Genomic DNA, 56,545 nt, shown 5'->3' with positions numbered 1-56,545 from the left:
CTCGACCCCCATGGTGACGATCTCTTTCTTCAGCTTCACCTTCATGCGCACGAACGGCATTTTCGACGCCCGGCTTTCCTTGTGCTCAAGGCTGGCAAATTCCGGCTGGGCGCGAAGATATGCCAGCACCGTGGCAATGCCCGCATCCGTGCCAGCAATCGTGCCATTGATGCCTTCATGGGCAAGCAGCAAAGTACCCTTGACGCCCTGCGCCTTGCAGAGCGCATCGAGCGGCTCGCGAAAGCTTTCGAACCGCGCGAAGGACGCAAAATGATAGAGCGCGGCCACACAGAATGCGCCGCCCTCTTCATGGCGAGGATTTTGAAGATCGTCTGTCATGGCCTGCGAAATACTGCCAATGCCGCCGGGAATCAACGAATTTCAGCAGGCGTATCGCGCTTTGAGTTTCGTCAAGTCATGCCGGTGGGTTGAAGACGCGAATCCGATGGCCGTCTGGATCGGTGGCGAGGAAAGTCCGCCCGAACTCCATATCGGTCGGTGCTTGCAGCATGGGGACGCCAAGCGCTTGCCATTGCGTGTGGAGATCATCGACATCCGCAGCCGTATCGGCCCGGATCGCCAGTTCGCAGCCACCGCCTGTAATGCTTGCCGCAGGCTCAACGGTGTGGCGGGACCAAAGACCGAGAATGAACCCGCCCGGCAGCGCGAACATGGCAAATGTCGCCGATAATTCGACGGGCGCAAGACCGAAGACCTGCTGATAGAAATGGGCGCTTGTCTCGGGTGTATCGACGTAAAGAATGGTCATTTTCGGGGTCGAGGTGGTTGTCATGAGAGCGTCTCCTTCAGGTTGACGCCCGGTTTGTAACTGAGCCTACTGCCAAAAAATGGCAGGAGTGTTTAAAGAATCCAATCTGGAATGCTGTTATGCTCGCGCCATCGTTTCAGCAGGCTGGCTCGACGCACCGGGTAGCGCAGAGCGAGTGTCTTGCACTCCCCAATGCGGTCGCAGCGAAAATGTCTGAAGTCATCGCGCAGCGTACACCAGGCCAGCAAGATCCGTGCGCCTTCAAAGAATGTGAGGGCGAACGGCCAGATATCGCGGTTGCTCGTCGCCCCTTTTTCATCCCGGTAGACGATATGCAGCACATGTTCAGCGCGGATCGCGTGCCGAAACGGGCTTAGATCGGCTGGAAGCTGCCCCGCTGCTCTATCGCTTGGCCCGACCAACAGACTATTATCCTCAAGGCTGCGGCGAAGTTCGTCGGGCAGCACGGCGGTGATTTTTGCAAGCGCGTCACGGGCGGCAAAGGCCAGATGCTGGTCGGTTCGTTGTGCGACAAAGCGGGCGCCAAGCACCAGCGCTTCGATTTCCTGTGGGCTGAACATCAGTGGTGGCAGCATGTAGCCCGGACGCAGCACATAGCCAAGACCGGCCTCGCCCTCGATACCGGCGCCCTGGCTCTGAAGCGTGGCAATGTCGCGGTAGAGCGTGCGGATGGAGACGCCCAGTTCTTCGGCCAATATCTGCCCAGTCACCGGGCGGCGATAGCGCCGCAGGATTTGCAGCAGTGAAAGAAGACGCTCGGACCGGGTCATCAACTGTCGCCTATTGCGCTGCGGCCCGCAACCACAGCGCCTCGATCACCGCTGGTTCCAAGTCGGGGCCGTCGGCAAACAATGCGTCCGCCGCCTCAAGCGCTTGCCGTCGCAGGGCCTGTTGCTGGCGGATGATGATGGCGAGCAGATGGGACAATGTTTCGCCGCCAGAAAACAGGCTTGAGTCTTCATCCAGCACCGAGGTCAGCACCGAAAGGTCGTTTTCATGGCCCAGCAGATCGGCCAGTTGCTTGGCGGCGCTGCGTTTCATCTCCATGGCGCTTGGCCAGAGATCGCGCAGCAGGGACAGATGCATCCAATAGGTCTGGGTGGCCTTGCGCAGCGCATGGTAGCTTTCTGCCTCGCTGGCATCGTGGCAGGCGGCAATGGCGGCTTCAGCGCGCTTGAAGGTTTTGGCCCAGGCCTTGGCAAATATCCGGGCGACTTTGGCAGGACGGTGGTTGAACTCGATTCCCATGGCGACATCTGCCGCTTCACGGCAGCCGTCTGCCGCCTCGCGCATCAATGCGCTCTGGCTTGCCTCCAGTTTGGCGGACAGACGTTCATGGCGATCAGACAATACCGACCATGCCTGTTGCAGGGCATGAGCTTCTTCATCGCTCAGGGTTGCTTCCTGAAGCGCCTCGACACTTTCCAGCAGTGCGGCAGCATCGCGAAGTGCTGAAAGGCTGCGGGCAATATCACCCAACCGGCGGTTTTCCCGGCCACGCAGGTCGGGAACGGCAGGGGCGACCAGCCGGTACAAGGCTCTGGCGCGTTTCAGTTTGCGGCGCGCAAGATGGACGGCGCGGTCCCGTTCACCGGGTGGGGCCTCGGCGCCACTGTCAAGATCGGCTGCGGCAGCCTGCAAAAGCGCGCCCAGCATCTCGGCAATAGCGGTGCCTGTCTTCAGGTCAGGCCTTAAGCGATAGGCCATTGCGCCTTTCCGTCGAAGGCGTGGATGTCGCCAGCCATTGGTTGGAATAGCGTCCGTCGCCGGTCACTTCCCGCCCGACCCAAGGCGGTAGCGGTGGGTCTTCGCAGTCGTTTTCCAGTTCGACCTCGGCCACCACAAGCCCGGCATGGGCGCCTGCGAAGACGTCGACTTCCCAGAGATAGCCGCCGTATTCGACGTTATAACGGGTCTTTTCGATGACGTTGCCCTGGGCTTTGTCGATCATTTCCAGCCCGTCGGCCAGCGGGATCTCATATTCGAATTCATCGCGGCTGAGACCAACATGACCGATCTTGATGGTCAGTAGCGCATCGGCCTGGTCGCGGATGCGGATGCGCACGGAACGATCGGCTCCCGACAGGATATAGCCCTGCTGAAAACGGCTGGATTTGCTGACATGTTGACGCCAAGTGTCTGCGCGGACCAGGAATTTTCTTTCGATTTCCTTTGCCATGGCTGCTTTCCGTCACGTTAAAATCGATTTCACTGTATAGTATGACGCCGGTTTGACAATAGTTCCATCAGTCCTTCAGTTCCTACTGTGCGCATTTGCCTCGACAGGGCGGTTTCCACGCGCTAATCAGGAATATCTAATCGTTTGAAAGGTATGTTCATGACTGCGAAGACGGACAGATTGTTGGCGGTGCTCAAGCTTCAGCCCGTTATTCCCGTGCTGATCATCGACGATGTCGAAACCGCCGTGCCGCTGGCGCGGGCGCTGGTGGCGGGTGGGCTGAAAGCCATCGAAATCACGATGCGCACGCCAGCTGCGCTGGAAGCGATTTCCCGGGTGGCCGCCGAGGTCGAGGGTGCTGTGGCCGGTGCCGGGACCATTCTCAACCCCGCCCATTTCGAAGCCGCGCTGAAAGCCGGGTCGCAGTTCATCGTCAGCCCCGGCACCACGCCGGAATTGCTAGCGGCTGCCGCCGGTTCCGATGTGCCGCTGCTGCCGGGCGCTGCCACGGCCAGCGAAGTGATGACCCTGCGCGAAAAGGGCTATGAAGTGTTGAAATTCTTCCCCGCCGAACAGGCAGGTGGGGCGGCCTATCTGAAATCGCTGTCCTCGCCGCTGGCAGGCACGCTGTTTTGCCCGACAGGCGGCATTTCGCTGAAGAATGCCAGGGATTATCTGTCGCTGCCCAACGTGGTCTGCGTTGGCGGCTCCTGGGTGGCACCGAAAGAGCTGGTTGCTGCGGGCGATTGGGCAGGCATTACCAAGCTGGCCGTTGAGGCCTGCGCGCTGAAGGGCTAATACGAAGAGTCATTGAAAATGACTCTTCGTATACCACTTTCGAATATCTCATGCCCTTGATGCATTTGAGATATTCGAAACTCGTATCAGGCGAGGATGCGTCAGCATCTTCGAGCCGTCTATAAGCTGGGAACGGCCGCATATGTCGTAATTTGACGCCCGCGTCTTGGGAAAGGGCGCGGGCGTTCCTATCTCTCTTCTAGCTGAAATATTAGGGAGAAGAGAATGATCGACGCCAAAAAGCTCCTCACGCAGTTTCTGGGATCGCAGATCCCGGGCATCGGCGGCTCTGTTCGCAAGAGGGGTGATGACGCCGCAAGCTATGCCAAGTCCAATCCCTGGAAGACCGGTGCGCTGGTGTCCGTGCTGCTCGGCACCAAGACCGGACGGTCGCTGGCCGGAGGTGCGCTGAAAGTTGGCGGCCTGGCGCTGGTGGCCGGTCTCGGCTACCGCGCCTATCGCAATTACCAGTCCGGCAAGGCCCCGGAAGAGCTGCGCGCCCTGCCGGAACTGCCGGCTCCACCGCAAAATTCCGGCTTTGATCCGGCAACCTCGCTCAGCAATGATTTTGCGCTCACTCTGATCAAGGCGATGATTGCCGCGGCGAAGGCCGATGGCCATATCGACGCAGGCGAGCGCGCCAACATCATGGAAAAACTGCATGTCGAGGAACTCGGCGATGAGGCGGAGGCCTTTATTCGTGCAGAACTGGACAATCCGACCGATCTCGATGCGTTGGTGGCTGCCGCCCGCACTGAGGAACAGAAGGTCGAACTCTATACGGCCTCGCGGTTGACCATCGACCCCGATACCCGCGCCGAGCGCGGCTATCTCGACCTGCTGGCCGGACGCCTGGGGCTTGCCGATGGGTTGATCGACCATATCGAGGCGACGGTTGCGGCGGCCAAGGTTGAGACGCCGGCTGGCTGAGACTGACGCTCAACAAAAGCAACGGCGGAAATCGCCGTTGCCTTCCCGTTACGGCTGGCATAATCCTGATGTGATAAGAAGAGTCATTGAAAATGTATCTTCGCATTCCATTTTCGCATACCTCAAGCCCCTGGTGCATTTGAGATATTCGAAATTCCTTCAAAGCGAGGATGCGTTAGCATTTTCGAGCTTTCGTATGATCGAACAGGGGGCATCATGCAGGATCTGAAGACCTATCGCGTTGCGGCACCAGCGCCAGTGCGGCTTGAGGGCCGGTATGTCCTGGTCGAGCCCTTTGTCCGCGAGCAGCATCTGTCGGAGCTGTGGGCCGGGCTGGGCGGTGGCGATGCCGTCAATCAGGCGCTGCGCTATTTTCCCAATGACGATTTTTCCGGTGTCGAGGTCTTCGGCGACTGGCTGGAGGGCGCCAATGCCAGCGGCAGCCTGATCACCCATATCTTCCGCTCCAAGGCGGATGGCACCATCGTCGGCATGGCCAGCCTGATGCGACCCGATCCTAAAAACGGCGTGGTCGAAGTCGGCTCGGTTGCACATGGTCCGGCGATGAAACGCTCTGCCCTATCGAGTGAAGCGCATTATCTGCTGGCCAGACATGTGTTCGAGGATCTCGGCTATCGGCGCTACGAATGGAAATGCCATAATGACAACGAGCCGAGCAAGGTCACGGCGCGCCGCTATGGCTTCACCTTCGAGGGCGTATTTCGCCAGCATATGATTTCCAAGGGAAAGAACCGCGATACCGCCTGGTTTTCGATCATCGATGCCGATTGGCCCCTCGTTAAAGCCGGGTTCGACGCCTGGCTCGATTCTGATAATTTCGATGCCGACGGCAATCAGAAACAGCGGCTTAAGGATATTCGAGCCGCTTTGAGGTCTGCGACATGAGCCCACGCGATAAAAACTCGGCGATTGCTGCTGGCCTGATCATTCTCGGCTTCGGACTGGCCATGGTGTTCCTGCCCAATCTGGTCCTGTGGATCGGGCAATTTTCGCCACTTCTGGCGGCTGCGGTCGGCTCTATGGTGGTTTTGTCGTTCTTCCTGATCTTCTGGCTCCGCGCGCGCTATCAGCGGCGTCACCCGGATGACAGGTGATAGCCTTGCAGTGAGGCGGCCAGCAGCAGGCTTCCGACCAGGATGATGAACAACGCGCCGCCGATTTCGATGGCAAGGCCGACGCGGTAGGCGGTATGGGAGCCATGGCCTGCCAGCCGCACCGCCAGGCCCTTGGCACCGACGGCAGCGATGGCAAGGGCCGAGACGGTGATCGCGGTTCCCGCCGCCATGGCGAAGACCGATAGAATGCCACCGAGATAGAGCTGGTTCAACATCGCGAAGGTCATGACCAGCAGCGCGCCGGAACAGGGGCGAAGGCCAACGGCGACAATGGCCGACCAGGCTTCCTTGACGCTGAAATGCTCGGCACCGACCATGGCTGGCGAAGGCAGATGGCTGCGGCCGCAATCCACGCAGATTTCGCCCTTACGCGGTAAATAACGGTCGCTCTCGGCTGCATCGGCCTTGAAGCGCAGGCCGGTTCCTGAAGACGATGCGGATTTTGTACCAACTGGCTGCGGCGCATCGAACAGGCCCGCTGTCACGCCATCCGATGGGATCTCGCCCGTACTCCCGCCGGAAAAGGCTAGGACCGGCAGAGGCTGGCGATGCCGGAAAGCCTCGCTCAGCTTGCGGACCAGCAGCCACACACCGAAGGCGACGACCAGCGCGAAACTGGCGGCTTCCATGGCGTCGGTTGCCCGTGTAAGGGTAATGCCGCTGCCGCGCAGGGCGAGAAACATCACACCCACGGTGACGATGGCGACGATGGCCTGCAAAATCGAAGAGGCGATGGAAATGGCGATGCCGCGCTTCAGCTCCAGCTCATTGGCGACCATATAGGACGAGATCACCGCCTTGCCGTGGCCGGGGCCGGCGGCATGAAACACGCCGTAAGCAAAGGACAGGCCGATCAATACCCAGAGCTGGTGGGGATCGTCACGCATGCCGCGCAACGCCTCGGTCAGCGCCCGGTAGAAGGCCTGTTGATGGGTGTTGATCCATAGCATCACCCCGGCCAACGGCCCGTCCATCTGAAAGGACGGTTCGGCGGTGCCGATGCCAAGCGGCGAGCCTGCATGGGCCAGTGTGGCGGCGAGTGTGGCAGGAAGTACCACGGCAAGAGCGACAGCAACAAGCAGAGCGGTCCTCGAAGCTCGTCGATGCGTCAGCATGCCAGATCCAGCCTCGTTGCAAACAGCTTGCCCATGTCGGTGCCGGTCGGATCGTTGAAGAAGGCTTCGGTCAGGCTGGCCTGGTTCTGCTTGATCACGTCATCGGGATTGGGCCGGACCACGGTGCGTTTGCATTTCTTCAGCGCGTCGCCGGTCTCGACGATGTCGCTGTCCTGCTTGAAGTCGATGGCCGTATAAAGGGTCGGATCGTGAACGCCGAAGCTGAGATTGCCCTTGATCGGAATGGGCTTTTCCGGCTTTACGATAAAGAAGACCAGCAATTGGTTGTCTTTATAATCGGCGTTGAACACCTGCGGCTTGGCAACGTTGATGGTCGCGCCGCTGGCGCTGATAAAGGTGAAATAGCCATAGTCGCCAAGCGAGCTGCGGATGGTGTTGGCGATATCCTGCAACTCGCTATGGTCGAGCTTCAGGTCGCCGTTCTTGTCGAAATCCAGCATGACGCTGGAGGAAAACACCTCGTCAAAGCGCCAGGTATTGCGCAATTCCTTGATGGTGTTGTCCGCGCCTGCCACCACTTCCAGCCGGGCCTGGACGAAGACATGCGGATGGGCCGAGGCCGAGGGCGCCGACAGGCCTAGAAACCCTGCGACAAGAAAACCGGCGAGAAGAAGAGGCCGTGCTATGTTCATCTGCGCCCTAACCGCTGCTTATATCGAGTGCGACAGCGGGCCATGATGAAACCGATAGGACACGCTGCACTGTCGGCGTCGCGTGGACGCATGACATCTATATTCATGGTCTGTGGTGGCCAAGCAATAGGACGGAAATAGGGCCGCTGACTTTTGCCTTGAAAAAGTGAAGAGGGTAGCCATAGGTCAAGGGGGCTATCAAACGGGCGCTCGGCCTGTTGTCACTCCGAAGTCGGCGACCCTTGCTTGGGCTGGCATGTGCCATTGCGTTTGAACCAATTGTGCATGAAGTCTACAAGGGCGCGCACCTTGGCGGGCAGGTAGCGGCGATGCGGGTAGACCGCATAGATCCCGCTGCCGGAGGGCATGTAATCCTCGAAGATCGAAATCAGCGCGCCGCTTTCGATATGTCTGCGAGCGACGAAATCCGGCAGCAGGGCGATGCCGAGACCCGATAGCGCGCCACGCAGCGTGGTCTGGGGGCTATTGACCTCCAGCGGCCCGGAAATGTTGACGGTAAAGGCCTCGCCATCCGGCTGGCGCAGGCGCAGGCTGTTGTGTCCGCGCGTGTTGGTATCAATCAGCACCGGCACCTTGGACAGATCCTGCGGATGGGTGAGGGGACCATATTTCTCCAGAAAAACCGGGCTGGCGCAGGCATAGCTTCTGAAATCCGCCAGCTTGCGGGCAATCATCCCCGAATCCTCCAGCTTGGTGACGCGGATCGCCAAGTCGAAGCCTTCCTCGATCAGGTCAACGAATCGGTCCTCGGCAACGATCTCGATGGAAAGATCGGGATGTTGAAGGGCAAAATCGATCAGCGACTGACCAACTTCGGCGTCTGTGAAGCTGCGTGGCACGGTGATGCGAATCTTGCCGCTGATGCCGACATTGTTCTCGCGCACCAGATCGGCCAGATTGTCGATCTCTTTCAGGATGTCGGCAGCGCTACGATAATAGGTGTGACCGGCCTCGGTCATGGAGAACTGCCGTGTGGTGCGGTTTAGAAGCAGCGCCCCCAACTCGTCCTCCAACTCGCGGACATATTTTGACAGCAGCGCCTTGGAGCGCCCGGTCTTGCGGGCGGCGGCAGAAAAGCCTTCCGCTTCAACGACATCGATGAAAGCGCGGATGCGGGTCAGGGTGTCCAAGAGGGCCTCTCAGGGTTGTTTGTATCGGTGGTGAACAATAGTCTCACTTCGTTCAATAATAAAACACATAAAAAAATGAACCGGGCTTGCAAAAACCGCTTGATTATGACGGCGAGTTTTCTTATCTCCGTCTTGCCCAAAGTCGCACGTGCCTGTGGGTGTCCGCCGATCCTCGATGTGGTGAGGAAATCGGTAAGGTACCTGGAATTAACCCCTCCAGTCGTTATCCCGGCCAACCGGGAAATGCGAGGACACCTTGAAGCAACGACGGTGCGGGCCTTTCTAGTCTCTGCCGGCTTTCCATCAGCCGGGGTCACTGAAGAGGCACACCATCATTGCCGGAAGTGCGGTCGGGTTCCCCAACCAATCCATGGCAGACAAAGCGGACTAATGCTCTCAGGCAAGAGGGCGTTGATCCATCGCCCGCGTTAGAGCGTTCGTACGGTACCAGTGTCTCCACCGACTGGTTTCGAGCGAGGTCTCGGCGCACTTTGTCCATCCGGAACTTTTTGGGTTCCGGTAACCTTTTTACTATGGAAGGGATCGCCATGACCACCGCCCGCATCCTCGACTTCATCAATACCCAGCGTCCTGAAGGCCCTTGCCTCGTCGTGGACCTTGATGTCGTGCGCGATAATTATGGCGCATTCCGCCACGCCCTGCCAGACAGCGCCATCTATTATGCCGTCAAGGCAAACCCGGAGCCAGCAATCCTGTCGCTGCTCGCATCGCTCGGCTCCAACTTCGATTGCGCCTCCGTGGCTGAAATCGAAATGGCGCTGGCTGCCGGTGCGACCGCCCAGCGGATTTCGTTTGGCAACACCATCAAGAAGGAACGGGATATTGCCAAGGCTCATGCGCTCGGCATCAACCTGTTTGCCGTCGATAGCCATGAGGAAGTCGAAAAGATCGCCCGTGCCGCACCCGGCGCCCGTGTGTTTTGCCGCGTCTTGACCGATGGTGACGGTGCCGAATGGCCTTTGTCGCGCAAGTTTGGCTGCGTGCCGCAGATGGCCGTCGACGTTCTGGTCTATGCCCACCAGCATGGTCTGGAAAGCTTCGGCGTGTCCTTCCATGTCGGTTCGCAGATGACCAAGGTCGATGCCTGGGATGCAGCGCTGGGCGATGCCAAGCGGGTTTTCGCACAGCTGGCCAAGCAGGGCATCTACCTGCAAATGGTCAACATGGGCGGTGGTTTTCCGACCAAGTACCTGCGCGACATTCCGTCTGCCGAAGCCTATGGCCAGGCCATCAACGCCTCGCTGAAGAAGCATTTCGGCAACAACATTCCGCAGACCATCATCGAGCCCGGTCGCGGCATGGTGGGTAATGCCGGTGTGATCAAGGCAGAAGTGGTGCTGATCTCGAAGAAGTCCGACAATGACGCCCATCGCTGGGTGTTCCTTGATATCGGCAAGTTCGGCGGCCTGGCGGAAACCATGGACGAAGCGATCCGTTACCCGATCCGCACGGCCCATGACGGTGATGAAATGGAGCCTTGCGTGTTGGCTGGCCCGACCTGCGATAGCGCTGATGTCATGTATGAGAAGAACATGTATCCGCTGCCGCTGTCGCTGACCATTGGCGATGACGTGCTGATCGAAGGCACCGGCGCCTATACCACCACCTATTCGGCGGTGGCCTTCAACGGTTTCGAGCCGCTGAAAGCCTATGTGATCTGAACAAGAGTATTTTCGCATTTCCGGGCGCAAAACCGCGCCACACTTTTGCTGGAAATGCTCTATCCTGCCGGCTGAATAGCCCGGCAGGATTGCTCTCTCACCATTTGAACGCTCTTTTGCACAGGAGGTCGCCATGACCGCTGTTATCAACACCGTGCGCGCTTTTTTTGCGCAGCCTGCCTTCAAGATCGATGCTGAAACTCCCGCCGATGTCGTGGCGCGCGAGGCCTTGCTGGACCGCGCCATGGGGCCGGACCGCCGCACGAAGTCGTCTGAAAAGATCCGCCGTGGCCGTGTGCCCGCTGAAGGGCTGGCGCTGGTGGCGCGTGACCGCAAGGGCCATGTAATCGGCACCGTGCGCCTGTGGAATATTGAGGCTGGCGTCAATGCTGAAGGCCAGGTTATCGATGCGCTGCTGCTCGGGCCGTTGGCCGTCGATGCCGCGCATGAAGGCAAGGGCGTTGGCTCGCAGTTGATGCGCGCCGCCCTGATGGAAGCCAAGACCCGTGGTCACGGTGCCGTGCTTCTGGTCGGCGATGCCGCTTACTACGAGCGCTTCGGCTTTTTTGCCGCGAAAACCATGCATCTTGTCATGCCGGGACCGTTTGCCCGCGACCGTTTCCTCGGGCTGGAACTGATCCACGGCTGGCTCGACGGCGCTGTCGGCATGATCTCGGCCTCCGGCCGCAAGCTGACCGCACCGGCCCGTCGCAAGGCGGCATAAGCAGTTTTTGAAATACGTCCTCGGTCCCAGTCACAGTCTGTTCAAGAATTGCTGCTGGCCTGGCGAAAATGGTGATTTCGAGAACCGGAACGGAGCGTACTTAATGTACGTGAGTACAAGCATTTCAGAAAAAGTGCGAAGCGGTTTTTCGTTCGAAAATGCGAATGCATCAGGCAAGCGCAGAAATTGCCATTTGCAGACGGCCAGCGGCGATTATTGGATAGACTGTAAGGCCGAGGATGGTGCGCAGCAATGCAGAGCGGCGGCCTAGCGTTGCTGCGCACCCCATCCATCCGTCAGTGTTTTCAAAAAAGCCACAACATCGCTAATTTCCGTCTCGTTCAATGCGGGCGGTTGGCCGGGTTTGCGGTCCATGGGCGCATCGATCACATCGATATTGCCGCGATAGGCGTCTGGCATGTCGTTGAACTTGTCGATGCTGCCATCCGATTTTTTCGGATAAATGCTGGCCGGATCAGTGTCACGGGCCACATAAAAGCGCGTGGCTTCCTCCAGCGTGCGATAAACGCCATTGTGGAAATAGACGCCGCGCTCGGCGACATTGCGCAGGGTAGGGGTCTTGAACAACCCGCAGTTTTGCGGCTGGGCGGAAAATTCGTCATGGCGCATCGGCCCGCAAATGCCGAGATCGAAATACAGCCTGTCGGAATTGGCGGGAATATCAGAATTGCGCGGCACGCCGAGCGCCTCGAATTCGTAATCGGTAAATGCCGGCATCTGTCCATCGCCGCCCCTCTTGTCCAGGTGGCAGGAGGCACAATTGCCCTTTTTCGGATCGTCGAACAAGGCGAGTCCACGCTGTTCAGCCGGGGTAAGCTGCGCCTGTCCGCGCAGATAGGCATCGTATTTGCTGGAATAAGAATGGAAGGACGGGTCTTCCACCTGATAGCGGGCGAGGGCAAAACCAATCTCCGACAAGGCCATGGATTGGTCCTCGGCGACCTGTTTTCCGAACAGGGCCGTCAGCTGGACGCCATATCCGGCTTTGATTTTGTCATAGAGCGCCTGCGCATCGCTATTGGCCATTTCAAACGGCGACAAAAGCGGCCCCAGCGCCTGGTCTTCCAGACTGTCGGCGCGCCCATCCCAGAACATGCCACCCTGGGGAACGGCATTGTCGGCGGCGGCCACGGCTTTGACGAGAGGTTGGCCAGCGACCGGCCCGGCGATCACCGCAGTTTGCGCGGCAAGTGCCGTGCCGGAAGCTTCGGCCATCGGCGAGGCTTCCTGAGCCTCCTCGGCGGCATTTTCAGCTCCAACCGAGAAGGCAGGCGTTGCGATCTTGTAGGCAAGGCTCGGCACGGGACGGATGCCCGGGATGTTGAGACCGGGTCCGCCCATCTGCACCGCTTGCGTGTTGGCCGGTGCGTAATGATGGGCCGGGTCATGGCACGTGGCGCAGGACATCTTGCCGCTGCCTGACAGGCTCTGGTCGAAAAACAACGCCTTGCCCAATTGTGCGACGGCGCTGAGCTGGACGGGTGCGCCGGTTTGGCCCCGTGTGGGGTTTTCCGACAATGTCTGGGCCGCCCTGCCTAAGCCTGCAAAGCTCAGGCTCAACAGGGCCAACGCCAGCAGCGGCAGGCGGGATTTTTCGTCAAACACTGCCATGAACTGCCGCTCTCGGTTTCCCACTTTTCGGCCCGATTCACTAGCTTTTCAGGCCGGTCTTCGGATCGAGGATCAGCGTATCGCTGCGGGCATGGGACCAATCGAACATGCCATTCAGGGAACCAGCGATGGCATCAAAGGAGCCGCCGCCCAGCCTTTGCCCAGCCATCCAGTTATCTTCGATAAACCGCATGACCGAGGTCTGGTCAGTCAGGGTGTGATCGACATAGTTTTGCTTGGCATAAGGCGAGATCACCAGCAATGGCTGCCGGGTGCCATAGCCGCAACGGCCCTGGACGGGCTGGCCGTTGACGCCGGGCAAGGGCGTTCCGGTGCCGCAGGCCGTGCCGTTCAGCACATCATAGCCTTTGACCTGAATGCTGGACGGATTGACGACGTTATGGGCGTGGTCGTACCAGCCGTCGGAATCGTCATAAAGCAACACCACGGCGGTGTCTTTCCACTCCGGCGATTGCTGGAGTTTGTTGACGATATTGGCAACGAATTCCTGCTCATCAAGCGGATCGGAATAGCCGGCATGGCCGTCCTGATAGGCGGGGGCCTTCAGGAAACTGACGGCGGGCAGAGTGCCGTTGCTCAGAACCGCATAGAAATCATTGATGTCATACTGGTGGTTGGCGCCGCCGTCCTGGCTGGTGCCGATGGCGGCAACCGAACTCGGGCGGATATGCTGGGGATTGGCGGTCGAGGGATAATATTGGAAGGGTTGGTGATGGGGAATGTAATCGACTTCATCGACCTTGGTGATTGCCGATGTCGTCGTGCGCTTGCAACCGGTCGTGCCATTGGGATTGTTGAGCGTCAGGTCGAAACCACCCTCGAAAAAGCCCCAGGTCAGGCCCTTGTCGTTCAGGAGGTCGCCGATATTGCGGCCGGTCATCAGGGCCGTCTGGCCTTTCGAGCAGACGTCGCCGGTGGGGTCGAGGTCGGAAATCATCGTCCAGCCGCCATTGCCATCAGGCACGACTTCGCCCTTGGCGTAGGTGCCGTCCTTTTCCAGCGTGTAACCCGGTGGCAGGGTCATACCATTGGTCTGGCCGGAGACGAGGTTGATGGCGCCGGGGGTCGAGGGGCCGAAATTGGTGGAGAAAGACCGATCGTTCAGGGCAAAGTTCTGAGCGTAGTTCCACAGCGCCGTAACGGTATTGCCGTCATAATAGCCCATGACCTGGCCTTTGGTGCCAAAGGCCCCGGCTGCGCCCTTGGTGCCGCGCCCGGTATTGGCGGGAAACAGGTCCATGGCGAAATTGTCATAGGCGGCCTGTTCGGCGGTGTAGCCATGATTCTGCGAATTGGTCGCGGCCTGGGTGCGATCGAGACGGAACGGGGCCGTGGCATCAGGGCCATTGCCCGGATTGGTCTTGTTCGGATTGACCTCCAGCAGGCCGGCATGGGCCAGCGTATCGATATCGGCAGGCGTCTGCGGCGCAGCGGTAAAGGCAGGCTCACCCTCGACATTGGCAGCTTTTGGATAGGTCGCGAAATAATGGTCGAAGGCGACGTTTTCCTGGAAGATCACCACCAGATGCTTGATCGGCGTTGCCGTATTGACCTCAGCCGCCGCCGAGGCAGTGGGGATGAGACAGAGAGACGCAGACACGAGAATTGAACCGGCACACATGTTTAGCTGCCGAGGGTGAAGTGGCATGACCATATCCTTTACGAGGATCCGCGGTGGGGAAGCTGACATCGGCGGAATGGCAAGACGATAGGAAGCGTTTTTAACAGTTCCGTGACGGAAAATGACGTGGCTCGCTCCAATTGCCGTCCAGGCACTCACAAGTGGGTGATAGGACGCGTCGATGAGAAATAACCCTTCGTAATTTCGGTTGCGCGCGAGCCTGTGAGCGACCTTTTTGGGTCTGGTCGGAGCATCTCTTGCACCAAGGAAAATTGATAGGAATCAAAAACATGATGCATGGAAGCCACACTCAATCCTTGAATACCGGCGGTCTTTCGTAAGGTTGTCTTTTCTTGATTTGTCTCAAGGACGTGGGTGTCCGGTCACCGTTAACAGGTTGCAATGCGGCAGGGGGACCTGCTGATCAATCGATAAAGGAGAGACGACATGTCAACGAACCGCACCCTTGGCTTGATAGCGCTTGCGCCCCTTGCTTTCGCATCGCTGTCCTTGGCGACGCCGATGGCCTCTGCGGCGGATCTGACACCGGCGGCAAGCGCTCCGCAAGCCGAATCGCTGTTGACGCCCTACAGCCCCTGGCAGGTCCGCGCCCGTGCGCTGGCGGTGGTGCCGAATGATGGCGGCTCGGTGGATGGCATTGGCGGCTCCGATCTGTCCTACAGCAACAGCGTCACGCCGGAAGTCGACTTCAGTTATTTCTTCAATCGCAATATCGCTGCCGAACTCATTCTCGGCACGACGTCGGCCAACGTCAATGCCGGTGGCTCGATCGGTAGCCTGGGCAAGCTCGGCAAGGTCTGGATCCTGCCGCCAACGGTGACGCTGCAATATCACTTTACCGATTTCGGCAAGTTCCAGCCCTATATTGGCGCGGGCGTCAACTATACGATGTTCTACAATCAGTCGTCGTCCGGCTCTGCATCCAAGCTCGATGTCAAGAATACGTTCGGTGCCGCCGTGCAGGTCGGTTTCGACTACATGATCAACGACAAATGGGGCGTTAACTTCGACGTCAAGAAATACTATCTGCGCCCGGATTTCGAGGCGGTCGTCGGGGGTTCCAAGGTCAAGGGCACGGCCAAGCTCGATCCATGGCTGATCGGCGCTGGTGTTACCTACCGCTTCTGATCGGCAGGCGAAGAGACTGGAAAATGGCGGCTCTCATGGCCGCCATTTTCCGTTTCGATCTCTCATTTGGCCGCACTCACTCAAGACTGCGGTTTTTTTGCCCTTACGCTGCCCGGGCCACGGGCATGGTCGGTAGCTGGAAGCGGTTGACGAGGGTTACAAGAGAAATGGCGCCGTCGGCCAGCGTCTGACTGATGGCATTGGTTTCTTCGACCATGGCGGCATTCTGCTGGGTCATCTGGTCGAGACTGTTGACCGAACTGCTGATCTGCTGAAGGCCTATAGCCTGTTCTTCCGCCGCCTTGGCGATGGCATCGATGTTATCGTCGATTTTGGTGACAAAGCCGCCGATCTGGGTCAGGGCATCGCCAGCGGTTCCCACCAGCTTCACGCCGCTTGCCACTTCCGTGCTGGAACGATCCACCAGTGTTTTGATCTGCTTGGCAGCGCCCGCCGAGCGCTGGGCAAGTTCACGCACTTCCTGGGCAACCACGGCAAAACCCTTGCCGGCTTCCCCGGCACGCGCAGCTTCCACACCGGCGTTCAGCGCCAGGAGATTGGTCTGGAAGGCGATTTCGTCGATCACGCCGATGATTGTGCCGATTTCACCGGAGACGCTCTCAATCCGCTGCATGGCGGTAATGGCATTGTTCACCACCACATTTGAGGCCGTGGTGCAGTCACGGGCATCTCTCACCAGGCTGCGGGTTTCGCGGGTTCTTGTGGTGGAGGCCTTCACGGTCGAGGCAACCTCTTCGAGAGCTGCGGCGGTTTCTTCAAGGGCGGCGGCCTGTTGCTCGGTGCGCTTGGCCAGGCTGTCGGCGGCGCCGCGCATCTCGCGGCTATTGGTTTGCAGATAACCGGTCTCGTCGAGAACCTGCTTCAGAGTGGTCTGAAGCGTGAGGATGGAGTCGTTGAAATCACGGCGAAGAACGTCGAAATGGGCATCGAATGGCGTGTCGAGCGTGGTGCGCATGTTGCATTCGGCCAACCGATGCAGACCATCGCCAAGCTCTTCGACCACGCGGCGCAGGGCTTGCGCCTCGGCGGCGCGCTCAGTCTCACGCTGCCTGCGCTGCTCTTCCGTGCTGGCGCGGCTGGCATCGGCCTCCTGCTCCAGGCGGCGCTTTTCCAGGCCGGCATCGCGAAAAATTGACAGGGCATGAGCGATTTCGCCGATTTCATCGGTGCGGGTGCCGTAGGGAGGAGGCGTATCGAGATCGCCATGGGCCATGGCGGTCATGGCCGTGGTCATATGGCGCAGCGGCGACAGGGCGCGGCGTTGAACGATGACAATCGAGGCGAGGCTAAGCAGGATCAGTGCGCTTCCTAGCGCATAACTGACGGTTTCGCGCGATGCGGTCTCAGTGGCGGCTTCAGTTTCCCGCAGCTTACCATAGGTATTTCCCATATCGACCAACTGATTGACGGCTGTCTCATGGGTGTGAAACCGTTCCTTCAACTCATTGAGTGCGGCTTTCAGCACGGTCGGATCAGCACCGCTTAGGGCTGGAACGACGGCTTGATCCATTTGTGTCCAGAACGCGTCACCTTTCACCAAAACATCCTGCTGCAACTTGCTGCGCAGAGCATCAGGCAGGGTTGTGCCTTTCCAATAGTCCCGGCGTTCCTGATACTGGCTTTTCAGCAGTTTCAGGCGGTCGATATTGATAGCGGCCATATCCGGCTGAAGCGCTGACTCATTGATCAGGGAATAAGCCTCGACCAGATACAGCGGCGGCGGCAGGATATCGGCGATCAGGTCCTTGCTGTCGACGATCTGCTGATAGATCGGTCCATTGACCTTCAGCCGCTGGAGGGTCTGCATGGCTGTCGCGAGTGTGATGACCACGCCGACGGCAAGGATGACGCCGGAAATGATTACCGTGGAGGATATGCTGAGTTTCATAGTTGTCGTCCGCAGAAAGTGATTTCGGGAGGAGCAGATCACGCGGACGAAAGCGTCGAGGTGATGTGGCCAGATTATGGTCTAAAGTTGAACACATCTGTGGATTTTCAAGGGTGCTTTAAAAAGCATATTTTTTTAGTTTCCGCTTGGTTATGGTTTCCTTAAAATTTGAATCTAGTTGATTTCAAAAATAAAAAACCAGGGAGTTACCCCTGGTTTGCTCGTCATAATTGTTTTTTACTTGGAATCAGCCGGCGATGTCTATCACGCCGCAATCGCCAGCTTCAGATCCGAAGGCCAGCAACTTGCCGCTGGCGCTCCAGCCCATGCTGGTAATAGCGCCTTTGCCCGGACGGCGCAGCAGCGCCTCCTTGCCATCGGCCAGCCGCACCGCCAGCACCATGCCGTCGATATAGCCAATCGCCAGCACCTCTTCTGCAGGATGGAAGGCGACCTGGGTGACCATGATATTGGCGCGTGTGCCCAGCTCTTGCGGGGCCTTGCCCATCGGGCCGTCCTTGGAGGCAAAGGGCCAGACGATCGCGGCGGGTGCGCCGGAAGAGGCGAGCCATTTGCCCTTGGCCGACCAGGAGATCGACTTCACCTTGGCAGGATAGCCGGTCATGCGCATATGGCGGGTATCGCTGCCGGCACCATCCAGCTTCCAGCCATGCAAGGCATTTTCCTGCATGGTGGTGACGACGAAACGGTTGTCGGGTGAAAAGCTGACACCGGTATGGGCACCCTTCCATTCCAGATCGACCGGCTTGCCCTCGGCTGCCGCAAAGCGCAACGTCACGCCATTGTAGCGGGAAATGGCGATGCGCAAGCCCTTGGGGGCAAAGGCCAGACCCTCGACGGAGCGCTCCTCCTCATAGGTTTGCACAGCGCCGCTTGCCAAGCGCACAAAGGCGGATTTGCCATAACCATAGGCAACCGCGCCTTGCGGTCCGGCAGCAACCACGGAAATCCACTTGCGCGGCGCGTGCGCCAGCTCCGTGACAGTGCCATCATGGGCGATGCGCAGCACCTTGCCATCCTCGCCGCCGGTCAAAAGCGTCTGGTTATGGTCGTCCTTGATGGCGGTCAGCAGGCCCGACCCGGTTTCGGTGACCTGCTCACCGCCATCCAGACGGTGAACGGCGCCAGCCGCCGTGACGAAAACCGGAATGTCTCCAAGGAAGGCCGCGATCAGTACGTGGCCTTCCAGATCGAGCGGGGCAACAGTCGGCATCAGGCAGTCTTTCCGGTATGGTTGTCAGGGGTTGGTAGCAGGGAAGGGATAAGCTTCATGCCGCTGCCTCGCAGGCCTTGAAGCTGTTTTCCAGCTTTTCGCGGTCCAGTTCCCGACCAATGAACACCAGGCGGCTTTCATGCTTTTCGCCGTCTTTCCATGGTCGCTGATGGTCGCCCTCGATAATCATGTGAACGCCCTGCACCACATAGCGCTCGGCATCGCCCTTGAAAGCGATGATGCCCTTCAGGCGCAGAATGTTCGGACCATCGGTCTGGGTGACCTTCTGGATCCAGGGGAAGAAGCGATCCGGGTTCATTTCGCCACCGCGCAGCGAAATCGAGGTGACGGTCACATCATGAATTGGCGAGGGGCCATGGTCATGATCGTGGTGATGGTGGTCATGCCCGTGGTCGTGATGATGATGATCGTGTCCATGGTCATGGTCGCAATCGGGGCCGCAGACATGGTCGTCGTCTTCATGGCTCAGGAAGTGCGGATCGTTTTCCAGCGCCCGTTCCAGGTTGAAGGCGCCCTGGTTCAGCACTTTCGACAGGTCCACGCCAGAGCGGGTGGTGGTGTAGATCCGGGCCGAGGGATTGATGGCGCGGACGATATCTTCGATCCGGTGCAGTTCCTCATGGGTGACGAGATCCGCCTTGTTGATAACAACGACATCGGCAAAGGCGATCTGGTCTTCGGCTTCGCGGCTGTCTTTCAGGCGCAGCGGCAGGTGCTTGGCATCGACCAGGGCAACCACTGCATCCAGCTCGGTCTTGGCGCGTACATCGTCATCCATGAAGAAGGTCTGGGCGACAGGCACCGGATCGGCAAGGCCGGTGGTTTCGACAATGATACCGTCGAAACGGTCGGGACGGCGCATCAGGCCTTCGACGACCCGGATCAGATCGCCGCGCACCGTGCAGCAGACGCAGCCATTGTTCATCTCGTAGATTTCTTCGTCCGATTCGACGATCAAATCATTGTCGATGCCGATTTCGCCGAATTCATTGACGATGACAGCGTATTTCTTGCCGTGGTTTTCCGACAGAATCCGGTTGAGAAGCGTGGTCTTGCCCGCGCCGAGATAGCCGGTCAGCACGGTAACGGGTGTGGGTTTTACGGCTGTTTCACTCATGGGAACCTCGATGGTTGGACAACGGCATCACACCGCCCTGTAACTATATTACCCCATATAGGACGAGTGGGATGGCAGTTCAAAGGCTTTCTCGATATCAAAGTCATGGATATCCGACAGCAGCTCCACAAACCCGTGAACGGCATGGGAAAGCAGGCTTTCGCCTTTCTCGGCGGTGGCCACACTGGCATTTCCGGCCACGCCCAGCAGATTGAGGTCCGACATTTTCCAGCCAAAGGCATGAAGACCATAGGCGCGCAAATGGGTGAACCGGGCAGCAAACTCGCTTTGCCTGGATGAGAAATTCTGAGCCTTGTCCATCGCGACCAGGTCTGGACGCAATGCCAGCATGACCGAGGTTTCGATATCGCCGCCATGTATGTCGATAGCCTTGTCTTGCGGCCTTATCAGTCCTTCCGGCTGGCCGAAGCGGGTCCAGCTGGTGGCGACAGCCAGCATATTGAACCGGACCCGTGCCTCGGTGGCGACCACGGTCATCAAGGGCGAATTGCCGCCATGGGCGTTGAGCATCATCAGCTTGCGAATGCCTTGGCGGCTGAGGGCTTCGGCGATGCCGAGCCAGCGCTCCACGGCCTCGTTAAAGGTAAGCGTGCGCGTACAATCGAAATCCATGTGCTCGACGGAATAGCCGACCGGTTCGACGGGCAGGAAGGTGACGGGCAGGGTCGCGGACAATGCTAGGATCAACCGGTCCACAACCCCCTGCGCGATGATCGTGTCTGTCTCGAAGGGCAGATGCGGGCCATGCTGTTCATGGGCGCCGAGCGGCAGGACAGCAATCCAACCTGCCCTGTCGGCAGGCGAAAGAGCAGGATCGTTGCGCTCGAAATGCGGTTCTGGATGGGGCATCTGGTTTACTGGCCTGTTTTTGTCTATGCATCATATGCGTGACATGAGCGCCTGTGACAACAGCACTTTCTTTCGACCGCGGGGGTAGCATGGCTAAAAAAGACAAGTCCGAGAAAAAGAAGAAATCCGGCAAGTCCAAAGACGAGGGGAAACAGGCGAAACTTGGCTTGAGTGGTGAGCTTGGCATGGCGATCACCCAGGCGTCGCGCAGTTTTCGCACGGTGCAGACCCGGCTTTTGACCGGCAGCGGGCTCTATTCCGGTCAGGAGGGCGTGGTGCTGCTGCTGGCTGAGGAGGAAGGGTTGACACCCGGTCTTCTGGCGCAGCGCCTTGGCGTCAAGGCGCCGACCATGACCCGGACCATCGGGCGCATGGAGGCGCAGGGCTTTGTCGAACGGCGCGGCTCGGATGCCGATGGCCGCCAGACAAAGGTTTTCCTGACGCCAATCGGTCGTGCCACAGTGGAAAAGATCGCCGATGCCAATGCGGCGGTGGAGCGCCAGGCGACCCGTGGCCTCAGCAGCAAGCAGGTCAAAGTGCTGATGAAACTGCTTGCCGCCATTGATGCCAACCTGCTTGCGCCCGCGGATGCGACGCGGCCCGACCTTGCTGAAGAACCCTTGGACGACTGATTGTCGGCGACCATTCTTCCGCCCTTGCCATGGCGCGTTCAACGTTTTAATTAAAATGTTTAAATGCGTTGAAGCCGGCCTGTTCACGTCCGGCAGAGGGGGGAGCCGTGGCGCAAAAGATCAAGCTATCGACCATTGCCGAAAGTCTCGGCCTGTCCACCGCCACGGTGTCGCTCGCCTTGCGAGACAGTCCGCTGGTGGCGGCAGATACCCGTGAAAAGATCAAGGACCAGGCCCGGCTGCTTGGCTATATCTATAACCGCCGCGCCGCCAGCCTGCGCACCTCGCGCTCCGGCATTATCGGTGTCGTCGTCCATGACATCATGAATCCGTTTTACGGCGAAATTCTGAAAGCCATTGAAAGCGAGCTGGACCGCAGCCGCCAGACTTTCATTCTGTCCAACCATTACGATTCGGTAGAGAAACAGCGGACCTTCATCGAAACGCTGCTTCAACTGGGCGGTGACGGCGTGATCATGTCGCCTGCCATCGGTTCGCCGCCGGAAGATATCATGCTGGCTGAAGACAACGGCATGCCCGCCATTCTGATTGCCCGCTCCATGGATGGGCTGGCCCTGCCGACCTATCGCGGCGATGACACCTATGGCATTTCGCTGGCCACCAACCACCTGATCGGGCTTGGTCACCGCGTCATCGCCATGGTCGGTGGCACCGATCAAACCTCCACCGGGCGTGACCGTTACCAGGGCTATGTCAACGCCTTGCGTAAGGCGGGCATTGCGGTTGATCCAAATCTGCGCATTCCCGGACCGCGCACCAAGCAGGGCGGTTTCGAGGCGGCGGTGAACTTCCTGTCGCTGCCGCAAAAGCCGACGGCGGCGGTGTGCTGGAACGATCTTGTCGCTATCGGGTTGATGAATGGTGTTTCGCGCGCCGGGCTGGTGCCGGGCCGCGACATATCCGTCACTGGTTACGACGATCTGGAAGAAGCATCGATCGCTACACCGGCACTGACCACGGTCTCAAACGGGCAGGCGGAAGTCGGCAGGCTTGCAGCGCGCGCGCTTCTGGATAAGCTGGCGGGCAGCCATGAGCCGGATGGTATTCACCTGATCAAGCCTGAAATGCGTATCCGCCAATCGACCGGCCCCATTAAACATCGAGACTGATAGAGATTTGATCCCATGACCGATAAGCCCGTTATTCTCATTCCCGGAAAAATTCATCCGCGCGTGCTGGAGCGTTTGCAGCCTGGTTTTGAACTGGTGCAGACCCCGCCCGGCCAACCCGTGAGCTTAAGCGAGACTGATGCCGCCCGCGTGCGGGGCATTGCCATTGCCGGTGCGGTGCCGGGCGCGCTGATCGACAGCCTGCCGAAGCTGGAAATCATCGCCAATTTCGGCGTCGGCTATGATGGGGTAGATGTGGCAAAAGCTGCGTCCAAAAATGTTATCGTTACCAACACGCCTGACGTGCTGGATGATGAAGTTGCTGACACGACGATTGCGCTGCTGCTCAACACAATCAGGCAATTTCATCAGGCGGAAAGCTATCTGCGGGCCGGGCGCTGGCAGAATGAGGGACCGTTTACGCTGTCGCCACTGTCGCTGCGGGGCCGCCATGTCGGGCTTTATGGATTGGGGCGGATCGGCGGTGAAATCGCCAGCCGGTTACAGCCGTTCAAGGTCAAGATCAGCTACCATACCCGCAGCCCCAAGCCCGGTGTACCCTATGATTACCATGCGTCGCTGACGGATCTGGCCCAGGCTGTCGATACGCTGATCTGCATCGTGCCGAAAACGCCGGAAACCCATAAGGCGGTCAATGCCGACGTGCTGAAGGCGCTGGGGCCGAATGGCGTGTTCATCAGCGTCGGGCGTGGCTGGAGCGTCGATGAACCGGCGCTGATCTCAGCCTTGAAGGATGGCACGATTGCCGCTGCCGGGATGGATGTGTTCTACGAGGAACCGAAAGTACCGGCGGAATTCCTTGATCTGCCCAATGTGTCGCTGCTGCCGCATGTTGCCTCCGCCTCGGTGCCAACCCGCAATGCCATGGCCGATCTGGTGGCCGATAACCTGATCAGTTGGTTTGAGAACGGCACGGTCAAGACACCGGTGCCGGAAACGCCTGTCAAAAAATAACCTCAGGCGGCGAGGGATTTCACTGCCGCATACTCCCTTGCCGCCGCCCCGAATGCTTCAAACAGGGCGCGGGACGGGGCATCCGTTTCCGCCCAATATTCCGGGTGCCATTGCACGCCGACAGCAAAGCCCTTGGCATCGATGACCGAGACGGCCTCGATTGTGCCGTCATCAGCCAGCGCTTCGGCCTGGAGCCGAGGGGCGAGATCGGAAATCGCCTGGCGATGCAGGGAGTTGATCTGGATTGTCCCTGCTGTGCCGAGATAGCGGGCGATGCAGGAGCCGTCGCGCACCTCCACCGGCTGGCGGATGGAATAGGCGAGGTCACGGTCATCGGTCGGCGGCTTGCGATGATCCCAGGTACCGGGCTGGTCCTGAATTTCGGAGGCCAGCGTGCCGCCCAGCGCCACGTTCAGCTCCTGAATACCCCGGCAGATCGCCAGCAGCGGTATCCCCCGCTCGATGGCGCGGCGGATCAGCGGCAGCGAAGTTGCGTCACGGGCATGATCGAAGGGGCCGTCGCTATCCCTGGCGTCGTGGCCATAGAGCGAGGGATGGACATTGCTGGGCGAACCGGAAATCACCACGCCATCCACCCGGTCCAGCACCGCCTCAATATCCGCGCCGGTTTCCAGAGCGGGAATAATAACCGGCATGGCCCCGGCCACGGTCAGCGTCGCCTTGACATATTGGTCCAGCACGCAATGCCAATTGGACCCTTCAATGGCACGGAAATCGGCGGGTATGGCGACAAGCGGCTTGGTCATCGATGGCTCCAGAATAGCGGTTCTGAGCATCTGTTTTGCGCCGTTTGCTCTCCAAGTCAACGATAGCGCTCATCTGTCTTCAACTTTAGCCTAAACTGATAAGGCTGCCCGCTTGCCACCGCCCTGGCAACATGATTACCTTCGAATTGCCTTCCTGGAGGGGAATGGTAAGGGGAATCAGCATTCAATCGGGAGGACTCTATGGATCGTCGTGGATTTTTGAAGAAGGCCGGTGTCGCAGGGGCCGGCTCGCTCGGCGCTATTGCCTTGGCGGCACCCGCCATTGCCCAGCAGGCACCGAAAATCAATTGGCGCCTGACCTCGTCCTTCCCCAAATCGCTGGACACGATTTATGGCGGCGCTGAGGATATCGCGGCCCGCGTGGCGGCAGCAACCGATGGCAATTTTACCATCCAGGTGTTTGCGGCAGGCGAAGTGGTGCCGGGCTTGCAGGCTGCCGACGCGGTTGGCGCGGGCACGGTGGAAATGTGCCATACCTGCTCCTATTACTATGTCGGCAAGGACCCAACCTTTGCGATTGGCACCGCCATTCCCTTCGGGCTGAATGCGCGGCTTACCAATGCCTGGTTCTACCAGGGCAATGGCAATACGCTGCTCAACGAATTCTACGCCAAGCACAATCTCTACGGCATGGTGGCTGGCAATACCGGCGCGCAGATGGGCGGCTGGTTCCGCCGCGAAATCAACACCGTCGATGACCTCAAGGGCGTGAAAATGCGCATTGCCGGCCTGGCGGGCAAGGTTCTCGAAAAGCTGGGCGGCGTGCCACAGCAGATTGCTGGCGGTGATATCTACCCGGCGCTGGAAAAAGGCACGATTGATGCCGCCGAATGGATCGGCCCCTATGACGACCACAAGCTCGGCTTCTACAAGGTGGCCAAATATTACTACTACCCCGCCTTCTGGGAGGGTGGCCCGGCCATCCACGCCTTCGTCAATCTCGCCAAATGGAACGAACTGCCGAAATCCTACCAGACCGTGCTTCAGGACGCCTGCGCCTTCGCCAATACCAATATGATGGCGAAATATGACCTGAAGAACCCGGTGGCGATCAAGCAGATCGTTTCGGAAGGCACGACGCTGAAACCGTTCAGCCAGGACATCCTCGACGCCTGCTTCAAGGCCTCCCTGGAAGTTTACGCCGAAATCTCCGCCAAGAACCCGGATTTCAAGAAAGTCTACGAAGATCAGGTCGCCTTCAAGAAGGAAGCCTATCTGTGGATGCAGCTGGCGGAATATACCTATGATACGTTCATGATGATTCAGCAGCGCGGCGGCAAACTGTAACAGTCCGTCCCATAATCGCCGCTGGCCGTCTGCAAATGGCAATTTCTGCGCTTGCCGAGCCTCACGTACGTTAAGTACGCTCCGTTCCGGTTCTCGAAATCACCATTTTCGCCAGGCCAGCTGCAATTCTTGAACAGACTGTAAGCTCGCATACAGGCATAGGCTCAGGGAATGAGAGCCTATGCCACGGCCTTTGCGACCATTTCAGGATATTGGCCAATGACGCGCACATAGGCTATGGCAAAATCTGGAGCCGTGGCACGGGCCTGTTCCCAATCGCGCAGCGTCCCGACCGGGACATGAAACCGGTTTGCGAATTCGCCTTGCGACAGACCAAGTTTCGTTCTGGTCATTCGGATCAGCCGAGCGCGCTGACCCCGATCCATTGCCTCGGGTGTCACATCAAAATCGTTGGGGTCCGCTGCATCAGCAGGGAGAATGATAGGCTCGTTCTTCAACCTTGTTGCTCCTTCTCACCGATATAAACCGCGCCTGATCATCCCGCCAGGTAAAGACGCCTGTAAACAATTTGCCACCGACCATTCCTATCACCTTGAAGCGTTCTTCCCCGTCTTCGGGACGAATGGAGGGCAGGATCAGATGATTATCGTCTTCGAAAATCGTGTTTCCGAAGGACAGTGGCAGCTTGTGCTTCTCTCGGTTTACAGCGTCTTTTTCGGGATCGAATGGCGTATTCATGGCTAAAAGAGTATACGGAAATTCCGTACTATTGCAAAAGAAAATTGATATTCCAGCGCTATATTGGTTGTAGTGCGAAAAATGACACGTTGAGACTTTACATCGACTGTATGGCTTCAATCTCCCACTTCCGGTCGATGATCCCGCGACCTTCGCTGATCGATCACAAATTGCCGAACGCGGGCAAGCGCCTCTGCCGGATCGGATTTGCGATGATATTCTTCAAGGATGATCTGTTCAATCTGCTGCCGGGTTTCGGGGTCTGATTGCTGCGATCTTTCCGCCAGGGATCGGCCCTGTTGCATCAGCGTGCGGCGGGCTTCCTCCAGCCGGTTTTGAAGATCATTGGCGGCATCGATAGCTGTGCTATCGATCATCTCGGACGGTTGCGCGGGGTGCTGTGGCGCCTCCAGCAGATGGTAGGGGCGGGGCAGATCCTGGTGCACCGCCAGCCTATAGCGCAGCAGCAGTGCCAGCGCCCCCATCGCAAACGCCGGTGGCGTGACGATTGCGACCGCCTTGATCCAATCGGACGTGGATTGCCATGTCCTGAAAAGATCGGCCCAGACATTGTAATCGGCCATTGTTCATTCCTCCCGCACTTGTGAGACAAGCGACCACCGGAGGATTTTGCCCTCTGGTGATCGGGGAGGTCGAAAGTCGCAATAGAAACGACCGCCTTGGCCTTTAAGCCGAAGCTCTGGACATACGCCAAGGCCTCCCCGACGCCACAGAATGGTGGTGTGGGGACCATATAGGCATGGTCCACCGCCTCAGCCACAAACCTATGGCTGAGGGGTGTCTTTTAACGACCGACACGGGCCGTCTATTGCGGAGGTTCGACGCTCCAGGATCGGTTCGTTACAACCGATCCTGGGAATGGTCTAGCGCATAACGGGTGGGGAGGGGAAGGGGGAATTTGGGGGGTGATGAAGACTAAGACAGTTCAGCGAGCGTGATCTTTATAACGGGATCGTTGGCGCGCGCATCGGCAATGGCTTTGAGTTCGAGATCGTCCAACCGGTCGATCATGGCTTCATAGGCTGGCGCCGGAACGCAGTAGAAAACAGGCTCATCGCCGTCGAGAATCGCCACTGCGGCCCCGTTTCCCGCCGCGATGGTTGCGAGCGGGTTCTTTTTGAATTCGGATAGGCTGGCTGTGACTTCTACAGAAGCCATCGCGTTAATTCTAATTTTGGGATTATTTATCTCTCACTATCCTTCATTTTTCCCGCATTGGCTACGATGCCTAATAGCTCTTTTTGAACGCTCGCGTTAATTTCTAGTGTTTTGCGTCTTTCCCATTCCATTCGGAAAGTTTCGTATGCGTAATGATTTGTCGGGCTTTTACTGTCCATGTTAATAGCATCTGTTAAATTTGACATGTTTGCAATGCATAATGAATACACAATACCGAAGTTTATGCTACGATCTACATTATCGCTGCTGTAACGAACTTTTGATGTTTTCTTTAGTGTCCATTTTCTTAAGTATTCATCAGTTGTTGATGGCCATTCCGCCTTCCCAGTACGATAAAAGTGGGCGCAGAGTGGGAATAGCAGAGCAATTTCTATGGGCTGCTTGTGTCGCCAGGCAGTTGCAGTAGCATCAATCATATCCATTATATGATTAATCGCTCTCAGGTCGAATTCATAAGCCTCGCAGCCGAGCGTCAGGACTTCGGCAAGCTCATTTTCGGGTGCCCGGATTTTTCCTGCCGGCAGATTGGCACACAGGCTCTCAATAAACGTGCGGGTCGAGGGCTTTTCGAAGACATATGTTCTGTCGAAAAAGCGTTTCAAGTAACGGTATCCGTCGAACCCGCTTCCATACGCTCCCGAGATGCTATGTTGAAGTTGATTTGAATTGGTGCCGAGAACAAACACGACGTCTGATACATCGAAGAGATGCTTGACCCGTTCCAGAAGTTGAACGGCGTAGGTTGGGCGGCATCGATCAAGCTCATCAATCAGAATGAAGAGCGGACTTTTCTTATCATCCGGCAACGATGCCAGGACTTTGCCGAGATTGGCCTTAAAATCGTGGATCGCAGCATCGGTCTGGCTGAAGCCTTTGATGAGGTTTTCAAGGGCGGCGTCAAAAAGCTTTTCCAAATGATCGCCGCCCGCCTTGGCCCCATCTTCAAGCGCTTGTGACATGGTGTCGTCGTCAGTGATGGCCTCCACTATTTCACCGGGGGAAATGCCACTGAGTTTCTTCACGAGGCCTTTTACGATGACGCCCCCTGTCCGCAGAGCAATCGCTCCGCCGCGAGCCTTCGTGGCTTTCCAAACCTTTTCTAATTTTCCAGGTTTGCTCAGATAGGGTTGCAGTGTGCGATCGATGGCGGCCATGATGGCGATGTAGGGATCTTGTGCATGGTCGTCTTTCCATGCATTCACCTGCACAACTAAATGGCCTCTCTCTTCAATATCTTTTGCAAAACGCTCGAGGAAGAAAGTTTTTCCGTCGCCCCAATCCGCGTCAATGTTAATGACATAAGAGCTTGTTTTTCCTTGTTGGTTTCTCTTGCTAACTTGCCCAACCAGGAAATTATAAAGAAACTGTGCGTCCGACCTTCTATCAAGTAGGTCGTCATCCCAGTGACTAATTGTTTCATCCGTCATTTCTTTTGTCACCACTATCTTTTGCGTTCAGCTTGGGGCTGGTTGCAATCCAATAGAGTAATGTGTTCGACCACAAGGGGACGGAATGGTTGTATCTGGGGAAAGCGATTGAAAGTCTGTTCCTCGTGGGATGACGTTAACTCGATTTCTCTTCCACCCCCTCCCGCCGTGACCCCGGCCTTGGCCGCAAAGCATCCAGTGCGTCGGCATTGTCTCTCCCCCAGGCGTAGAGCATCTCGACCGGCTCGATAAACCGGCTGCCGAGTGGGGTCAGTCGGTATTCGACGGCGGGTGGAATGGTGGCCTGGACGTGGCGGGAGATCAGGCCGCTGGCCTCCATATCGCGCAGGGTCTGGGTCAGCATTTTCTTGGAAATACCGGGCAGGCTACGTAGCAGCACGCCGGTGCGGGCCTCGCCTCCATGGCGGGCATGCAGGGTGTGCAGCACCATGCTGGTCCATTTGGTGGAAAACAGTTCGAGTACGCGGCGCGGCGCGCAATCTTCGCGCCACTCAGCTTCGGGCGTTCCTGGGTGCATGGTGGTTACCTCTTGGTGTCTAGGACCGTAAATGGTGCCGTCTTTTTTAAAGGCAAGAGGCGCCTACATCTCTGCCTTCAGATAGAAGGAGCATGAAGATGGTTGGATCAGCATTGGTTGTCGGGGCAAGCGGTATCGTTGGCAGTGCGACGGTGGATCTCCTGTTGGCGAAGGGATGGGCCGTGCATGGACTGGCCCGGTCACCGATTGCCAAAGACGGCGTGCAGCCCGTGGCCGCCGATCTTCAGGATCGTGAGGCGACAGCCCAGGCGCTTTCCGACGTGAAGCCCGACGTGGTGTTCATCTCGACATGGGCGCGCCAGTCAAGCGAGGCGGAAAACATCCGGGTCAATGCGGCCATGGTGCGCAATGTGCTGGATGCGCTCAGTCCAGCCGGGTCCGTCGCTCACGTCGCCTTGGTCACAGGTCTGAAACATTATCTCGGCCCCTTCGAGGCCTATGGCAAGGGTAGGCTGCCGCAGACACCGTTCCGGGAGGATCAGGGCAGGCTGGATGTCGAGAATTTTTACTATGCGCAGGAAGATGAAGTCTTTGCCGCAGCCGGGCGCGACGGATTTTCTTGGAGCGTACATCGCCCCCATACGGTGATCGGCAAGGCAGTTGGCAATGCCATGAACATGGGAACGACGCTTGCCGTCTATGCGACGCTCTGCCGGGAAACCGGGCGGCCCTTCCGGTTCCCCGGCTCTGCCGTTCAATGGAACGGCCTGACGGATATGACTGATGCTGGCGTTCTGGCCGAACAACTGCTCTGGGCCGCAACAACCCCGCAATGCCGCAACCAGGCCTTCAACGTGGTCAATGGCGATATCTTCCGCTGGAGCTGGATGTGGGGCCGGATCGCCAACTGGTTTGGTCTGGAACCTGCTCCGTTCGACGGCACGGTCCTTCCGCTGGAACAGCAGATGGCAGAGGACGCGGCCATCTGGCGGGAACTCGCCGAGCGGCATGGCCTGATCGAAAAAGACCTGTCGCGTCTTGCCTCACCTTGGCATACGGACGCCGATCTTGGACGGCCGATTGAAGTGGTGACCGATATGAGCAAGAGCCGGACAATGGGCTTTGACCGCTACCAGCCCACCGACGAGGCGTTTTTCACCCTGTTTGCGCAATTGCGTGGGGAAAGGCTTATTCCTTAATAGGAATCCGGCAGACTGCTGACAAACCCTGTCTTTATCCTCGACGTCATGCTCGGCCTTGTGCCGAGCATCTAAGCACGTTGATTTAATCAACAACGTCAATGGCTTATTCAGAGACGGTAGATCCTCGGGACAAGCCCGAGGATGACGAAATGCCGAGTCCGGGTTTGTCAATGAACCGTGTCAGCTTCGATGATAGTTCGTACTACGCCGCGTCCGCAGCCCCTTCCTGCAACATGCCAAATGCATACTCTGCAAAGGACCGCCAGCATTCCACCCGAAAAGCGTCTTCACTCATCCGGTAGAGCACAATTTCGATCTTGCCGAATACGGTGCGGGTAACGGCACCAAGCGGAAAGGTTTTCAGCGACAGGTCCAGCTGGCAGGCGGCGTTGAGGGTTTTTACCGCGCCGGGGCCGGAGACCAGGATGGCGGTGTTGCGGTGGGAGACATCGGTGGCGGAGTGAATGGTGCCGGAGGCAGCGCAGGCGCCGGTGAGGTCGGCGCCGTCTTCATCGATGACAAGCCATTCGTCCGGGCCGAGCCAGAAGGCAAGGCGGGGGCCGGCATGGGCAGATGTCTTTGGCGCCGTGGGTAGGGTCAGGCCAAGGGCTGAGGAAAGACCGGGGACAGCATCCGCTCCGGCCCGCAGCGAGAGGCGTGAGGCCGGGGCGGCTGGCGTCAGCGTCACATGGGCGGAGCCGCCATAGGCACCGTCAAGGACCGATTTACGGGTGGCAGACATCGCGCTGGAGGTGATTGGCTCAACCATGGATGCGGCTTCCTTCCTTGTCGTAAAAGACCATGTCGGTCACTTCTACGGCGATTGTCTTGTCAGGCATCGGCACATAGAGCGTTTCGCCCATCCGCGCCCGGCCACCGGCCACCATGGCAATGGCAATCGATTGGCCAAGATTTTCCGACCAATAGGACGAGGTGACGTGGCCCAGCATGGTCATCGGCTTGGGCTGGTTGGGGTTGGCAACAATCTGTGCGCCTTCTTCCAGCACTTCATTGGGGTCTTTGGTCTTGAGGCCGACCAGTTGCTTGCGGCCTTCCTTCACCAGATCCGGGCGTTTAAGGCCGCGAATACCAACGAAATCGGGTTTTTTCTTCGACACGGCCCAGCCGTAGTTGGCATCATCGGGCGTCAGCGTGCCATCGGTGTCCTGGCCAACGATGATATAGCCCTTTTCGGCGCGCAGCACATGCATGGTTTCTGTGCCATAGAGGCAGGCGCCTAAGCTTTCCGCGCGCTTCCACACGGCTTCGAATACGGACGCGCCGTAATCGGCGGGCACGTTGATTTCAAAGCCCACTTCGCCCGTGAACGACACGCGGAACAGCCGGGTCGGCACGCCGCAGAAGGTGCCTTCAGCCACGCTCATATGCGGGAAGGCCTCATTGGAAATATCAATGCCTTCAACGAAAGGTGCGATGATATCGCGGGCCTTTGGTCCCTGCACGGCAATCACCGCCCATTGCTCGGAAGCGGAGGTGAGCCAGACTTTTAGCTCCGGGAATTCTGTTTGCAGATAGTCTTCCATGTGGTTCAGCACACGGGCCGCACCGCCGGTGGTGGTGGTGACATGGAAGCGGTCTTCGGCCAGCCGTCCGACCACGCCGTCGTCATAGATAAAGCCGTCATCGCGGGTCATGATGCCATAGCGGCATTTGCCGGGTTTGAGGCTATCCCACGGATTGGTGTAGATCAGGTTGAGGAATTTTGCCGCATCGGGGCCAACCACCTCGATTTTGCCCAGCGTTGAGGCATTGAACACGCCCGCAACCTCGCGCACGGTTTTGCATTCGCGGTTGACGGCGGCGTGCATATCCTCGCCGGGCTTGGGGTAGTACCAGGCGCGCTTCCAATTGCCGACATCTTCAAAATCCGCGCCAAGGGCGGTTTCCAGATCATGCATCGGCGTTTTGCGCGTGGGGTCAAACAACTCGCCACGCGAATGGTTGATCAGCGTGCCAAACGTCACGGGCGTATAGGGGGCGCGGAAGGTGGTGAGGCCCACTTGCGGGATCTCTTTACCCAGCATTTCGGCTGCAATCGCCAGCCCGTGCATGTTGGACAGCTTGCCCTGATCAGATGCCATGCCATTGGTGGTAAAGCGCTTGATATGCTCAATGGAATGCATGCCCTCGCGCACCGCCAAGCGAATATCCTTGGCGCAGACGTCGTGCTGGAAGTCGATAAAGGCTTTCACGGCATCATCGGGGCCAGCGCCTTCGGCAGCACCAATCATGCCGCCGGTCCAAGCAAAGGCGTTGGCACCGCTTGGCTGGCTTCCGATCTCGCCTTCCGCTCCGGCTTCTTTTGCCAACCTTGCGCCGTTCGCATAGGCCTCAGCCAGCAGTTCGTGCATATCATCCGTGCCGTTGCAGGCCCCGACGCAGATACTATCCTGCACGTAAATATCTGGCAGGAAGCGCTGCGTGGCGGCGTCGAACCGCAGTTTGCCGCGCGATTGTGAGAACAGATGCACCGAAGGCGTCCAGCCACCGCTCATTAGCAAAGCATCGACGGCCAGCTTGCGTCGGTCAAAACCACCCCGGCCAGCGATAGTGATGGATTTCACCCGCAAACGTCCAGCGGTATCGAGAACGCAATGTTCGGTCAAAACCTCAATGCCTGCCGCCTTGGCGTCAGCCAAGACGCTTGCCCCCGGATTGCGGCGGCAGTCGATGATGGCCACCACCTGCACGCCCGCTTTTTTCAGGTCAATCGCTGCTTCATAGGCCGAATCATGGGCGGTATAGACCGCCACTTTCGCGCCCACAGCCACGCCAAAATGGTTGAGATAGGTGCGTGCAGCTGATGCCAGCATAATGCCGGGGCGGTCGTTGTTGGCAAACACCATGTGGCGCTCAATCGCGCCCGTGGCCAGCACCACCTTTTTCGCCCGTACCTGCCACAGCCGTTCGCGGGGCAAGCCTTTGGCGGGTTTGGCGATATGGTCGGTAATGCGCTCTGCGAGGCCAAGGAAATTGTGGTTGTAATAGCCAAAGGCCGTGGTGCGGGTCAGCAGGGTCACATTGTCCATGGCTTTCAGCTTGGCCACGGTAGCTTGCGCCCAGTCATAGCCATTTTGGCCGTCAATCACGGCACCTGTGTCGTAATGGAAGGCGCCGCCCATTTCCGGCTGCTCATCGCAGATGATCACGGAAGCGCCTGCCTCCGCTGCCGCAAGCGCCGCCGTCAGGCCCGCCACGCCGCCGCCCACCACCATCACATCGCAATGGGCATAGCGGTTAGCGTAATGGTCGGTGTCGTCTTCGGTCGGGGCCACGCCAAGGCCTGCGGCGCGGCGAATGATGGGCTCATAAATCTTGTGCCAAAAGCTCTTCGGCCACATGAAGGTCTTGTAGTAAAACCCGGCAGCAAAGAAAGGCGACAGCAGGTCGTTGACCGCACCAATATCCATGTACAGCGATGGCCAGCGATTTTGCGTCTGCACCCGCATGCCATCAAACACTTCTTGCACGGGAGCGCGCACGTTGGGCTGACGCCGGGCGCTATCGCGGGAAATGTCAAGCAGCGCGTTCGGCTCTTCCGGGCCAGCCGTGAGAATGCCGCGTGGACGATGATATTTGAACGAGCGACCGACCAGATGAATGCCATTGGCCAGCAAGGCTGAGGCCACGGTATCACCTTCAAAGGCGGTGAGAATGCGGCCATCAACGGTGAAACGGGCGGTTCTGGCGGGCGTCAGACGGCCCTTGCCGGGAATACGATTGGCACCGCTCATCTTAAAGCTCCCTTGTTGTCGATGAGGGCTTGCACAGCTGCATCATCCGGCTTGGCTTCACCGGCCTTATAGGTCAACAGAAATTTGTCGCTGACTGTATCGCGCACGGCATTGAAAAACCGCCCGCAGCCATGCAGGTGCCGCCAGCGTTCAAAGATGATTCCCTTGGGGTTGTCGCGTAAGAAAAAGAAGGCTTCGAATTCCTCATCGGAAATCTCGGCAATATTGGCTGGCCGCACAATATGCGCCTCGCCTGCGCCGTGAAATTCCAGCTCGGACCGCTCTTCCTGACAACAGGGACATTTGATCAACAGCATTTTTCTCAATCCCGCTCAATTTTTGTTCGTTCGATTTGTCCGAAAACCGGTTCCCACTTTTCGGATCTCACTTCAGTGCGCAACCGCAGCCGCAGCCGCTTCATCAATCAACCGCCCGGTGCGGAACCGATCCAGCGTCAGGCCCTTGGCCAGCGCATGGGGCTCGCCCTTGGCAATCAGATGGGCAAACAGATTGGCAGACCCCGGCGTGGCCTTGAAGCCGCCCGTGCCCCAACCGCAATTGACAAACAGGTTAGGCACCGGCGTCACACTCTGGATCGGCGAGCGGTCGGCTGTGTTATCGGTAATACCACCCCACTGGCGCATCATCTTGACGCGGCGGAAGATGGGGAACAGCTCGCAAATCGCATCCAGCGTGTGGGTGATGATTTGTAGGCCGCCTGTCTGGGAATAGGAATTATACTGGTCAGTGCCAGCGCCAATCACCAACTCGCCCTTATCCGATTGCGAAATATAGGCATGCACCGTGTTGGACATCACCACGCACGGGAAAATCGGCTTCAGCGGCTCCGACACCAGCGCCTGCAACGGCGTGGAATGGATTGGCAAGCGCACATCGGCCATGCCCATCACCATGGAATTGTGGCCCGAGGCTGAAACGCCGATTTTCTTCGCGCCAATAAAGCCCTTGGAGGTCTCGACCCCGGTGACTTCACCGTTTGCACCACGGCGAATAGCCGTGACCTCGCAATTTTGAATGATATGCACACCGCGATCAGACGCAGCACGAGCATAGCCCCAAGCGACAGCATCATGACGAGCTGTGCCGCCGCGCCGTTGCAGGGCGGCACCATTGATGGGGTAGCGGGCGGTTTTGGCAATATCCAGCGGTGGACAGAAGGCCTTGGCCTGTTCTGGCGTCAGCCACTCATTATCAATGCCATAGAGCGTGTTGGCGTGGACGTGGCGCTTGAAACTCTGCTTGTCATGCACATTATGCGACAGCATCATCACGCCGCGGGCCGAATACATCACATTGTAATTCAGCTCCTGGCTCAAGCCCTCCCAGAGTTTCAAGGAGTGCTCGTAAATATCCATGCTCTCTTCATAGAGATAATTGGAGCGAATAATGGTGGTGTTGCGCCCGGTATTGCCGCCGCCAATCCAGCCTTTTTCAATCACGGCAATATTGGTAATGCCATGTTCCTTGGCCAGATAATAGGCGGCGCCCAGACCATGGCCACCGCCGCCAATAATGATGACGTCATAGGATTTGTGTGGCTCTGGTGATGTCCATTGCGCGCTCCAACCAGTGTGGGCGCGAAGCGCCTCGCGGGCTACGGCAAAAACCGAATATTTGCGCATTCGCGTCATCTCCTTCAGGCGAGGTCTGGCAGGCGAGGTCTAGCTGCTTGCTCTACGACGGATCGCAGGGTGTAGATCCTGACTTATGTCAGAAACGGGAAGAAATTCCGACCTGCTTTCAATCCAGCGCGTCAGCGCAGGTCTAAAAAGCTGTGACAGATCGATATGCGCGATGTCCCTTTCTTTGCGACACGCTTCTATCCGTCTTTCGACACATGGCCAATATCTTGCAGCAGAGTATGGAGAAGTGCATAGGGGTGACGTTTTGCAAGACGGTGCCGCTTGGCTGCGGATTTTTTCAGGCGGTGGCACTTGCCGTCTGGACTTCGAAAGTCCGATCTGTTATTGGCGCTCCCTAATCGCTGGTCCTGCGGGCCAGCGGAACACTCTTTTTTGGTCCGTGAAAGGCATGGTTCGGCAGAATTCGTGTCCCGGCGGAAAACGACCACCAAACCAAAGGAACGGGATTCGACGTGCAGGTACTTGTCCGCGATAACAACGTTGATCAGGCGCTTCGCGCCTTGAAAAAGAAGATGCAGCGCGAAGGCATCTTCCGTGAAATGAAAATGCGTGACTATTATGAAAAGCCGTCGCAAAAGCGCGCGCGCGAAAAGGCTGAAGCCGTTCGCCGCGTTCGCAAGCTGGCCCGCAAGAAGATGCAGCGCGAAGGCCTGATTGCCGCTCCGCCGCGTCCGGCATTCGGCAGCCGCTGATTGACGTTTCCCGCGCTTTTTCAAAGCGCGACATGATCCGATTGAGCGGCAGCGATCAAGTTCGCGGCCGCTTTTTCGTGTTAAATTTTCTATGATGGGCGGACCGGCAGACTGCATAATTATGTCCGTGGCTGACCTATAGCCTCATTCAGGACGTGGGACCGCGGCGCGCTGTCACAAAGTTTTGGTGTCGTATCGGATTTATCCCGAAACCGGTTTCTACTTTTCGGTCCTATGCTATAAAAGGCCGCAAATTGCTGGAATGATGTGGTTTTTGCATTTGCGCGGTGGAAACCGGCCGCATTCGGATGTAAGCCAAGTTTCGGGATAAACAGGTCTCGGGATAGACACGTCTCCAGATAAAGTTTTGTTGAGTCGACAGAACTTTAGGAACGCTTCGGCGTTTCCTCTCCAGTTTCGGCATAGTCCGAGGTTTTGAACAGGTGGAACGGAAAGCATGACGCCAATGGTCGATAAGGTTTTCAACACCGGCATAACAGCCGGTCGCCTGGGGGCTACTATGCGCGGCAAAGGCTGCCATATGCTGGCTCTCGGCCTCACCGCCATGCTGACGCTTTCCGGATGCCAATCCACCAACCAGTCAAGCGACATGATCAGCATCGACCGCGATCAGGGTTCCAAGGAAAATATTTCCTCGCTGTCGTCGGTCATCGCCGCCAATCCACGCGACCCAGGCGGCTATAACGTGCGGGGCTCCGCCTATGGCCGGGCTGGCGAATTCCAGAAGGCGCTGGCGGATTTCAACACCGCGCTGCAACTCAACCCGAATTTCTACCAGGCCTATGCCAACCGCGCCCTTGTCTATCGCAACATGGGCAAGCCGGTCGAAGCTGCCAATGATTATACCGCTGCCCTGAAGATCAATAGCAGCTATGATGTCGCCTATATCGGCCGTGGCAATATCTACCGCCAGGCGGGCCGGGTGGATGAGGCATTTCAGGATTTCTCCAAGGCAATCGAGCTGGATACCACCGATGGCCGCGCCTATCACAATCGCGGTCTGATCTTCCAGTTGCGCGGCCAGCACGATAAGGCGATCGACGATTTTTCCAAGGCGCTCTCACTGTCACCGAATGCGCCTGAGCCTTACAACGGTCGTGGCGTAAGCTATCTGGCGCTGAACGACGATGAAAACGCCTTTGCCGATTTCAACCATGCCATCGACATGAACCCGAAGCTGGCCGAATCCTGGGCCAATCAGGCCCTGGTCTATGAGCGGCGCGGCGATAAGCTCAAGGCCGCGAAGTCCTACGCCCATGCCTTGAGCCTGGATGGAAAATACACGCCCGCTCGCGATGGTCTTGCCCGGACACGCGGCTCGACAAGCTGAAGCGGCTTCTACTCAGTTCCATACAAAAGGCCGGCATTGCCGGCCTTTTCAGTTCTGGAGATTGGTCAGTTCTGGAGATTGGCAATCGCGGTTTACCGCATCATGAAGACGCCGATGACGCTGAGGATCAGAAACACCAGAATGCCACCCAGGAATCCGGCCGTGGTGAAAAATCCAGCGGCCATGCCGATCATCAGCGCGACGAGAATGGCTGTGCCATATTTCGAGGCGGCTATGAAACTGTCATAGGTCCGCTCGTGGGCGGGATAATCCATCGAGGCGCCCGTTTCGACCGGGCCGGAATGGTCTTCGCTCATGCTCTTACTCCCCAAAAGCGTGTATTCTCCACAGGCTACCGCATAATTCTTAAAACCGGAACTGCTTTTAAAGAGAAAATTATGCGGCAAATTTAAAATGCTACAGCATCATTCGCTTGATGAAACGTATCATGCCGTAGAACTTTAGGCGAACTTGACAGGCTTTAAAGGCCAAAGCCTTGCTAATCCCGTGCATGGCAGGCCGCCGCCCTGTTGCGCATACCCGCCCCTTGTTCTAAGCAAATAAGGGAGTTGGGAGGCTTATATGGCTGTTTTGCTAGGGTGGAGCCGGGCTATCGACACGCTGAGCGAAGTCGTTGGCCGGGTGGCGGAATATCTGGTGCTGCTGTGCTGCCTGATCAGCGCGGCCAATGCGATCATCCGATATCTTTTCAATATCAGTTCCAATGGCTGGCTGGAGATCCAATGGTATCTCTTTGCTTATGTCGTTGTGCTGGGAGCTGCCCATACATTGCGCCAAAACGGCCATGTGCGGGTGGATTTGATTTATGGCGCGGTCTCTGAACGCAAACGATTGTGGATCGATCTGATCGGTATCGTCTTCTTCCTCCTTCCCGTCTGCATCTATCTGACCTGGCTGTGCTGGCCGTTTTTCTGGCTTTCCTATCAGCAGGGTGAAATGTCCGCCAATGCCGGTGGCCTGATCCGCTGGCCGGTCAAGCTTATTCTGGTTGCCGGATTCGGGCTTCTCGTCTTGCAGGGCCTGTCGGAAATGGTGAAGCGCATCGCTGCGCTGACGGGACACCTGCATATCGACGTGCGCTACGAAAAGCCGCTGCAATAAAATAATAGCCTGGGGGACAGGTCCATGTTCGATTTCGGTATCATTCCGCCAGCCATGTTTCTCGGCATGGTGCTGTTCATGCTGTTCGGTTTTCCGGTGGCCTTCTCGCTGGGGGCGGTTGGTTTGTTCTTCGGCATGGTCGGCATTGCCACGGGCCATTTCAACGAAGTGTTTCTTCAGGCCATTCCGCTGCGGTTTTTTGGGATCGTCTCCAACGATCTGCTGCTGGCCATCCCCTTCTTCACCATGATGGGCGCCATTCTGGAACGGTGCGGGTTGGCGGAAGATCTTCTGGAGGGAACCGGCAAGCTATTCGGTGCCGTTCCCGGTGGTCTCGCCTATGCGGTGATTGCCGTCGGTGCCATTCTGGGCGCGATTACCGGCACGGTGGCAGCCTCTGTCATCACCATGGGGATGATCTCGCTGCCGATCATGCTGCGCTATGGCTACGATCCGAAGCTGGCCACGGGGGTTATTGCGGCGTCGGGAACGATCACCCAGCTCATTCCGCCCTCTCTGGTTCTGGTCATCCTCGCCGATCAGCTGGGCCGTTCCGTCGGTGACATGTATCTGGGCGCTATCGGCCCATCGATCCTGCAAGTGGTAATTTTCACGCTGTTCATTTTCCTGATGTCGATCTTCAAGCCTTCGAGCATGCCGCCGCTTCCCAAAGAAGTCCGTGGCGATCTGGATTGGAGACTGATCCGTCAGGTGCTGGCGGGTATGCTGCCCTCCATCGTGCTGATCTTTCTGGTTCTTGGCACGATCTTCATGGGATTGGCGACGCCGACGGAGGCAGGCGCCCTGGGCGTGGTCGGGGCCGCCATGCTGGCGGCCATGCATCGCCGGCTGACGTGGCCGCTGATCCGTCAAGCCATGCAATCCACCATGTCCATCACCTCCATGGTGGTGATGATCTTGATCGGCTCCACCTGTTTCAGCCTGGTGTTCCAGGGCATGGATGGGTCACGCTGGATCGAGCATATGCTGTCGGGCCTGCCTGGTGGTCCGGTTGGTTTTCTGATTTTCGTCAATATTTTCGTCTTCGTGCTGGCCTTCTTCCTGGATTTCTTCGAAATTGCCTTCATCGTCATCCCGATGTTGGCGCCGGTGGCACAATCGCTGGGCATCGACCTGATCTGGTTCGGTGTTTTGCTGTGCGTCAACATGCAGACCAGCTTCATGCATCCACCCTTCGGTTTTGCGCTATTTTATCTGCGCAGTGTTGCCCCGCCAGAGGTGAAGACCCGCGATATCTATATCGGCGCCTTGCCCTGGGTGGGCATGCAGCTTCTGCTCGTCGCGGTGGTGATTTTCTGGCCACAATCCGTCACCATGTGGCTGGAAAAAGCTAAGGATATCGACCTGAATTCGGTGAAAATCGAGGTGCCCGGCTTTGGTGCCGGGAGCGGTATGAGCCTGCCGCCCATCGGCGATAGCGGTGCGCCCGGCCTGAATTTCGGCACGCCACCCTCGCTTGGTGGTGCGCCTGCTGCCAAGCCGGGTATCGATCTCAGCCAGCCGCCAGCTTTTAAATGAGCGTGGCGTTCCTAGAGCCTGTCAGGTTCAGATTGAACCAGACAGACTCTAGATTCTCTTGTTTTCGTTTGTCTTTTCGGGAAAACCGGATTCCACTTTTCCCTGACAAACTCTATTATACCAAAGCTCGAAGATGCTGACGCATCCTCGCTTTCAAGAGATTTCGACTATCTCAAATGCATCAAGCGCTTGAGATATTCGAAAGGGGAATACGAAGTGTCATTTTCAATGACTCTTCGTATCAGGCCTTCCAGCCCTGCCATTTCACCCAGCGACCATGGAAATCAGCGCGGCCGATCTCCTGGCGCTCACCGCCCGGCCAGATTTGCAGAGTGAGGCTGGCACCATCGCGCTGGCCATCCGCTTCCATTTGCAGTCGGGCGAGCGGGGCCTGAGCTGTGGCTCGTTGTCCGGCCTGAGCAATCAGCGCTTCGCCTTGGGCTTTCAGTGTGTCGGGAAGATATTGCCAGGCGACGGAATGGTAGACGACGTGCATCTGGCCCGGATGAGACGGAGCCAGCCTTTGCTTCAGCCAGTCGATCGCATCCATGCGGTCCACGGAAAGATTGTTGCTTCGCGCCAGTGCCAGGGCTGCTTTGGTGCGCTCCAGCCGGTCGGCTTGATCGGCCCAGATATAAGAAAACAGCCGTTCGCAATCCTCAGGCGTGCCGGGATCGAGCGGGTTGAGATCGCATCCCGCCCGCTCTTCAACGGTGATCGTGGCGGATGGCGGTGGCGGCCCTTGCCAGTCGGAGGCCAGCAGAACCTGCGAACCATCGCCCCAGCTTGTTTCGCCCAGCCGATAGGCATAGCGGTCCCATTGCAGGTTCAGCCCGGCGCTGGCACCGACCTCCGACAACCGCAATGGCAGGCCGAACAGCGAGGCAATGGTGAGGAAGCCCGGCAAAAGGGCGGCAGACCGGCGCACTTCATTGGTTTGCGGCGCAGAATTCAGCCGGGCCTGCATGAAGGCCTCATGGTCGCGGAAGGTGGTTTCCACCGCGGCCCAGAGTGCATCATCGATGGCGTCATGAGGCGGATAGACAGCGGCCAGATCAGGACTTTCGTTGCTCAACACCAAAGCATGCAGCGTACCCGCCAGCCGCAGCGGCACGGAATCACCCGCAGACGTGATGTCTCCCGGCCAGTCGATCAGCCGCGCGCCAATGGCGCTTGCGGGCGTCAGCCGTTCAGCGGCAAGTCGGCACAGCCTTGCGGTGAAAGGTGAGCCAAGACTGTCACAGGATCGGGCCTGATCGGTGAGGGCATGACGCAGGCTGTCAATCGTCACCTCAAACCCCTTCTGGTCGGTTTTCAGGGTCGAACTGGATGATGGTCTGCCAGATGGCGGTGAGCGCCGGTTTGCGTTCCTCTTCGATCTCGACACTGACATCATAGGTGGTCATCAGCATGCCTGCGCCGCGAAACCGGGCGCCAGCCAGCACGAAGCGGCCGCGCACCCGCTTTCCCGAGCGGACTGGTGCCATCAACCGGATTTTCTCAAAGCCGTAATTGATCCCCATGGTTTGTTCGCGGATCACAGGCAGGCAATCGTAATTCATTGCCGATAGCAGCGAGATCGTCAGAAATCCATGGGCAATGGTGCCGCCATAGGGCGTTTCCGCCTTGGCGCGCTCAGGATCGGTATGGATGAACTGGTGATCGTCAGTCGCCGTGGCGAAGGCATCGATCATGGTTTGATCGACGGTGATCCATTTGGATATGCCCAGTTCCTCCCCGACCATGGCGGGGACGTCTGCGAGAGAAATTTGACGCTGCATACTCTACTCTCGTTGGGTTGGGGCTCTGGTGGGTGTTCAGATCAAAAAGAACCCTATCGCCATTTGTGGCGGCTGAAAATCACGCACTCGATAATTGTTTAAAACCATGTCCTGAATGCTCAGAATCGAGCGGAAAGAATGAGAAATTCGTTAATTCCGGTGTGCTGGGGAATGGTTTAAAGACGTTTTCTATAAAAATCATTCAATGAATGTGGGCGCTTATCATGTCGTTTCTGCGTTCGGCTCCCGTGGAAACCATGAGGCCCGGTAACCTTGATCAAGGATCACTAGCTGCTGGCGGGCTCAACCTTCGACGAGAAATGCCACATGGCGTGGTTCCATTACCAGTTTTGAAGCAGCTACACCCGAAAAAACCTCCCGCCATTCCCCTCCCGTTGAAGCGGGTAGATTGACGGCACACGCTTCACCCCTGTTGATCAGGATTGCCAACCGCGTGTCGCGTCCTGTGGTTCGATCCGGCGTGGTGATCAGCAGCCCCAGGAAGCGGGCTTGTGGATCTTGCCAGGTCTCGACGCGCATCGGCTGGCCGGAGGCATCAATCCAGCTGACATCGCCATTGCCGGTGAAAAAGGCTGGATCTGCGAGGGACGGAAACCGTTTGCGCAGGGCGGCTAGCCGTCCGGTATGGGCGACCAGATCGGCATCGAGTGCTGCCCAGTCCAGCCAGGTGATGGCATTGTCCTGGCAATAGGCATTGTTATTGCCGCGCTGGCTGCGCCCGCCTTCGTCGCCAGCCGTCAGCATCACCCAGCCTTTTGAGGCAAACAGGGTGGAGAGCAGAGCGGTACAATCACGCTTGCGGGCGGCAAGGATATCAGGGTCGCGGGTCTCGCCCTCAGCGCCATTGTTCCAGCTGTGATTGTCACTATGGCCGTCTCTGTTATCCTCGCCATTCGCCTCATTGTGCTTATGGGCATAGGACACCAGATCGTGCAGCGTGAAGCCATCATGGGCGGCGATGAAATTGACGCTGCGGGTGTGGGGGCTGCCGTTGCGCGAGAACATATCCGATGAACCCGCCAGCACCGTGGCCATCTCGCCGGTCAGGCCGTCATCGCCGCGCCAGAAGCGGCGCATAGTGTCGCGGGCGCGGTCGTTCCATTCCAGAAACGGCGCTGGGAAGTTTCCGAGCTGGTAGCCGCCGGGGCCGATGTCCCAGGGCTCGGCAATCATCACCCGGTCCTTCAAAATCGGGTCCTGGAGCATGGCGGTCAGCGTCTCGCCTTGTGCCTCAAAGCCTGTTGCCGTCCGTCCCAGCACCGGGGCGAGATCGAAACGAAATCCATCGACGCCCGCCGCCATGACGAAATGGCGCAAAGTGTCGAGGATCAGCTGGCGCACCACCGGTCTGTCGCAGGCAATCGTATTGCCGCAGCCGGTATCGTTGACCAGCACGCCCGGCTGGTCGGGCAGGTGCCGGTAATAGCTCCTGTTGTCGAGGCCGCGCATCGACAGCGTCGCGCCGAACCGGTCGCTTTCGCCGGAATGGTTGAAGACCAGGTCGAGGATCACGCCGATGCCATTTTCATGCAGACATTCGACGGTGCGGCGCAATTCCTCCACCCCGCCGGGGCAGAGGCGCGGGTCGAGCGCCATCAGGGCGACCGGATTGTAACCCCAGCTATTGGAAAGGCCGAGCGGCGGCAGGTGCCGTTCATCGATCCAGGCGGTGATCGGCAAAAGCTCCACCGCATCGACGCCAACGGCTTGCAGATGGGCGATGACGGATGGATGGGCAAGGGCCGCGACCGTGCCGCGCAGGTTTTCAGGCACATCAGGATGCAGCATGGTGAAGCCGCGCACCGGCAATTCATAGATAAAGCCGCCATCTGGCAGGCGGGGCCGCTCCAGCACAGCCTGCCCGGGTACGATCAGGATGGCCTTGGGTGCCAGATCTGCAGTGTCCTCGCCAAATTGGCTGAGGCGCGGATCGTGACGGAAGGGGCGGTCGATTTCCAGCGCATAGGGATCAACCAGCAGCTTGGCCGGATCAAACCACAGGCCTTGATCGGGATCATACGGCCCATGGGCGCGGTAGCCGTATCGCGCTCCAGCGACCAGTCCCTCGACGGTCAGCCGGTGCAGATCGTCTTCGCCGCGCTGCATTGGCAGGCGGCGAAGTTCGGTGTCTCCGGTCTCATCAAACAGGCAAAGTTCCAGATGCTCGGCATCACGGGAATAGACCGCAAACTCCGCGCCTGTTGCAATGAGACGAGCGCCAGCACCTGTCATAGGGCCATCCGCGATCAGGTGATCACGGTCGGGGCATCGCGGCCGGTGCGGGCCTTGATGCCAGCCAGTTCCTCGGCAGCAACAATCAGGTCGGCGAGTGCCTCCTGGGTTTCGATGCCGTGGTTGGACGAGTTTGGCTCATAGCGCTCGATATAGACGCGCAAAGTTGCACCCGACGTGCCGGTGCCGGACAGGCGGAAGACCACCCGTGAGCCGCCCTCGAACATCACCCTGATGCCCTGTTTCTTGCTTTCGGAATGGTCGACCGGATCGTGATAGGCGAAGTCATCGGCCTTTTCGACCTTCAATTCGCCGATCATGGTGCCGGGCAGGGCGGGAAGCTTGGCGCGCAATGCATCCATCAACCCGTTTGCCGCATCCGAGTCCACTTCTTCGTAATCATGGCGGGAGTAGAAATTGCGGCCATAGGAGGCCCAATGCTGGCGCACGATGTCCTGAACGCTTTCGCCACGGCTGGCCAGCACGTTCAGCCAGAGCAGGACTGCCCACAGACCGTCCTTTTCGCGCACATGGCTGGAACCTGTTCCTGCACTTTCCTCGCCGCAGATCGTCACCTTGCCAGCGTCGAGCAGATTGCCGAAGAATTTCCAACCGGTCGGGGTCTCGTACATGCCGATCTTCAGCCGTTCGGCCACACGGTCGGCAGCGGCACTGGTCGGCATGGAGCGAGCAATACCGGCAATGCCGCCGGAATAGCCGGGCGCCAGATTGGCGTTGGCGGCCAGAATCGCCAGACTGTCTGACGGCGTGACGAAAATGCCCTTGCCGATAATCAGGTTGCGGTCGCCGTCGCCGTCGGAAGCTGCGCCGAAATCGGGCGCATCCGGTCCCATCATCTCGTCATAAAGCTCCTTGGCATGAACGAGGTTCGGGTCAGGATGATGACCGCCGAAATCCGGCAGCGGAACGAAATTGCGCACCGTGCCATCAGGAGCGCCGAGGCGATTTTCGAGAATTTCCTTGGCATAGGGACCGGTGACCGCGCTCATCGCGTCGAACACCATGCGGAAGCCGAGGCTGAACAAATTGCGGATACCGGCAAAATCGAACAATGTCTCCATCAGCGCGGCATAATCGGCAACCGGGTCGAGGACCTCGACAGTCATTTCGCCGAGATCGAACGAGCCGATCCGATCGAGATTGATGTCGGCTGCCTCAACCGTCTTATAGGCGGTGATGGTCTTGGTATTGGTGTAGATCGCGTCGGTGATCTTTTCGGGCGCTGGCCCACCATTGCCGATATTGTATTTGATGCCGAAATCTTCGGTCGGGCCGCCGGGATTGTGGCTTGCCGACAGCACGATGCCGCCGAAAGCCTTGTATTTGCGGATGATGTGGGAGGCCGCCGGTGTCGACAGGATACCACCCTGGCCGACCAGCACCCGGCCAAAGCCGTTGGCCGCTGCCATCTTGATGGCTTTCTGGATGACTTCACGGTTGTAAAACCGGCCATCGCCGCCGATCACCAGCGTCTTGCCTTTGAAATCTTCAAGCGAATCGAAAATCGACTGGATGAAGTTTTCGGCGTAATGCTCCTGCTGGAATTGGGGCACCTTCTTGCGCAGACCCGACGTGCCGGGTTTCTGGTCCGAATAGGGTTTGGTTGGAACCGTAATAATCATGCGTGTTTCAGCCTTTTCCGAGGAGGCGGTTATAAACATCGACGTAGCGCTGGGCGCTTGCTGTCCAGGATACGTCTGCTTTCATGCCCTGCTTCTGGATCTGATACCATAGTTTCTTGTCGTCGAAGAGGCGGATCGCCCGGCGTACCGCCTGTCGCAACCCTGCCACCGTGACCGGGGCGAACTGTATGCCGGTGGCAGCCTTTGCCGCAAGTGCCGCCGCATTGGCGTCGATGACCGTGTCATTCAAACCACCGGTGCGGCTCACCACCGGAACACAGCCGTAGCGCAGGCCGTAAAGCTGGGTCAAGCCGCAAGGTTCGAATCTTGACGGAATGAGGATGGCATCGGCACCCGCCTGCATCAGATGCGATAGCGGTTCGTTATAACCCATCACCATGCCGATCCGGCCCGGATGACGGTGGGCGGCGGCCTGCAAGGCCTCTTCCAGGGCCGGATCACCGGAGCCGAGAATGACCAGCTTGCCGCCGGCTGCGACCAGATCGTCGGCGACCTCGGCCAGCACATCCATGCCCTTTTGCCAGGTGAGGCGGGAAATCACACAAAAAATCGGTGCCGCATCGTCATCAAGGCCGAAATGCCGGGTGAGTGCTTCGCGATTGGCGACCCGCTTGCGCAGGGTAGCAGTGCTGTAAGACGAGGCTAACAGTCCGTCATCATCGGGGTTCCAGACGGCGGTATCGATGCCGTTGACGATGCCGAACAGGTCATTGGCACGGCTGGCGATCAGCCCTTCCATGCCCATGCCGAAATGCGGATCGAGAATTTCCTCGGCATAAGACGGGCTGACCGTGCTGATGGCGTGTGCCGTGGCAATGCCGCCTTTCAGAAAAGCCAGCGTGCCGTAATATTCGAGCGCTTCCCACAATGCATGCTCTGGCAGACCGAGAGCCGGGAGGATGTCAGCGGAAAATTGCCCCTGAAAGGCGATGTTGTGAATGGTGATGAGGCTCGGAATTTCCGGCTTCTCATCGTAGCGCATATAAACCGGCACCAGAGCGGCCTGCCAATCGTGGACATGCACGAGATCCGGTCGCCAATCATCGAGTGCGCCTTGAGAAATACGGGCGCCTGCCAGCGACAGCGCCGCAAACCGTTTCCAGTTGTCGCCATAGTCGCGGCCATTGCTATCCACATAGGGGCCGCCTGGACGGTTAAACAGCGCTGGCGCATCGAGGATCAGCAGGTCCAGGCCCTCATGCCGGGCCGAAAGTACGGTTGCCGTCTCGCCCAGAAGGTCAGGCATATGCAGGAGCACATCCGTGTTGCCAAGCTTGGCGAGGACTGCCGGATAGCCCGGCAGCAGGGTTCTGGTTTTTATGCCCAAGGGTTCGAGCGCCAGGGGCAGGGCGCCCGCCACATCGGCGAGACCGCCGGTCTTGATCAGCGGATAGACTTCCGATGCAACGGACAGGATGTTCATGTGCCTGATTGCTCCAGCTTGTCCAGCATGGCCTGAGTGATCAGGCAGATGCCGTTTTCACTGCGGCGGAAGCGCTTGGCGTCGATCTCCGGGTCTTCACCGACAATCAGGCCTTCGGGAATGGTGACGCCATGATCGATCACCACATTGGTCAACCGGGCATGACGGCCAATGGTGACCTTTGGCAGAATGACGGCGCCTTCCAGCCTCGAATAGGAATTGGCGCGAACACCGGTAAACAGCAGGCTGCGATAGAGCGTCGAGCCGGATATGATGCAATCGCCCGAGACCAGAGAGGAAATCGCCGAACCGCGACGGCCTTCATCGTCGTGGACGAATTTTGCCGGCGGATTGATTTCGGCATAGGTCCAGATCGGCCAGGATTTATCGTAGATATCCAGTTCCGGCAGGATGTCGGTCAAGTCGACATTGGCCTGCCAATAGGCATCGATGGTGCCGACATCGCGCCAATACGGGGTCTTTTCGAAATCCGAGCGCACGCAGGAGGAGGCAAAGCGATGCGCCACGGCTTTGCCGTGTTCGACGATATAGGGAATGATGTCCTTGCCGAAATCCCGGCTGGAATTGGGGTCGGCGGCGTCGCGGCGCAGGCAATCCATCAGGAATTTGGTGTGGAACACGTAGATGCCCATCGAGGCGAGCGCCATGGTCTCGTTGCCGGGAATGCCCGGTGGATCGGCGGGCTTTTCGACGAAGGCAATGATCTGGTCCTTGTCGTCGACATGCATGACACCGAAAGCCGAGGCTTCCATGCGTGGCACTTCCATGCAGCCAATGGTGACATCGGCACCACTGTCGACATGTTGCTGGAGCATGAATTCATAGTCCATCTTATAGACGTGGTCGCCCGCCAGGATCACCATATATTCCGGGCCATAAGGCTCGATAATATCGATGTTTTGGAAGACGGCATCTGCCGTACCCTCATACCATTGCGTTTCGGAAACGCGCTGGCTGGCGGGCAGGATGTCGAAGCTTTCATTGCGCTCGGGCCGCAGGAAATCCCAGCCACGCTGCATGTGGCGGATCAGCGAATGGGCCTTGTACTGGGTAGCAACGCCGATGCGGCGAATGCCTGAGTTCAGCGCATTCGACAGGGCGAAATCGATGATCCGGGCCTTGCCGCCGAAATAAACGGCGGGTTTTGCCCGCCGGTCGGTCAGCTCCTTAAGGCGGCTGCCCCGTCCGCCGGCCAGTACATACGCCATGGCATCGCGCGCCAGCGGCTGAATTCTCTTTGTCGGCGTCATGCAATCTCCTCCCGCATGTCTCAAATACGTGTTCGTCTTACTGTTCCAACTCCAGCATGATCACTGCCAGCGGCGGCAGTGACAGCGTTGCGTGCGCCCATGGCGCCTTGTCGGAGGTCGTTGCCGCATCCAGCACGGCCTCCACTCGGCCGCCATTGCCCTTGCCGCTGCCGCCATAGATCTCGGCATCGGTATTGAGAATTTCCCGCCACCGCCCGGCCATTGGCAGCGGCACGTCGTAACGCTGGTAATAGACCGGTGTCAGGTTGGCGATGACAGCCACCGGCCGTTCACCGGGCGTCTTGCGCAACCAGGCAAACACGGATTGATCGGCATCCTCGCTGATCAGCCATTCGAACCCTTCGCCCTCGCAGTCGCGGGCATGCAGTGCTGGCTTGTTGCGATAGGTAAAGTTCAGATCACGCACCAGGCGGCGCATGCCCTCATGCAACGGATATTGCAGCAGGTTCCAGTCCAGCGACCGTTCCTCGCTCCATTCGCTCCACTGGGCAAATTCCTGGCCCATGAACAACAGTTTCTTGCCGGGATAGCCCCACATGAAGCCGTAATAGGCGCGAAGATTGGCAAATTTCTGCCAATCGTCGCCGGGCATTTTGGCAATCATCGAGCCTTTGCCATGCACCACTTCATCATGGGAAATCGGCAGCATGAAATTTTCGCTATAGGCATAGATCAGCCCGAAGGTGATTTCATGATGGTGGTGCTTGCGATGCACGGGGTCGCGGGCAAAATAGCTTAAAGTGTCATGCATGAAGCCCATGTTCCACTTGAAGCCGAAGCCGAGACCGCCTTCGTGGACTGGCTGGGACACTTTCGGCCAGGAGGTGCTTTCCTCGGCAATGGTCATCACCTGCGGATGGGCGCCGTAGAGATGCTCATTCATCTTTTGCAGGAAGCGCACCGCCTCCAGGTTTTCTCGCCCACCATATTCATTGGGTATCCACTCGCCTTCCTTGCGGGAATAGTCGAGATAGAGCATCGAGGCGACCGCATCGACCCGCACGCCGTCCAGGTGGAATTTTTCCGCCCAGTACAGCGCATTGTTGACCAGATAGGAGAGAACCTCGATCCGCCCGTAATTGTAGATCGCAGTGTTCCAGTCGGGGTGGAAGCCCTTGCGCGGGTCCTCGTGCTCGTAAAGAGCCGTGCCGTCGAAAAAGCGCAGCCCATGGGCATCGGTCGGGAAATGGGCCGGAACCCAGTCGAGAATGACGCTGAGGCCCACCTTGTGACAGCCGTTGACGAAGCGGGCAAAGCCCTCCGGCTCGCCAAACCGCGCGCTTGGCGCATAAAGCCCCGTCGTCTGGTAGCCCCAGGAGGGGTCATAGGGATGTTCGGTGACGGGTAGAAATTCGATATGGGTAAAGCCCATTTCGGTGCAATAGGGGATCAGCCGTTCCGCCAGCTCGTCCCAGCTGAGAAAGGTGCCGTCAGGCCGCTTCTGCCAGGAGCCGGCATGGACCTCATAGACCGAAATCGGCTGGCGACGCTTGTCGATGCTGCCCCAATGGGCCAGATGCGCCGCGTCCTCCCAGTTCTGGGAAAGCTCGGCGGCGGTGACGGACGCGGTCTGTGGGCGAAACTCGCTGCGGCGGGCGAACGGATCGGCCTTCAGCGGCAAAAGCTCGCCATTGACGCCGATAATCTCGAATTTATAGGCAGAACCGGGCCGGACATCAGGGGCGAAAATCTCCCAGATGCCGGTGTCGCGGCGCAACCGCATCACATGGCGGCGGCCATCCCATTCATTGAAATCGCCGACCACCGAGACCCGTCTTGCATTCGGCGCCCAGACGGCAAAATGAAAGCCATCGACGCCTTGATGCTTGATCGGATGGGCGCCCATCTTGTCGAACAGCCGCAGATGCGATCCTTCGCGCAGGAAGTAATCGTCCATCGGCCCGAGAACCGGGCCGAAACTATAGGGATCGGTCAGCGACCATTCCATATCGCCTCGGCAGGCGCGGTAGCGCAGCGGCTGCTGGGACTTGATCGCCACCGGACCGGCGAAAAAGCCCGCAGGATCGAGACAGGCCAGCTCTCCGGCAAGGCTGCCGTCGAGTGTGAGCGCGGTAATGCTTTCGGTGCCCGGCACGAAACAGCGGGCAATAAAACCATCCGCACCGGCATGAACGCCGAGCACCGAAAACGGATCGGTGTGCAGGCCGGCGACGATGGCTTCGATCTCGGCAGAAGAAAGGTGGTCAGCAGAGGGCGGATGGCCGCTCTCGGCTGATGCCTGCGTCTGCCTGGTTGTTTTCTTCATCAGGCTCTCCAGATGTCGGCCGTATACTGTCTGATCGTCCGGTCGGAGGAGAACCAACCCATGCGGGCCGTATTCAGAATGGCTTTGGATTGCCAGAGGGGCTGGTCGGTCCAGACCGCGTCCACCTGACGTTGGGCTGTGGCATAGGCATCGAAATCGGCGGCCACCATGAACCAGTCATGGTTATAGAGCCCATCCACCAGGCTGGCGAACCGGTCCCGATCGTCAGGCGAGAACACGCCGGACGCGATGGCGGCCAGTGCCTGTGACAGTTCGCGCGACCGTTCGATGATCGGGCGTGGGGTGTGCCCCTCGGCACGCACCTTGCCGACCTCTTCCGCAGTCATTCCAAAGATAAAGATATTGTCTTCTCCGACGTGATCGCGCATTTCCACATTGGCCCCATCCAGGGTGCCGATGGTCAGCGCACCGTTTAACGCGAACTTCATGTTCCCGGTTCCCGATGCTTCCATGCCCGCAGTCGAAATTTGTTCGGAGAGATCGGCAGCCGGCACCATGACCTCGGCCAGCGACACATTGTAATTGGGAATGAACACCACTTTCAGCAGGCCGCGCACCGACGGGTCGTTGTTGATGACCCGGGCCACGTCATTGGCCAGTTTGATGATCAGCTTGGCATTGTGATAGCTCGGTGCCGCCTTGCCAGCGAACAGCTTGACGCGCGGCGCCCAGTCGCGTTCCGGATGCGAGCGGATCTGGTCGTAGAGCGCCACGGTCTCGATGATGTTCAAGAGCTGGCGCTTGTATTCATGGATGCGCTTGATCTGGATATCGAACATGGCCGAGGGATCGAGCCGGATGCCCATTCGGCTGGCGACCAGATTGGCCAGTTGCTCCTTGTTGGCCCGCTTGACGGCGGCAAATTTCTGCTGGAAGGCGCTGTCCTTGGCAAAAGCATCCAAAGCGGTCAGCTTTTCGGCGTCATCAAGGAAGTCGTCGCCGATCGCTTCGCGGATCAGCGAGGTCAGGCCGGGATTGCACTGCATCAGCCAGCGGCGCGGGGTAATGCCATTGGTCTTGTTGTTGATCCGGTCCGGGTAGAGCTTGTGCAGGGTGGCGAACACCGTTTCCTTCATCAGCTCGGTATGCAGGGCCGAGACGCCATTGATCGAATGGGAGCCCATGAAGGCCAGATTGCCCATCCGCACCCGGCGGTCGCCGCTTTCATCGATCAGAGACAGGCTGGTGATTTCCAGATCGGTGAAATTCTTCTGCTTGCGCGCTTCCACCAGGCATTTGGCGTTGATCGCGTAGACCAGCTGCATATGGCGTGGCAACAGCCGCTCGAACAGCGGCACCGGCCAGCTTTCCAGCGCTTCGGGCAAAAGCGTGTGGTTGGTATAGGAGAAGGTCTCGCGGGTTACGTCCCAGGCGGTATCGAAATCCATGCCATGAACGTCGGTCAATTGCCGCATCAGTTCAGCGACAGAGACGGCAGGATGGGTGTCGTTGAGCTGGATCGCCACCTTTTTTGGAAGGTCGATCAGCGCATTGCCGTGCTGGAGATGACGCCGAACGATGTCCTGAAGCGAAGCCGAGCAGAAGAAATATTCCTGGCGAAGGCGCAGTTCCTGCCCAGCGGCGGTGGCATCGGCTGGATAAAGCACCCGGGTCAGGCTTTCGGCCCGGTTGCTTTCACGCAACGCACCAATATGGTCGCCCGCATTGAAGGCATCGAGCAGGATCGGGTCAATTGGTTGGGCCGACCAAAGACGCAATGTATTGATGCGTTCGCCGCGCCAGCCGACGATGGGCGTGTCATAGGCGGTGGCGATCACCCGCTCGCTCGGCTTCCAGACGTGGCGGATTTCCTCGCCGCTGGTGCCGTTGGAGGCGGTCTCGACGCCGCCGCCAAAGCCGACTTCATAGGAGCTTTCGCGCCGCTCGAATTCCCAGGGATTGCCGTGGGCGAGCCACGTCTCCGGCAGTTCCACCTGCCAGCCATCGGCCATCTGCTGGCGAAACAGGCCGTGGACGTAGCGGATACCGTAGCCATAGGCGGGAATATTCACCGTCGCCATGCTTTCCATGAAGCAGGCGGCCAGACGGCCAAGCCCGCCATTGCCCAGCGCCGCATCGGGCTCCAGCCCGGCGATGACGCCAAGATCGACACCGAGCGATTCCAGCGCTGCCTTGATTTCCTCGACCAGGCCGAGATTGGTCATCGCATCGCGCATCAACCGGCCAATCAGAAACTCCAGCGACAGATAATAGACCCGCTTGGCATTGGTGGCATAGGTCTGGCGGGTGGATTCCATCCACTTGTCGATGATGCGGTCGCGCACCACCAGAATGGTGGCGGTCAGCCAGTCATGAGGCTTGGCAACCTTCGCGTCCTTGCCGATACCATAGGTCAGCCGCTCGATGATTTCGGCGGCAAGCGTTTCCGGATTGGAGACGCGGGGCTTTGGAAGAGGGAGGTCGGCCTTTGGATGAGTTTCATTCATGACTTCGCCACATGGTGAGGAGGAAAGGGCAGGGCGCGAGACCGATGGTCATGCGGTTTGCCAACCACCGGCACATACAGTGTATGCATCCTTGGCGAATAGTTGCAACAACGTATTTTTTGAAGAGCAGTCGTCGCTTCGTGTTTTTATGGCTCAGTTAAGCCCCGGATTATTCTTGGGATTATTGGTGCGTCCGCACTTTGTGCCGATAGTTCGCCCTCTGCGCCACCACCAAAGCTTAGAGGGCCTGCAATTATCGCGAGATATTGGGATGGGCCGCAAGGATGCGGCCAGCCCGCAAGCTATTTTCCCTGCTACTTGTCGGCCATGGACGGCAGAAAGTCCTCGACCTGTTTGCGCTCGCCCGCTTCCAGCACCTCGATATGTTCCGCCCAGAATTTGGCGGCTTCCGCCGGTTCGCCTTCCCATTTGCGGGTATCGGTAATGTTGTCATCCATCTTCAATTTCCGGGTGCCGCCCAGTTCCAGATAGCGCTTTGCCAGTTTCAGCGACGGTGTATCTTCCATGGTTCTCTCCTTGCGTTTCAAGGAGGCTAAAGGCTGGCCAGAGGCGGAAAGTTCCAGACATCTTGGCCTGGCTTGGTTTTGACCTGCCAAAATCAATTCATCAGGCGGGTCGAGGTGGAGGTCGCTTTTTTGCCGATTTCCCCGAAGGCGGCGACAAGGCTTGCCGCATCGGTCGCCTCATAATAGTGCGAGGCGTCGCTGGCGCAGGCACTGAGCAGCGACTTGCCATTGGTCGGCGCCATGAAGGCAACCGTATAGATCTGGATGCCATCGGCCTTGATGGTTGTGCATTGGCTGCGCACGGCGGTGTCTATGCTGGAGTTCCAGCTGCTGCTATTGCCGGTCATTTCCCCGTCCGTCATGAAGACGATGTAACGGCCAATCTTGCTGACACTCGAGACATTATGAGCGTTAATCTCTGTCTTGTTGGATGTTTGCAGCGCGCTATAGGCCGCACTCAGTGCGCCCCTGGCATCGGTGCCGCCGGTAGCGCTCAACGCATTGACATAGGTGACCACATTGGCGGTTCCCCAACTCATCGCCTGGGCAGTATCGGCACTGGCATTGTAGGAATCGGCGCCGGTGCGCACATATTCACTGTTTGGATCGGCCTTGCTGAGCTGTGAGGCCAGATCCGCGACGGCCAGCTTCAGCGACTCGATCTTCGTGTATTTTTTCGTGCAGCTATAGCTCGTCGTCGTGGTTTTCTTGTTGCGGCCAGAGCCAGACGTGGTGGTTGTGGTGCAGGTCCCCGTGTAGGTCGTCGTCGTTTCGTCGTTCATCGAACCTGATCGGTCGAGCACCAGATACATCGAAAGCGGGCTCTCGGAGGCCGTGGTCGCGGCCTGAGCCTTGCCATAGGCTTTCAGCGTCACGGTCTCCCATCCCAGAACCCTCGAAAGCGCATTCATGGTGATGGTATAGCTACCTGTCAGTTCTACGTCATAGGAGGTCGATGAGCTGTTGACCTGGGTGGTCTTGACGGAAATATCCGGTTCCGGCTGTGTGATCTGGTCCACCGAACTGGTGTTCTCGTCTCTGGCCATGGTATTGGCCAGCTGCGAGGAAAGGAAGCTCTTGGCAAGGGCAATGGCGTCAGCCTCGCTCATGCCGTTGCTCATTGCCGAGGCGGCAGCAAGGGCTGCTGCATCCACCGAGTTTTGCAGGGCGCTTCTCGATTGCACCGTCTCCGTCGCATCCATCGCGAGACCTGCCACGCCGATGGAAACCGGCAGGAGAACCGCCGTCATCATGCCGAAATTGCCGCCGGTATGGCGCAGCAGGGGAATTGCCAAAGCGGCGGATCGCCGTGCTTTCGAGGCGAGCAAACGACAGGCACGCAAACGAGGGCTAAGCGCCGAAATGACCATCATGTCCATCCGTGACGTTGATCCGGCACTTGTCATCTCTTCAACGAAACGAAAGCACCGGTCGTGTTTCCTGCAACAGGACCGTGGCTTGACGATCCGCATCGCTGCTGATGGATTGATAGGACACACTGCTTGCAACTGGCTTAATGGGGTTGCTCAAATGCAACCTATTCCTGAAATAGTGCGGTCGAAACGGCGGTTATACTCGCCTCGTCAGCCAATCGGAATGAGGTCCACCGCCTGGACGGTCGTGTGGCTGCCATAGCCTTTCAGCATGCCGATGACAGGGGCGACATCGGAATAGTCTCGGCCATAGGCGACGACGACATGGTCGGTGCCGGCGGCGATATTATTGGTCGGGTCAAGCTCGACCCAGCCGACGGTCTTGCCGCACCAGACCCTGACCCAGGCATGCATGGCGTCGGCGCCGGCCAGCCGTTCCTTGCCCGGTGGCGGAATGGTGCGCAGGAAGCCGCTGACATAGCCCGAGGGAATGCCGAGGCTGCGCAATGCCACGATCATGATATGGGAAAAATCCTGACAGACCCCCTTTTTCAGCGCGAAGGCCTGTTTCGGGGTGGTATCGACAGTGGTGGCCTTGGGGTCGTATTTGAAATCCTTGTGGATGCGGGCGCAAAGCTGTTCGGCAATCTGGCGCACCGTCATGCCGGGCTTCACGACGGAGCGGGCGTAGGCGGCAATATCGGGGTTTTCAGGCAGCCGTGGGCTCGATCCGGTGAAATGATGCGGGGAGGCTGGCTCCAGCGACCAATATTCGAAAAGCTCGACGGCAAGCCGTTCGGGCAG

Annotated in this window: 53 protein-coding genes (2 of these 53 only partly in view); 16 read left to right on the top strand and 37 right to left on the bottom strand. The window is 58.4% G+C overall.

The features are described 5' to 3' along the window. From trhO to FS819_RS13100, 5 genes are all read right to left on the bottom strand, one after another. On the bottom strand, positions 1-339 hold the start of the coding sequence (trhO, locus tag FS819_RS13120; protein WP_156551049.1) for an oxygen-dependent tRNA uridine(34) hydroxylase TrhO. The gene continues 606 nt to the left of window position 1, outside the view; the window shows 339 of its 945 coding nt (coding positions 1-339); it begins with the start codon at positions 337-339; the stop codon falls past the left edge of the window. A 76-nt stretch (positions 340-415) separates the two neighbouring features. Beyond that, complete coding sequence (locus FS819_RS13115; protein ID WP_156551048.1) at positions 416-793, bottom strand: VOC family protein; 378 nt, start codon at positions 791-793, stop codon at positions 416-418. 68 nt (positions 794-861) lie between these two features. Then, positions 862-1,560 (bottom strand): helix-turn-helix transcriptional regulator, encoded by a 699-nt coding sequence (locus tag FS819_RS13110; protein ID WP_156551047.1) that lies wholly within the window; start codon positions 1,558-1,560, stop codon positions 862-864. Between the two features lie 10 nt (positions 1,561-1,570). Then, positions 1,571-2,497 carry a CHAD domain-containing protein gene (locus tag FS819_RS13105; protein WP_156551046.1) on the bottom strand — a complete coding sequence of 309 codons (927 nt, stop codon included), beginning with the start codon at positions 2,495-2,497 and terminating at the stop codon, positions 1,571-1,573. Beyond that, complete coding sequence (locus FS819_RS13100) at positions 2,475-2,969, bottom strand: CYTH domain-containing protein (RefSeq protein ID WP_156551045.1); 495 nt, start codon at positions 2,967-2,969, stop codon at positions 2,475-2,477. Before FS819_RS13100 ends, FS819_RS13105 begins: the two co-directional genes overlap by 23 nt. Before the next feature lie 159 nt (positions 2,970-3,128). Here FS819_RS13100 and FS819_RS13095 point away from each other — a divergent pair, with 159 nt between their 5' ends. From FS819_RS13095 to FS819_RS13080, 4 genes are all read left to right on the top strand, one after another. Continuing rightward, the gene (locus tag FS819_RS13095) at positions 3,129-3,767 is read left to right on the top strand and encodes a 2-dehydro-3-deoxy-phosphogluconate aldolase (protein ID WP_156551044.1); all 639 of its coding nucleotides are present in this window, start codon (positions 3,129-3,131) and stop codon (positions 3,765-3,767) included. 225 nt (positions 3,768-3,992) lie between these two features. Then, positions 3,993-4,697 carry a tellurite resistance TerB family protein gene (locus FS819_RS13090; protein ID WP_156551043.1) on the top strand — a complete coding sequence of 235 codons (705 nt, stop codon included), beginning with the start codon at positions 3,993-3,995 and terminating at the stop codon, positions 4,695-4,697. A 216-nt stretch (positions 4,698-4,913) separates the two neighbouring features. Beyond that, positions 4,914-5,603, top strand: coding sequence for a GNAT family N-acetyltransferase (locus FS819_RS13085; protein ID WP_156551042.1), 690 nt, complete (start codon positions 4,914-4,916; stop codon positions 5,601-5,603). Continuing rightward, positions 5,600-5,812 carry a hypothetical protein gene (locus tag FS819_RS13080; RefSeq protein WP_156551041.1) on the top strand — a complete coding sequence of 71 codons (213 nt, stop codon included), beginning with the start codon at positions 5,600-5,602 and terminating at the stop codon, positions 5,810-5,812. The genes FS819_RS13085 and FS819_RS13080 overlap by 4 nt, the downstream gene beginning before the upstream one ends. On the opposite strand, the gene FS819_RS13075 is transcribed toward FS819_RS13080, so the two are convergent. The 3 genes from FS819_RS13075 to FS819_RS13065 form a co-directional block, all read right to left on the bottom strand. Continuing rightward, on the bottom strand, positions 5,794-6,948 hold the full coding sequence (locus tag FS819_RS13075) for a nickel/cobalt transporter (protein ID WP_156551040.1): 1,155 nt from the start codon (positions 6,946-6,948) through the stop codon (positions 5,794-5,796). The genes FS819_RS13080 and FS819_RS13075 overlap by 19 nt on opposite strands. Beyond that, positions 6,942-7,601: a DUF1007 family protein gene (locus FS819_RS13070; RefSeq protein ID WP_156551039.1), complete on the bottom strand. Its 660-nt coding sequence runs from the start codon at positions 7,599-7,601 to the stop codon at positions 6,942-6,944. The genes FS819_RS13075 and FS819_RS13070 overlap by 7 nt, the downstream gene beginning before the upstream one ends. 221 nt (positions 7,602-7,822) lie before the next feature. Next, positions 7,823-8,752 (bottom strand): LysR family transcriptional regulator, encoded by a 930-nt coding sequence (locus FS819_RS13065; RefSeq protein ID WP_156551038.1) that lies wholly within the window; start codon positions 8,750-8,752, stop codon positions 7,823-7,825. Positions 8,753-9,300: 548 nt separating this feature from the next. Between FS819_RS13065 and odc2 the strand changes: the two genes are divergently transcribed. Then, complete coding sequence (gene odc2 / locus FS819_RS13060) at positions 9,301-10,434, top strand: ornithine/lysine decarboxylase (protein WP_070167004.1); 1,134 nt, start codon at positions 9,301-9,303, stop codon at positions 10,432-10,434. 133 nt (positions 10,435-10,567) lie between these two features. Next, the gene (locus tag FS819_RS13055; protein ID WP_060718310.1) at positions 10,568-11,158 is read left to right on the top strand and encodes a GNAT family N-acetyltransferase; all 591 of its coding nucleotides are present in this window, start codon (positions 10,568-10,570) and stop codon (positions 11,156-11,158) included. Positions 11,159-11,425: 267 nt separating this feature from the next. Here the strand turns inward: FS819_RS13055 and FS819_RS13050 are convergent, their stop codons facing one another. Beyond that, positions 11,426-12,790, bottom strand: a complete 1,365-nt coding sequence (locus FS819_RS13050; RefSeq protein ID WP_156551037.1) for a cytochrome-c peroxidase — start codon at positions 12,788-12,790, stop codon at positions 11,426-11,428. A 40-nt stretch (positions 12,791-12,830) separates the two neighbouring features. Beyond that, positions 12,831-14,459, bottom strand: a complete 1,629-nt coding sequence (locus FS819_RS13045) for a phospholipase C (RefSeq protein WP_156551036.1) — start codon at positions 14,457-14,459, stop codon at positions 12,831-12,833. 420 nt (positions 14,460-14,879) lie between these two features. Between FS819_RS13045 and FS819_RS13040 the strand changes: the two genes are divergently transcribed. After that, positions 14,880-15,581: an OmpW/AlkL family protein gene (locus FS819_RS13040; RefSeq protein ID WP_156551035.1), complete on the top strand. Its 702-nt coding sequence runs from the start codon at positions 14,880-14,882 to the stop codon at positions 15,579-15,581. 103 nt (positions 15,582-15,684) lie between these two features. On the opposite strand, the gene FS819_RS13035 is transcribed toward FS819_RS13040, so the two are convergent. The 4 genes from FS819_RS13035 to FS819_RS13020 form a co-directional block, all read right to left on the bottom strand. Next, a complete protein-coding gene (locus FS819_RS13035; RefSeq protein WP_156551034.1) occupies positions 15,685-17,490 on the bottom strand; it encodes a methyl-accepting chemotaxis protein in 1,806 nt (601 codons plus the stop codon). Positions 17,491-17,737: 247 nt separating this feature from the next. Then, entirely contained in the window at positions 17,738-18,724 is a 987-nt protein-coding gene (locus FS819_RS13030; protein ID WP_156551033.1) for a WD40 repeat domain-containing protein, read from the bottom strand. Between the two features lie 55 nt (positions 18,725-18,779). Then, complete coding sequence (locus FS819_RS13025) at positions 18,780-19,862, bottom strand: CobW family GTP-binding protein (RefSeq protein ID WP_156551032.1); 1,083 nt, start codon at positions 19,860-19,862, stop codon at positions 18,780-18,782. 48 nt (positions 19,863-19,910) lie between these two features. Continuing rightward, positions 19,911-20,732, bottom strand: coding sequence for a creatininase family protein (locus FS819_RS13020; protein ID WP_156551031.1), 822 nt, complete (start codon positions 20,730-20,732; stop codon positions 19,911-19,913). A gap of 89 nt (positions 20,733-20,821) precedes the next feature. On the opposite strand from FS819_RS13020, the gene FS819_RS13015 reads away from it, so the two are divergent. From FS819_RS13015 to FS819_RS13005, 3 genes are all read left to right on the top strand, one after another. Beyond that, positions 20,822-21,364, top strand: a complete 543-nt coding sequence (locus FS819_RS13015; protein WP_156551030.1) for a MarR family winged helix-turn-helix transcriptional regulator — start codon at positions 20,822-20,824, stop codon at positions 21,362-21,364. Positions 21,365-21,471: 107 nt separating this feature from the next. Continuing rightward, positions 21,472-22,494, top strand: coding sequence for a LacI family DNA-binding transcriptional regulator (locus FS819_RS13010; RefSeq protein WP_070153515.1), 1,023 nt, complete (start codon positions 21,472-21,474; stop codon positions 22,492-22,494). A gap of 15 nt (positions 22,495-22,509) precedes the next feature. After that, entirely contained in the window at positions 22,510-23,469 is a 960-nt protein-coding gene (locus FS819_RS13005; protein WP_156551028.1) for a 2-hydroxyacid dehydrogenase, read from the top strand. A 2-nt stretch (positions 23,470-23,471) separates the two neighbouring features. Here the strand turns inward: FS819_RS13005 and FS819_RS13000 are convergent, their stop codons facing one another. Then, a complete protein-coding gene (locus tag FS819_RS13000; protein ID WP_156551027.1) occupies positions 23,472-24,236 on the bottom strand; it encodes a gamma-glutamyl-gamma-aminobutyrate hydrolase family protein in 765 nt (254 codons plus the stop codon). A 201-nt stretch (positions 24,237-24,437) separates the two neighbouring features. Here FS819_RS13000 and FS819_RS12995 point away from each other — a divergent pair, with 201 nt between their 5' ends. Continuing rightward, on the top strand, positions 24,438-25,544 hold the full coding sequence (locus FS819_RS12995; RefSeq protein WP_156551026.1) for a TRAP transporter substrate-binding protein: 1,107 nt from the start codon (positions 24,438-24,440) through the stop codon (positions 25,542-25,544). 179 nt (positions 25,545-25,723) lie between these two features. Here the strand turns inward: FS819_RS12995 and FS819_RS12990 are convergent, their stop codons facing one another. The 6 genes from FS819_RS12990 to FS819_RS12965 all read right to left on the bottom strand — a co-directional run bounded on the left by FS819_RS12990 (position 25,724) and on the right by FS819_RS12965 (position 29,408). Continuing rightward, positions 25,724-25,897: a helix-turn-helix domain-containing protein gene (locus tag FS819_RS12990; protein ID WP_234624500.1), complete on the bottom strand. Its 174-nt coding sequence runs from the start codon at positions 25,895-25,897 to the stop codon at positions 25,724-25,726. A 73-nt stretch (positions 25,898-25,970) separates the two neighbouring features. Continuing rightward, positions 25,971-26,243 carry a BrnT family toxin gene (locus FS819_RS12985; RefSeq protein ID WP_156551024.1) on the bottom strand — a complete coding sequence of 91 codons (273 nt, stop codon included), beginning with the start codon at positions 26,241-26,243 and terminating at the stop codon, positions 25,971-25,973. Positions 26,244-26,359: 116 nt separating this feature from the next. Further along, a complete protein-coding gene (locus FS819_RS12980) occupies positions 26,360-26,827 on the bottom strand; it encodes a protein kinase (RefSeq protein WP_156551023.1) in 468 nt (155 codons plus the stop codon). A 352-nt stretch (positions 26,828-27,179) separates the two neighbouring features. After that, on the bottom strand, positions 27,180-27,422 hold the full coding sequence (locus FS819_RS12975; RefSeq protein ID WP_156551010.1) for a type II toxin-antitoxin system Phd/YefM family antitoxin: 243 nt from the start codon (positions 27,420-27,422) through the stop codon (positions 27,180-27,182). A 26-nt stretch (positions 27,423-27,448) separates the two neighbouring features. Beyond that, positions 27,449-28,870 (bottom strand): KAP family P-loop NTPase fold protein, encoded by a 1,422-nt coding sequence (locus FS819_RS12970; RefSeq protein ID WP_156551009.1) that lies wholly within the window; start codon positions 28,868-28,870, stop codon positions 27,449-27,451. Between the two features lie 136 nt (positions 28,871-29,006). Beyond that, positions 29,007-29,408 carry a winged helix-turn-helix transcriptional regulator gene (locus FS819_RS12965; RefSeq protein WP_156551008.1) on the bottom strand — a complete coding sequence of 134 codons (402 nt, stop codon included), beginning with the start codon at positions 29,406-29,408 and terminating at the stop codon, positions 29,007-29,009. Between the two features lie 98 nt (positions 29,409-29,506). Between FS819_RS12965 and FS819_RS12960 the strand changes: the two genes are divergently transcribed. Next, a complete protein-coding gene (locus tag FS819_RS12960; protein ID WP_156551007.1) occupies positions 29,507-30,568 on the top strand; it encodes an SDR family oxidoreductase in 1,062 nt (353 codons plus the stop codon). Between the two features lie 205 nt (positions 30,569-30,773). On the opposite strand, the gene FS819_RS12955 is transcribed toward FS819_RS12960, so the two are convergent. The 4 genes from FS819_RS12955 to FS819_RS12940 form a co-directional block, all read right to left on the bottom strand. Then, on the bottom strand, positions 30,774-31,340 hold the full coding sequence (locus FS819_RS12955; RefSeq protein ID WP_156551006.1) for a sarcosine oxidase subunit gamma: 567 nt from the start codon (positions 31,338-31,340) through the stop codon (positions 30,774-30,776). After that, the gene (locus FS819_RS12950; RefSeq protein ID WP_156551005.1) at positions 31,333-34,326 is read right to left on the bottom strand and encodes a sarcosine oxidase subunit alpha; all 2,994 of its coding nucleotides are present in this window, start codon (positions 34,324-34,326) and stop codon (positions 31,333-31,335) included. The genes FS819_RS12955 and FS819_RS12950 overlap by 8 nt, the downstream gene beginning before the upstream one ends. Then, positions 34,323-34,643: a sarcosine oxidase subunit delta gene (locus FS819_RS12945; protein WP_156551004.1), complete on the bottom strand. Its 321-nt coding sequence runs from the start codon at positions 34,641-34,643 to the stop codon at positions 34,323-34,325. The genes FS819_RS12950 and FS819_RS12945 overlap by 4 nt, the downstream gene beginning before the upstream one ends. A gap of 72 nt (positions 34,644-34,715) precedes the next feature. After that, entirely contained in the window at positions 34,716-35,969 is a 1,254-nt protein-coding gene (locus FS819_RS12940; protein WP_156551003.1) for a sarcosine oxidase subunit beta family protein, read from the bottom strand. 473 nt (positions 35,970-36,442) lie between these two features. Here FS819_RS12940 and rpsU point away from each other — a divergent pair, with 473 nt between their 5' ends. Beyond that, positions 36,443-36,682: a 30S ribosomal protein S21 gene (rpsU, locus tag FS819_RS12935; protein WP_015917126.1), complete on the top strand. Its 240-nt coding sequence runs from the start codon at positions 36,443-36,445 to the stop codon at positions 36,680-36,682. A gap of 520 nt (positions 36,683-37,202) precedes the next feature. Beyond that, positions 37,203-38,033 (top strand): tetratricopeptide repeat protein, encoded by an 831-nt coding sequence (locus FS819_RS12930; protein WP_156551022.1) that lies wholly within the window; start codon positions 37,203-37,205, stop codon positions 38,031-38,033. A gap of 92 nt (positions 38,034-38,125) precedes the next feature. On the opposite strand, the gene FS819_RS12925 is transcribed toward FS819_RS12930, so the two are convergent. Beyond that, positions 38,126-38,350, bottom strand: coding sequence for an aa3-type cytochrome c oxidase subunit IV (locus FS819_RS12925; protein ID WP_156533729.1), 225 nt, complete (start codon positions 38,348-38,350; stop codon positions 38,126-38,128). Positions 38,351-38,615: 265 nt separating this feature from the next. Between FS819_RS12925 and FS819_RS12920 the strand changes: the two genes are divergently transcribed. Further along, complete coding sequence (locus FS819_RS12920) at positions 38,616-39,155, top strand: TRAP transporter small permease subunit (protein WP_015917122.1); 540 nt, start codon at positions 38,616-38,618, stop codon at positions 39,153-39,155. A gap of 24 nt (positions 39,156-39,179) precedes the next feature. Beyond that, the gene (locus tag FS819_RS12915) at positions 39,180-40,694 is read left to right on the top strand and encodes a TRAP transporter large permease (protein ID WP_156533731.1); all 1,515 of its coding nucleotides are present in this window, start codon (positions 39,180-39,182) and stop codon (positions 40,692-40,694) included. Between the two features lie 241 nt (positions 40,695-40,935). Here FS819_RS12915 and FS819_RS12910 read toward each other — a convergent pair whose 3' ends face one another. The 11 genes from FS819_RS12910 to FS819_RS12860 all read right to left on the bottom strand — a co-directional run. Continuing rightward, on the bottom strand, positions 40,936-41,985 hold the full coding sequence (locus FS819_RS12910; RefSeq protein WP_234624501.1) for a DUF2332 domain-containing protein: 1,050 nt from the start codon (positions 41,983-41,985) through the stop codon (positions 40,936-40,938). 1 nt (position 41,986) lies between these two features. Next, a complete protein-coding gene (locus FS819_RS12905) occupies positions 41,987-42,475 on the bottom strand; it encodes a MaoC family dehydratase (RefSeq protein WP_071203776.1) in 489 nt (162 codons plus the stop codon). A gap of 303 nt (positions 42,476-42,778) precedes the next feature. After that, the gene (gene glgX, locus FS819_RS12900; RefSeq protein ID WP_156551002.1) at positions 42,779-44,728 is read right to left on the bottom strand and encodes a glycogen debranching protein GlgX; all 1,950 of its coding nucleotides are present in this window, start codon (positions 44,726-44,728) and stop codon (positions 42,779-42,781) included. Positions 44,729-44,742: 14 nt separating this feature from the next. Continuing rightward, positions 44,743-46,371 carry an alpha-D-glucose phosphate-specific phosphoglucomutase gene (locus FS819_RS12895; protein WP_156551001.1) on the bottom strand — a complete coding sequence of 543 codons (1,629 nt, stop codon included), beginning with the start codon at positions 46,369-46,371 and terminating at the stop codon, positions 44,743-44,745. A 7-nt stretch (positions 46,372-46,378) separates the two neighbouring features. After that, a complete protein-coding gene (gene glgA, locus FS819_RS12890) occupies positions 46,379-47,815 on the bottom strand; it encodes a glycogen synthase GlgA (RefSeq protein ID WP_156551000.1) in 1,437 nt (478 codons plus the stop codon). Then, positions 47,812-49,086, bottom strand: coding sequence for a glucose-1-phosphate adenylyltransferase (glgC, locus tag FS819_RS12885; RefSeq protein ID WP_070166829.1), 1,275 nt, complete (start codon positions 49,084-49,086; stop codon positions 47,812-47,814). Before glgC ends, glgA begins: the two co-directional genes overlap by 4 nt. 37 nt (positions 49,087-49,123) lie before the next feature. Then, the gene (gene glgB, locus FS819_RS12880; protein WP_156550999.1) at positions 49,124-51,373 is read right to left on the bottom strand and encodes a 1,4-alpha-glucan branching protein GlgB; all 2,250 of its coding nucleotides are present in this window, start codon (positions 51,371-51,373) and stop codon (positions 49,124-49,126) included. Next, positions 51,373-53,841, bottom strand: a complete 2,469-nt coding sequence (locus FS819_RS12875; RefSeq protein WP_156550998.1) for a glycogen/starch/alpha-glucan phosphorylase — start codon at positions 53,839-53,841, stop codon at positions 51,373-51,375. Before FS819_RS12875 ends, glgB begins: the two co-directional genes overlap by 1 nt. A 314-nt stretch (positions 53,842-54,155) precedes the next feature. After that, positions 54,156-54,368: a hypothetical protein gene (locus tag FS819_RS12870; protein ID WP_156550997.1), complete on the bottom strand. Its 213-nt coding sequence runs from the start codon at positions 54,366-54,368 to the stop codon at positions 54,156-54,158. A 92-nt stretch (positions 54,369-54,460) separates the two neighbouring features. Continuing rightward, complete coding sequence (locus FS819_RS12865; protein ID WP_174109508.1) at positions 54,461-55,741, bottom strand: pilus assembly protein; 1,281 nt, start codon at positions 55,739-55,741, stop codon at positions 54,461-54,463. A 210-nt stretch (positions 55,742-55,951) separates the two neighbouring features. Continuing rightward, positions 55,952-56,545 carry the 3' portion of a transglutaminase family protein gene (locus tag FS819_RS12860; RefSeq protein WP_070166821.1) on the bottom strand. 285 nt of this gene lie beyond the right edge of the window, so 594 of the gene's 879 nt are visible here — the last part of the coding sequence; its start codon lies beyond the right edge, outside the window; its stop codon occupies positions 55,952-55,954.

The sequence above is a fragment of the Allorhizobium sp. Av2 genome (assembly GCF_021462805.2).
Lineage (GTDB): Bacteria > Pseudomonadota > Alphaproteobacteria > Rhizobiales > Rhizobiaceae > Allorhizobium > Allorhizobium vitis_G.
The sequence above is the reverse complement of the archived record's forward strand: the minus strand, read 5'-3'. Positions and strand labels throughout refer to the sequence as shown.

What these genes read in the sequence shown, in the direction of transcription:
- FS819_RS13115 (WP_156551048.1), bottom strand. Translation starts at nt 793, where the DNA reads ATGACAACCACCTCGACCCCGAAAATGACCATTCTTTACGTCGATACA.
- FS819_RS13110 (WP_156551047.1), bottom strand. Translation starts at nt 1,560, where the DNA reads ATGACCCGGTCCGAGCGTCTTCTTTCACTGCTGCAAATCCTGCGGCGC.
- FS819_RS13105 (WP_156551046.1), bottom strand. Translation starts at nt 2,497, where the DNA reads ATGGCCTATCGCTTAAGGCCTGACCTGAAGACAGGCACCGCTATTGCC.
- FS819_RS13100 (WP_156551045.1), bottom strand. Translation starts at nt 2,969, where the DNA reads ATGGCAAAGGAAATCGAAAGAAAATTCCTGGTCCGCGCAGACACTTGG.
- FS819_RS13095 (WP_156551044.1), top strand. Translation starts at nt 3,129, where the DNA reads ATGACTGCGAAGACGGACAGATTGTTGGCGGTGCTCAAGCTTCAGCCC.
- FS819_RS13090 (WP_156551043.1), top strand. Translation starts at nt 3,993, where the DNA reads ATGATCGACGCCAAAAAGCTCCTCACGCAGTTTCTGGGATCGCAGATC.
- FS819_RS13085 (WP_156551042.1), top strand. Translation starts at nt 4,914, where the DNA reads ATGCAGGATCTGAAGACCTATCGCGTTGCGGCACCAGCGCCAGTGCGG.
- FS819_RS13080 (WP_156551041.1), top strand. Translation starts at nt 5,600, where the DNA reads ATGAGCCCACGCGATAAAAACTCGGCGATTGCTGCTGGCCTGATCATT.
- FS819_RS13075 (WP_156551040.1), bottom strand. Translation starts at nt 6,948, where the DNA reads ATGCTGACGCATCGACGAGCTTCGAGGACCGCTCTGCTTGTTGCTGTC.
- FS819_RS13070 (WP_156551039.1), bottom strand. Translation starts at nt 7,601, where the DNA reads ATGAACATAGCACGGCCTCTTCTTCTCGCCGGTTTTCTTGTCGCAGGG.
- odc2 (WP_070167004.1), top strand. Translation starts at nt 9,301, where the DNA reads ATGACCACCGCCCGCATCCTCGACTTCATCAATACCCAGCGTCCTGAA.
- FS819_RS13055 (WP_060718310.1), top strand. Translation starts at nt 10,568, where the DNA reads ATGACCGCTGTTATCAACACCGTGCGCGCTTTTTTTGCGCAGCCTGCC.
- FS819_RS13050 (WP_156551037.1), bottom strand. Translation starts at nt 12,790, where the DNA reads ATGGCAGTGTTTGACGAAAAATCCCGCCTGCCGCTGCTGGCGTTGGCC.
- FS819_RS13045 (WP_156551036.1), bottom strand. Translation starts at nt 14,459, where the DNA reads ATGCCACTTCACCCTCGGCAGCTAAACATGTGTGCCGGTTCAATTCTC.
- FS819_RS13040 (WP_156551035.1), top strand. Translation starts at nt 14,880, where the DNA reads ATGTCAACGAACCGCACCCTTGGCTTGATAGCGCTTGCGCCCCTTGCT.
- FS819_RS13035 (WP_156551034.1), bottom strand. Translation starts at nt 17,490, where the DNA reads ATGAAACTCAGCATATCCTCCACGGTAATCATTTCCGGCGTCATCCTT.
- FS819_RS13030 (WP_156551033.1), bottom strand. Translation starts at nt 18,724, where the DNA reads ATGCCGACTGTTGCCCCGCTCGATCTGGAAGGCCACGTACTGATCGCG.
- FS819_RS13025 (WP_156551032.1), bottom strand. Translation starts at nt 19,862, where the DNA reads ATGAGTGAAACAGCCGTAAAACCCACACCCGTTACCGTGCTGACCGGC.
- FS819_RS13020 (WP_156551031.1), bottom strand. Translation starts at nt 20,732, where the DNA reads ATGCCCCATCCAGAACCGCATTTCGAGCGCAACGATCCTGCTCTTTCG.
- FS819_RS13015 (WP_156551030.1), top strand. Translation starts at nt 20,822, where the DNA reads ATGGCTAAAAAAGACAAGTCCGAGAAAAAGAAGAAATCCGGCAAGTCC.
- FS819_RS13005 (WP_156551028.1), top strand. Translation starts at nt 22,510, where the DNA reads ATGACCGATAAGCCCGTTATTCTCATTCCCGGAAAAATTCATCCGCGC.
- FS819_RS13000 (WP_156551027.1), bottom strand. Translation starts at nt 24,236, where the DNA reads ATGACCAAGCCGCTTGTCGCCATACCCGCCGATTTCCGTGCCATTGAA.
- FS819_RS12995 (WP_156551026.1), top strand. Translation starts at nt 24,438, where the DNA reads ATGGATCGTCGTGGATTTTTGAAGAAGGCCGGTGTCGCAGGGGCCGGC.
- FS819_RS12990 (WP_234624500.1), bottom strand. Translation starts at nt 25,897, where the DNA reads ATGACCAGAACGAAACTTGGTCTGTCGCAAGGCGAATTCGCAAACCGG.
- FS819_RS12985 (WP_156551024.1), bottom strand. Translation starts at nt 26,243, where the DNA reads ATGAATACGCCATTCGATCCCGAAAAAGACGCTGTAAACCGAGAGAAG.
- FS819_RS12980 (WP_156551023.1), bottom strand. Translation starts at nt 26,827, where the DNA reads ATGGCCGATTACAATGTCTGGGCCGATCTTTTCAGGACATGGCAATCC.
- FS819_RS12975 (WP_156551010.1), bottom strand. Translation starts at nt 27,422, where the DNA reads ATGGCTTCTGTAGAAGTCACAGCCAGCCTATCCGAATTCAAAAAGAAC.
- FS819_RS12970 (WP_156551009.1), bottom strand. Translation starts at nt 28,870, where the DNA reads ATGACGGATGAAACAATTAGTCACTGGGATGACGACCTACTTGATAGA.
- FS819_RS12965 (WP_156551008.1), bottom strand. Translation starts at nt 29,408, where the DNA reads ATGCACCCAGGAACGCCCGAAGCTGAGTGGCGCGAAGATTGCGCGCCG.
- FS819_RS12960 (WP_156551007.1), top strand. Translation starts at nt 29,507, where the DNA reads ATGGTTGGATCAGCATTGGTTGTCGGGGCAAGCGGTATCGTTGGCAGT.
- FS819_RS12955 (WP_156551006.1), bottom strand. Translation starts at nt 31,340, where the DNA reads ATGGTTGAGCCAATCACCTCCAGCGCGATGTCTGCCACCCGTAAATCG.
- FS819_RS12950 (WP_156551005.1), bottom strand. Translation starts at nt 34,326, where the DNA reads ATGAGCGGTGCCAATCGTATTCCCGGCAAGGGCCGTCTGACGCCCGCC.
- FS819_RS12945 (WP_156551004.1), bottom strand. Translation starts at nt 34,643, where the DNA reads ATGCTGTTGATCAAATGTCCCTGTTGTCAGGAAGAGCGGTCCGAGCTG.
- FS819_RS12940 (WP_156551003.1), bottom strand. Translation starts at nt 35,969, where the DNA reads ATGCGCAAATATTCGGTTTTTGCCGTAGCCCGCGAGGCGCTTCGCGCC.
- FS819_RS12930 (WP_156551022.1), top strand. Translation starts at nt 37,203, where the DNA reads ATGCGCGGCAAAGGCTGCCATATGCTGGCTCTCGGCCTCACCGCCATG.
- FS819_RS12925 (WP_156533729.1), bottom strand. Translation starts at nt 38,350, where the DNA reads ATGAGCGAAGACCATTCCGGCCCGGTCGAAACGGGCGCCTCGATGGAT.
- FS819_RS12920 (WP_015917122.1), top strand. Translation starts at nt 38,616, where the DNA reads ATGGCTGTTTTGCTAGGGTGGAGCCGGGCTATCGACACGCTGAGCGAA.
- FS819_RS12915 (WP_156533731.1), top strand. Translation starts at nt 39,180, where the DNA reads ATGTTCGATTTCGGTATCATTCCGCCAGCCATGTTTCTCGGCATGGTG.
- FS819_RS12905 (WP_071203776.1), bottom strand. Translation starts at nt 42,475, where the DNA reads ATGCAGCGTCAAATTTCTCTCGCAGACGTCCCCGCCATGGTCGGGGAG.
- glgX (WP_156551002.1), bottom strand. Translation starts at nt 44,728, where the DNA reads ATGACAGGTGCTGGCGCTCGTCTCATTGCAACAGGCGCGGAGTTTGCG.
- FS819_RS12895 (WP_156551001.1), bottom strand. Translation starts at nt 46,371, where the DNA reads ATGATTATTACGGTTCCAACCAAACCCTATTCGGACCAGAAACCCGGC.
- glgA (WP_156551000.1), bottom strand. Translation starts at nt 47,815, where the DNA reads ATGAACATCCTGTCCGTTGCATCGGAAGTCTATCCGCTGATCAAGACC.
- glgC (WP_070166829.1), bottom strand. Translation starts at nt 49,086, where the DNA reads ATGACGCCGACAAAGAGAATTCAGCCGCTGGCGCGCGATGCCATGGCG.
- glgB (WP_156550999.1), bottom strand. Translation starts at nt 51,373, where the DNA reads ATGAAGAAAACAACCAGGCAGACGCAGGCATCAGCCGAGAGCGGCCAT.
- FS819_RS12875 (WP_156550998.1), bottom strand. Translation starts at nt 53,841, where the DNA reads ATGAATGAAACTCATCCAAAGGCCGACCTCCCTCTTCCAAAGCCCCGC.
- FS819_RS12870 (WP_156550997.1), bottom strand. Translation starts at nt 54,368, where the DNA reads ATGGAAGATACACCGTCGCTGAAACTGGCAAAGCGCTATCTGGAACTG.
- FS819_RS12865 (WP_174109508.1), bottom strand. Translation starts at nt 55,741, where the DNA reads ATGATGGTCATTTCGGCGCTTAGCCCTCGTTTGCGTGCCTGTCGTTTG.